Raw genomic sequence first — 57,671 nt, forward strand, 5'->3', positions numbered from 1 at the left:
ATGAAGCGCGGAAAAAACCGCAGCACTCAGCACCGCAGATGTCCATTTTCCAAAGTACGCTTGCAAACTTCCAAAAATAATACCTCGAAATAATATTTCTTCTACCACGGGGGCTAATCCGCCCGCTAAAATTAAATTCAGGATCAATGTATACCAGGTAGCTTGGCCTAGCAACTTGGAATATACATCTGTGTCCGGTGGGGTTAAACCGTGCTGGTAGAGGAAAATTGCATAACTAATATTTATAACCCAGGTCAAGGCATACACTCCCATGATCTTGGGAAATGCTTTTCTTAGTGCCACAGAAGACCAACCAAAATCCGCCCACTCCCAGTGTCGGATTCTCTTCACAGTCCAAATCAGGAGCGCAAAGGCTAACTGTGTTAGAAACGCATTAAGATACATTAAAATACGTTCATAAGGCAAGTGCTCCATTAACCAGAACGTTCCAAAAGCCAAGATAACGTAAATGCAAATAATCCCGCCCAAAACCATAACCAAATCTACCCAACTCAAGTTGCGTTTCAAAAGAGAATTCGATTGGATTTCTTCGTTCATATTCGCACTCCTTCTTTTCTCGTTGCTGACACATATTTCTCTGATGATTTTCTCACACTAAACCCAGAAGGAGGAATTCACTTGAATCAACCAGATACAACACTTCAAATTTATCATCGTCATTTTAAAATCCCCATAGAGACTTATTTCAATACGGTTACCGATTATCTGGATCCCTGGGATGAGCGCGCTTATCAACATGCCGTCCACCAGCTCTTAGAGGAAACAAATGATCGCGGGATCGTAGGAATGGTGCGGCAAGAAAAGGATGACAATTATATATATTTAGATGCAGCAGTTCGTTATCCGTCCATGGATGGGCAAATATCCCGCTAGCCATGGATAGCGATATGGGGATCTAACTAGTATGAAAAAGCAGTTTTCCTAAGTCAGGGACACTTTGGACGATAAAGTCTGGAGACGCGATGCGTAGTTCTTCGGCGGTTCCATACCCATATCCGACAGAAATAACATCAATATGGTTAGCTCTAGCTCCATGGACATCATAACTGCGGTCTCCAATCATCACGGTGTTTGCCCGTGAACTAGCGGGTATAGTTTTCAACACTTCAGCAATTAAACAATCTTTCTCCACAAATTTACCGTTTAACTCGCTTCCCATGATAACACTAAAGTAAGAATCCAGTAAGAAATGTTGAAGAGTTTTTTCGGCAAAGACCCTAGGCTTAGACGTCGCCAGATAATGTCTACAGCCCTTTTCTTGTAACTGAGCCAACAGCTCTGGAATACCAGGGTAAACAAAATTTTCATAGAGGCCTATTTCTCGATAGCGCTCTCGATAAATCGAGATAGCTTGGTTTAATATTGCTTCATCCTTCGTTTGAAATAATATTTTAAAGCTCTCTTTTAAAGGCGGCCCAATAATCCAATCTAGATCATCAGTCTCTCGAACAGGATAATCTAGACGTTCTAAGGCGTAGTGAACAGAGCGGGTAATCCCTTCTTTAGGATCTGTTAATGTCCCATCGAGATCCCAAAGTAATACATTGTAACGCAATGATATACCTCCAAAATTATTCCCATAAATTTCCCCGGATGAATTCGATCCAAAAAAGCCATTCTAAGACTAAAGGAAGGAGGACGCAACTATGTTTTATCATCAAAGACACCATCACGCCCATGGATTTCTCTTTATACTAAGTTTAATGGCTGCTTTCTTACTCGGTAGAAAATCCGAACAGTATGGCTTTACCATTATATCACGAGGGTGTGGATGTAATGGTGATCTCGACGATGAAATGGATATGATGGACGATCCAAACGTTTCCACTCCAAGCTATCCTCGATAATCCCTGATTGACGTATATTACGTCTATTCCAATTATAACTTACCTTCACTACATTTAACATAACGGAAACTCCGAGAGCAATCTCGGAGTTTCTTTATGCTATACTCGCAATTTGGTGTTCAATGGGCTCAATTGAGTATTTGATCGTCAACCAAAGTATAGAAATGTTCTTAGAAACTTGCTCAAAGGTTGACATTTTACCCCAACAAATTCTATGTAAGAAATAATTCTGGTTCTCTTCGAGAAGCAAACTCGATCTCTAATTCCTGTTTATGTCTTAAATAATTCTGATCATCATAATACTTTGCCTGCGTTGGACATTTTTTAATGCACGCACCACATTTAATACAGATTCCATTTAATTTAGAGACATCTTCAGCATCAATGGAACCCATAGGACAGAGATTAGCACATAGTTTACAGTCAATACAATTACTGTTTGTCTTTGGAACAACCTTTCTAATATCCGCAGGACTACCATCTTTAGTTTTAGGTACATAATGTTTTCTGTAAGGTCGAGTTCCCTTGACAACCACGGTCTCAATTTCCTCTTGAGTTGTTATTTTTTTACCTATTTGTTTAGCGAAATCATCAATTATGGCCATATCTTGCTCATCTGGCCTATTTTTGGCAAGAGTTATCGAAAATGAGTGTTCTCCAATAAATGCTCCTCCCGCAATCACCTTAAAACCGTTAAGCTGGAGAACATCTTTCAATTCTATTAAAGCATCGTCATAGTTTCTATTTCCATAAACAACTACAGGGATTGCCAAGGCACCATTACCCGTAATAGTATTTAAATATTTTAGTAATATGTTAGGAACTCTTCCGGCATAGACCGGAACTCCTATTATTAGAATATCTTCTTCTGTAAAAGACACTGGTTTTGTTCTAACTTCTGGCAATGTGAAATCAATAGTATTGATGGCGATTTCCGTAGAAATATTTTCTGAAACTTGCCAAGCTATTCCAGACACTACTTTTTTGGTGGTATCAGTAGCGCTAAAATACATAGCATTGATAGTTTTATTCATTACAATACCTCCTCTAACACGATTCCCTACTTGTTACACTTGCCGATTGGCACTATGATGTCCTCTAGCCTTCTCAATCGAAACTCCGAGGTTTTCTCCTTTCTATTTTATCCTCAAGCCTTGTTCAATGGGCTCCGTGCGGAAATATTTCATCTGAGTTACGGGAACATAGGGCAATCCGCTGTCTAAGGACAGTGGCTCAAGCGCTCTAATGAGGAGAGGCCATTTTTCTATGGATTGAGTATTTAATCGCTCAAACAAAGTGATAACCTTTTCAACACTCTCATCAAAAAGGTCCTCCAAAGTCATGTCATGATGAGCACCGGTTACAGGATGGAGCCAATCTAGACTTGACTCAAAAAAAGACAAGTTCAGCGGTTGTGGATAGAATAAAGCTTCGTACTTATCGACCGATGGATGCCCAAGCCGTCGGTAGAAGGCTAAGATACGCCATGGGGTTGACCAACCAAAGGCAGTTTGTAATAAACGATGGTTGCGCCATGCCTTATTAACTTGCTTTCTTATGTTTTCATCTTCCAGCTGAGTGTAGCGTCCAACAAGCAATTCCAAAGCTTCTCGCCCTGCTTCGCCCGTTTCGCGCCAGAGTGTAATCAGGTCAAGCGGATATTTGAGCGGTTTGACGTTCTCTAACCAAAGGTCGATCGCAGTCTCTAATAAACGATGACGAAACACTGCCTTCCCCCGTCCCTCTGGATCCTCAGCAAAATAATTTCCGCTCATATAGTAAACCATGGGGTGGAAGGTGCTGTCGGCGACAAAGTGTGTCAACATACCCAGTATAAAAGCAATTTGATTGCGTTTATTGTTCTGACTAAGTGCCTCCTCCATCATTTTAATCAGTGGATCAAGAGTATCCTCCCCGTCCACACCATGGAGCTGGTTTGCTACTCGCTCAATGTTCGCTTCTGTCGGCTTAGAGAAATCATAAAAGCCAATATCATGGGCTATGGCGCCGAAATAATACAGGGCAGGGTTGCACTCAATAAGTTCCCCTACCTGAGCTGGGACTCCCCGCTGCAAAACTGCACGGGCAATATGCCAGTGGGTTAATTCCTTTGGCACAATATCCCTCCCCTTTTAGCTACGTACTAAATTAGTCGATCAGCTTTACAATATACCTCACATTAACAAATGGCCACAACGTTAGCCAGATTATCCGTGGCTTCGACTGTTGTCTCCATGAGCTGTTTCCTATTAATTGCCCTCTATTTCAACTTCTGTGTTTTCTAGAAATTGAGCTACCATATTGTAAAAGCCTATCGTAAGGGTTAGTTCTACTAACTCCTGGTGGCTGAGGAACTGGGTCAGTTCCTCAAAGGCCTCTGCACTAGCTTTCACGTTAGCTGTGACCTCCTCAGTGTATCTGAGAATGGCCCGTTCTTGATCATTAAATTCTGAACGATCCTCGTCTAGCCTAATTGCTACTATTTTCTGTTCCGATAAGCCAACCTGCCTTGCCATGATTTCGTGCTGGTACCACTCATACTTAGAGTTACATAACCTGGCTATCCGCAGGATAACTAATTCCCGAAGACGGGCATCAAGTTTTGCTTGAGTTAGCAGAGAATTTCCTAAACGCATGAAATGACGTACGCTATTTTCCGCATGAGCCATCATTCTGTTAATATTCAAGCCGCTTAGTTGAGATTTTCCTCCTGTGATCATATTGCGAGTCTTATCCGGCATTTCCTCCAATGATAGCATTGGCAATCTAGTCATTTTTCTTCCTCCTTCAACTCCACAATCCCTGAAATTGTGGGTATTCTTAGAAGCCTGCCAGTTTACCGGCAGGCTTCTAAGTTTAACACCTGTTAGATTCTATGGTGAACGAGTTTTCACTTGTTTTCGGTCGTCCTTGTCTATCCCACCCTCTTAATTTGTAATATTCGTCGAGCATAAAGTCCAGTTCTTCTACACTGATAACATCCCGACCTTCGTTCAGCGGTTCTCTGAACATCCGCTTCGGCAGTGTATCCTGTTCTCTAGTTCCACCTTCTCGAAGATTAAAAACTTTAGTTAAAGTTACAATCCTGTTGGCAAGCTCTTCTAGTTCTGGCTGGGTATAATCCCAGCCAGTAAGTGCTTTTACTAAAAGGCTCAGTTCTGGCCACAGGATCATGTCCCTATAAAAGACACATAAGATCTGGGCATTAAAAATCGTCAACCTATTTTCAAAATCGATGAACATCTTGGCTTTACCTTCGGTAATGGCAGAATCGATCATCCCACTTAACTCTGCCTTATAAAATGTTGCTCTGAGATGGCAGGCGCCCCTGGCCGAAGTGGCGTAAGCAAGTCCCATGCCTTTAAGTACCCGGGGGTCATAGCCTGGAGGTTCCAAACCTTTGACATGTATTGCAATATCCTCGAGATCCCAAACCTTGGCGGCATGTTTAATCCCTTGGGACAAGATTACCCCTAGCCCTCTTACATTGGCGATATCCTCGAGTAAGTCAGCTACCCCCAATGCATCACCGTAACTTAAGTTGGCTTCCACTTTACCGCGCAGAACAGCCTCTATAGTAAAGGCCGCCAAATTCCCTGCCGTGATTGTATCCATCCCTAAACGGTCACAAAGATCATTTAAGTGGAGGATCTCAGCTAAATCACTGATGCAGCAAAGCCCCCCAAAGGCATAAATAGTCTCATACTCTGGCCCTTCTACTTTTAGCGCGTTATACTTGCCCTTAGTGACAGTTGTCAGCTTGCCACAGGCTAAAAAACAATTGGGACAGGCATTCGGTTTGACCTCGTGTTCAGTGAGCAAGGTGTCCCCACTAAGCTCTTTCCAATGCTCATAAACCCCTTCGGACCAGTATTTAGTTGGGAAAGTTTCGGCACAATTCATGGTTTTAACCATCTGGGTGGTGCCGTAAGTTTGATACGCTTTAACGGCCAGGTTATCTTTAGCCTTCGCCGTCAGGGATTTAATTAAATTCTTGAGTAGTTGCGGATCAGCTATCTCAGCTCGGGCCTGACCGTGGAAAACAATAGCTTTAACTTTTTTCGAGCCCATCACTGCGCCCATACCAGTGCGACCAGCTGAACGCCAATAGTTATTTTCTATACACGCGAACCGCACTAAATTTTCCCCTGCCGGACCTATCACTATTGCCTGCGCTTCAGGCACTCCAACCTCCTCTAAAACCCGATCTTCCGTCTCAAAGGTATCTTTACCCCAGAGATGACTGGCGTTTCGAAACACGACTTCACCATCGGATATTTCTAGAGAAAGCGGCACGTCTGCAGCTCCCTCCAAAATAATCGCGTCGTAGCCGGTTTTTCGCATCAGAGGCGCGACTTTGCCCCCTGAAGTTGATTCGCCATATAATCCTGTTTGCGGCGATTTACTATATACTCCGTATCGGCTTGAACCCCACATTCCTGTGCCAGTAGCTGGACCGGCAACAAAAATAAGCTTGTTGTCCTCCGAGAGTGGGTCAATCCCTATCTTAACATTTTCTAAAAGCAAGTAAGAACCCAGACCCTTTCCCCCAAGGTAGGTCTTAAATATTTCCTCCGGAATCTCCTCAACAATATGAGACCTATTCGTAACGTTAATCCTTAAGAGCTTTCCAAAAAAGCCTTTCATTTCGCACCCCCCCATTTACTTTCATTCCGACTTATAACTATTTTCACAAATGTTTATTTACAGGTACAAAACCCATTCTCAATTCCCCTACCACTAGTTCAAGCATACTGTTAGAAAGGGCCTTCCAACAAGGCAACTAGGACTCTACGATACTTAATCCGTAAAGGGGACTAATTTGAACACTACAGGAGCACAATAGTCTGGACATTGAACGGTTACCTCCCCGTCGAAACCTAGCGCCTCAGGAGCAACCTTCTTGCGGAGGGCAAATACAAAAGGGTACATTGCATTCAGCGCCGTGACACAAACATTACTAGACTTATCTGAATCGATTAAAGGCCCGTCAATAATAATTTGATCCCCTGCGTTGTACAATTTACACTGGGAGTTCAAGACAACAATTTTAATCTTGTCTTCTTTGAAATCACTCATCCTCATACCTTCTTTTCTTCATTAAGATTATTAATGCCCTCCCAAATAGGCATTTTTTACTTCGGGGTCATCAATGAGATCACCAGCCTTACCACTTTTAAGCACTGCTCCATTTTCTAGAATATAAGCACGGTTAGCAGTATGTAGAGCAGTCATGGCATTTTGTTCAACAAGTAGAACTGTTTTTCCGGCCTGATTAATGCGTTTGATCACAGCAAAGATCTCTTTAACAAATAACGGGGCCAAGCCCATGGAGGGTTCATCTAATAATAAAGTGTCCGCCCCTGTCATTAAAGCTCGTCCAATCGCCAACATCTGCTGTTCTCCGCCCGACAGATTGCCTGCGGCTTGCTTTTTTCGCTCCGACAAACGGGGAAACTGTTTATAGACATCTCCCATATCTTCTTTAACTTTAGCATGATCTTTTCTGTTATAGGTAGCTAGTATCAAATTTTCCTCGACTGTTAATTTCGTTAACATGCCCCGCCCCTCTGGAACATGGGACAATCCTTGTCGGGCGATTAGATGAGAGGGGGAATTTGTAATGTCTTTATTTTTAAATCTTATCGTACCAGAACTAGGGCGCACCATTCCAGAAACAGCCCGCAACGTACTCGATTTCCCAGCTCCGTTTGCGCCAATTATGGTTACAATTTCACCTTCTTCGATATAAAAAGAAATCCCTTGCAGCGCTTTAATCACGCCATAAACAACTTCCAGGTTTTCGACTTCCATAATTTTGGCCATTAACCCACCTCCGCTTCACCCAAGTATGCCTTAATCACAACAGGATTGTTTTGTATCTCCTGAACAGTCCCGTTGGCAATAACCTGGCCAAAATTCATGACTGTAGCATAATCACAGAGACCTTCCACTAATTTCATCTGATGTTCAATTAAGATGATCGTTATATCGCTGTATTGTCTCTTGACTTCTTTGATCAGGCCTACTAAACCTTGTACCTCGTGCGGATTCATACCTGCAGCTGGTTCATCCAGCAACAATAGTTTCGGTTCCGTAGCAAGTGCCCTAGCAATTTCTAACTTTCTCTGCATTCCATATGGCAAGTTTCCAGCCTTGTCCTCCGCTCGCGCATCGAGTCCAAAAAGGTTTAATAAACTATTAATTTTTGCCGACAAATTTTTAGTTTTTTGTTTCCCTAACCCGCGGCGGTAGATTTGTCCAACATGGATATTCTCCACAACTGTAAGGTCATTGAACAAGCGTAAGTTTTGAAAGGTTCTGGCCACTCCAAGACGAGAGATTTCGTAAGACTGTTTACCGACCAAGCTTATTCCATCGAGCAGAATCTGACCGGTAGTAGGATGGTATATTCCAGTAATTAAATTAAACAACGTCGTCTTACCGGCTCCATTAGCTCCAATTACTCCATAGATCATCTTCGATTTAACATTGATATTTAAACTGGAAATAGCCTTCAAGCCACCGAACATATGGTTCAGATCTTTGATTTCCAGCAACTCCATGCTCAGGCCCCCTTCTGTTCAGAGCTTCATCTAACACTCAGATATTTGATTTCTTTGATCGAGAAAGTAAGCGAGTGAATATCCCATTTCGACTCCCTCCGAGGATCCTAGGTATACTCATAAGTCCTTCTGGCAAAAACAGAATAACTAAACAGATCGCTAGCCCAAGGATGATGAGATAAGCAGAACTTTGCCCCCACATAACCAACATATATTGATTTCCTACGTACAGCACGATTGCACCAAGGACAGGGCCGAACAAGGTACCAATCCCCCCTAAGAGCACCATAATAACCATTTGATCTGCAATCAGTGGTCCTAAAACGCTATCTGGGTGAATGAAGGTAATCCAGTAGGCAAAGGCACCCCCAATGATTCCAGCAAACATTGAGCTAATCGCAAACACCTGGTTTTTAACCCACGTTGTGTGTAGTCCTAAGGTACGAGCCGCAGTTTCTTCCTCCCTTACAGCTTTAACTTTCAAACCGAAATCGCTATTTTCAAAAAAGAGAAACGCAATAAGGAAAACAAGTAAAGCCAAGCCTAGCATAACGAAATAAAAGAAATTGTCATTAAGCATCGGTGGCAAGCGCAAGCCCTCTGGCCCACCTGTGATCTCCAGCACTAAAACCAATTGCCGCATCATTTCCGCGAAAGCCCAAGTACCAATGGCAAAGTAGGAGCCGCTCAGGCGCAGGGTAGGATACCCCACCAACGCTGCAAAAACATAGGTTAAAATCCCTGCAATGGCTAAAGCACCAAAAAACGGTAAATGTAACTGGGTCATTAACATGCCTGCGATATAAGCGCCTATACCAAAAGAGGCGCCATGCCCGAAGCTAATATAGCCCATATATCCGCCCAACATATTCCAGCTTAAGGCTAAGCCTATCCACATCATGATACCGGTAGCAATTCGCAAAACGAAGGAAGAAACTACGAAGGGCAAACTGCATAAAACGGCCATAGAAAGGAACAGCAGGATTACTTTAACTGGGCTAAAAGACTTTGATATCGACAAGTTAACCTCTCCTTTCTACCAGCCTTTACCCAGAATCCCTTTAGGTAGGAATACCAGGATTAGATATAGGATAAAAAATAGAATTAAGAATACATAAGCTCCCCCGACATAGACCGAAACAAAACTCGATATTAACCCTAGTAGCAAGCCCGCAACGATTGCGCCAGAGAACGAACCCATTCCTCCCGCAACCACAACAAAGAAGGCGAAGGCGGTATAGCGCAAACCCATGTCTGGAAATACTGAAAAAATTGAGCCAATAAAGACACCTGACATAGCGGTTAGTCCTACATAAATAGCATAAACCAAACGTGAAATGCGATGACCATCAATCCCCATTAAACCGGCCACCGTCTTATCCTCAGCAGCTGCTCGAATCGTGATCCCAGTCTTTGTACGATAAAGGAAAAAGGCAAAAGCCGCCGTTACTAAAATTGAAAACACCGTCGCCGCAGCTCGAATGGCCGGAACGGTAATGCCAAACAGGTTGACGTTCATTTCTGATAACACAGTAACTAGATTACGGTTGTTAAAGCCCCATAACGTTAGGGCCGCACCTCTTAATAACGTCGAGAGGCCAAAAGTAAATGCTAAGGCCATCATGGCAGCACTTCTGTGCTTGATATTAACGACTTTCTGAATGATTGGCTGAAATAGGTAACCGATTAAGGCGAAAAAAAGGGCAATAAACGGGATTAGAAGTAATGGATCAATTTTCGTATATTGGTTAAGCCAGAAAGCACTAAAGGCCCCCAACATAATCCATTCCCCAACCGCAAAATCGACAATGTGCATCACTCCGTAGGAAATGGAAAAGCCGACAGCAATCGTTATAAAAATCCCACCGATGAGAATTCCGTTAACCGTGGTTTGCATAAGTAATCCCATAGGACATCTCCTCTCCACCAGTTTGTGAAAACCGAAAACCCGGTTCATCCAATCGTGAGACTCCCACTGCTAATAGTGGGAGTGGTAACCCATACCCCGTACCACGCTTCAGTTGGGTAGACTCCCCCACTGAGGTCTCGCTGTTCAACTTTAGTTGAACGAGTTTACAAGAGAAAACTAGGTTTCCACCAAACCATTGCGAAGGCGGAAACCTATAATATTCGTAGGGGTTTTGCTTAGCGAGCGTTGAACGCTGGAACTGGATAAACAGGATCTTTTGCTTTCAGATTATCAGGCCCGACGACAAGCTGATCTCCGTTAAGCATTTGGATAGTTAGAGCTTTCAACCCTACATTGTCATGATACCAATTACCTTCAGTCGCAAATTTAATAGGGCCATAGAAAGTTTGAATGTCAATTTCCTCCAACGCTTTTACTAATTGTTCACGTTGTTGCTCAGATAAAGGCGGTTTAGCAGCGATTTTAGCAAGAGCTGCCGAAAAGGCTTCTCCCGTTGCCGAACACCCTGCTTGGGTATAATCAGGCACAACATTAAATTTTTCTTTGGACGCTTTTACATAATCTTCGACAGTACCAAATAAATCATCTTTAAGTTTCAAATCGGGGGTCCATACTGCGGCTCCGTAAACATAGTCCCCGTCTTTGCCAAGATTTTTAATAAAGTCTGGGGTTGTGATACCATAATGCATCACAAAAGCCTTTGGCATAAAGCCTAATGATTTAGAGGCTTTGATTACTTGCATATGTTCAGTTTCATGTCCACCAACCGCTAGAACATCCGGGTTAAGTTGTTTGATAGCACTAATCAATGGAGTAAAGTCCGTACCGGCTGGCACAACATCGTACTTGACAACTTTCATCCCGTTTTTCTCTGCGCTAGCTTTAAATGCCTCGGCTACTGCTTTAGAGAACGCATCATTAACACCAAGTACCGCGATTGTCTTGGGCGGATTTGCTAGTTTTGCTAAGGTATCCAGGGGAGAGTTGGCTGTCAAGTCTGCTGCTGGTATTGTACCAAACGTGTATTTAAACTTTTGAGTCCAGATGGTTGGAGATTCCGCGGATCCAGTAATCATAGGAACTTTATATTTATCTAGAATTGGAGCTACAGCTTTGGTAACCCCACTGGTATAGGGTCCAAGAATAAAGTCGACTTTCTCTGAAGTGATCAACCTTTCCGCGGCATTAGCGCCCGCAGTAGGGTCACTTTGATCGTCAGAATAAATTAATTTTAATTGGTAATTTTTGTCATCTACTTTGATTCCGCCTTTTTTATTCACAGCATCCGCCCATAAATCGTAACCGTATTTGGTGACATTACCACCATAAACCTCTGCTCCCGATAAGGATGTAATCACGCCAACTTTATAATAGTCTCGTGTTTCTGAACTTGCACTGCTACTTGCACCAGTACTAGAACTGCCACAACCGGCCAAAGATAATATCAAACCAGAAATAGCCAGCAATGATATACTACGTAAGATTGATAGCTTTTTAAACATACATTTCTCCTCCTCAATATTTATGTAATCGCTAATTCATGATAACTATGTTGACTAGGTTAATGTTTAAGAAGGTCATGCTCCTTTCCTAATAAATTTGAATATTAACGAAGGTATTTTTTTGATGTAATTTTGGAAAATACCTCAGTTTACCTGCGTGTATAATAAAATGTGATCAATTAATGTCTAATTCATTGATCGGCAATTGAATACTATCTTTGAAGATTCCATGCCTGTGCATTTTTCGAACAATTGTCGATTGATTTACCTCCAAAGCATCCGCCATTTTATAGGTATTTTGGAATTTGATTAAAGCCTTATTTAAAAGTTGCCGTTCTAATTCATCGGTAGCAATCTTCAACGGACAAATGTCCAATATGAAAACCTTTGCCGAACTACCATCCGCGTGTAAAATATAATCTGGTAAATGCATCGGCAAAACTACCAAAGCATCGACAGTCACAACAACTCTCTCTACTAAATTTTCAAGTTCTCGTACGTTACCAGGCCAATTGTAATTTATCAATAGCTCAAGAGTCTCTGGAGCTATTTTTTTGTGGATCTCGTATTTTTCTAGAAACGCTTCTAAGAAATGCTCAACTAAGACCGGGATGTCCTCTTTTCGGTGCCGTAAAGGTGGTACATTTAGGGGTACAACATTTAATCGATAATAAAGATCCTCCCTAAACTTTCGTTCTTTAACCAGTCGAGACATGTTACGATTCGTCGCAGCCAAAATCCGAGCATTAACATCAATGTAGTCATTTCCCCCAACTCGCCTTAACCTTTTATCTTGGATAACCTGCAATAACTTCACTTGAAGATTAAGTGGTAATTCGCTGATTTCATCTAAGAAAATCGTTCCTGAACTGGCTATTTCAAATAGTCCTTTCTTACCTTCTTTTTTGGCTCCAGTAAAGGATCCCCCTTCATAACCAAACAATTCTGACTCCATGAGATTCTCTGGAATTGCACCACAGTTAATGGTTATGAATGGATATTCACTTCGTTTGCTTAACTGGTGAATGTTTAAGGCAACCACACCTTTACCTACGCCAGACTCCCCTTCAATCAGCACCGTGGAATCTACAGCTGCCACCTTGGCAGCCAATATTAAGATTTTCTGCATTATTGCGCTCTTGCTAATGATTTCTGATGTATATACCCTCTCTTTGCGCAATTTTACAATTTCAGTCCGGTAATTATCTATCAATTTTTCAGTATCTTCCAAGCGCTGGCGTAAGTTACTTAATTCAGTTATGTCCCTAGAATTCGTAACTACCCGAATAATTTTGCCTTTTTCATCAAAAACGGGGTTAGCTGTTACAATAATTTTTTTCCCACTCTTTGTTGATTGTATTAATGTGGTGCGTTTTTTCGTCCTCAGAACTTGAGGAGTAATGCTGGGCGAAAACAGCCCTAAATCCTCTAGTTTGCTTACATGTTTGCCGATCAACTCTTCAGCTTTCATTCCATAAAAACGTTCACTTGCTTTATTTACCCTTAGAGTGAAACCCGCTCCGTCTGTAACGAAAATTTCGTCATAAGAAGAGTTGAAAACCGCTTCTAATTCCTTATTAAGCTCTTTAGTAACTTCTAACTCTTGAGCTACAGCATCAAGATCGGTAATGTCCTGAAAGGATGTAACTACTCCAGTTATTTTATTTCCTTCTAGAATCGGTTTATGATTTGAGAGTATTACTCTTCCTCCAATGTCAACTTTATTATTAATAACAGGAATTCCGGTTTCTAATACCTCATACATAGCTGAGTCTGGAAGTACTTCCTTGGCCATTTCCCCTACAACATGTCCATTAATCCCTAATAATTCCTTGGCGGCCTTGTTGCATCCTACTATATATCCATTAGAATCTACCATCAGCACTCCATGATATATCTCCTGAAATCCCGCTTCAAACTGCACCTCTAACACCTCCGCCTACGTGATATTTATAGTAGCAACTTCTGTGCCAATATCGGATATTAATCAACATCGGTCAATTGTCCACTTATTGTGAATATTCAGTATTTTATAGTCATATTTTAATGCGTTTTAGCATTAATCTCGCTGCAATTTTCTTCAATCTAATCTTATATACCTTTTCAAAGTTGCACCCAAGCTCCATGCATAAGTGCATTAAAATAATGCCCCTATGCATGCAAGTCATCAAAATTTTAACCTAAATAGGTCTATCCGCTATATTATTTAATAATAACTAGACCAAATCTGCGATATTTCACATGTATTATGTATTTCGATATTTCTTCAAAAGTTTTACAACAGTAGACTGATCGATTTCAAGTACCTTTGCAACTTTATAGGGTTGATTTATATAGCTCGTAGGCATCCATTACTAATTGCTCCTCTATTTGGCAAGTAGATGATTTGCCCTATGCGAAGTGTTTGAATGTTTGGTATATTCTTACTTTTCCGTCTTCATCTAGAGTATTCTAGATATAGGATAAGAAATCCTTTCTAAATTTTAAAAGATGTTTTGTATTATTAAAATTAAGGTTATCAATAAACAAATAGTTATGCCAAGGGAAATAGTTGTGCTTTTTGGCTAAAACAAGAGTAGAAAAAAATTCGATGATACATTATCTTAATGCAAACATAGACTAACCACCCTGCAGTTTATGCGTAGGATCAAGTATAAGATTTTAGAGAATAGCTTAATATGAGCATTTACAAGTGTTTATGAAGTTTATGAATTATCGTTAGGTTGGCATGGATTTTGCAATGTATAAAAGAAAGTATTTAGAAAATTGCATATACAACTATGAATTGAGGAGGTAATATGATTTGCAAGTGAAATATCCTATCTACATTAATGGAGAATGGGTTGGCACTCAGGATACCATATCAGTGGTCGATAAATATTCCGGGGAAGTATTTGCAACAGTATGTTCTTCTTCCCCCTTAGAAGTGGATAGTGCAGTGACTGCAGCGGTAAAAGCCTTTAAATCCAGAGCCCTTTCCCCTTACCAGATATACCAGATTCTGGCTAAATCATCGAGCTTGATCATGGAAAGATCTGATGACCTAGCCCTAACCATTTCGCGTGAGGCTGGCAAAGTTTACAGGGACGCCAAAACCGAGGTCATGCGGGCTGCACAAGTCTTTCTAATTGCGGCCGAAGAAGCTAAGCGAATTAGCGGAGAAGTGATTCCGGTGGAGGCTGCACCAGGATCTGAAAACCGATTGGCCTACACTATAAGAGTCCCAATCGGTGTAGTTTGTGCCATCAGCCCCTTCAATTTTCCGTTTAACCTAGTTACCCATAAAATAGCTCCTGCCCTAGCTGCCGGGAATACTGTCGTTTTAAAACCAGCTTCCGCGACCCCGATTTCTGCAATTAACCTCTGCCGGATTTTAGAAGAGGCTGGTCTTCCACCCGGTTACCTCAATTTAGTGATAGGTAGTGGTAATGAAGTAGGAGATCTATTATTGAACGATGAGCGAATCAATTTTTATACATTTACTGGTTCTCCAAAAGTTGGCAAGAAGATTATGTCTACGATCGGATTACGTAAATCCACCATGGAATTAGGCTCAAATTCCGTCACCATCGTTCATAAGGATGCGGATTTAGCTAAGGCAGCCACTTTATGTAGTCGTATGCCTTTTGTCAACGCTGGGCAAGTCTGTATTTCCATTCAACGGTTACTAATTCACCAGGATATCTATGAACAATTCGCTGATATGCTTGCTGAGGAAACTCGCAAGCTCATACTGGGTAATCCCCTCGATCCTCAAACTGATATTGGGCCAATGATTAGCGAGGCGGAGGCGATTAGAGCCGAGGCTTGGGTAACTGCCGCTTTAAAAGGTGGAGCTAGTTTAATATGTGGGGGAAAAAGAAATGGAGCTCTTTTTGAACCCACTATTTTAACAAATGTTAAATCGGATATGAAGGTTGTCTGTGAAGAAATTTTTGCTCCAGTAGTAAGCCTAATCCCCTATAAAGAGTTTGACGAAGCTATTGAAATAGCTAACAACTCCCATTACGGTCTGCAAGCCGGCATTTTCACTTCCTCGATTGATATCGCGACTGAGGCTACGCGGAAATTGGAAGTAGGTGGGGTCATCATCAATGATACTTCTCTATACCGCGCTGATCAGGCTCCATATGGCGGCATTAAAGAAAGTGGCATTGGACGAGAAGGCCCTAAATATGCAATACAAGAAATGACGGAATCTAAACTAGTGGTATACAATTTATAGCACCCTAATAAGAACCTATTTAAGCTCTTATTAGGGCGCTATGGAAAGAAGATGGCGATGGTGACAGCATACACCGAAACTCAAATAGAGCAGATGAAAAAGGATGACATGAGATATTTTTTGCATCCAACAAGCTCTATATTTGACATGGAATCTTGGGGTGGTCCTAAGATTATTGAAGAAGGCAATGGAATTCGGGTTAAGAGTGTTGAAGGTGAGATCTATATTGACTGTGGCGCGGGTCTGTGGTTAAACAATGTAGGTTATGGCCGGACTGAATTGGCTGAGGTTGCCAAAAAACAAATGGAAAAGTTGTTCTACTTTCAAACATTCAATGGCTATTCTCATCCATTAGCTATTGAAATGGCAAAAAAAGTAGCTGAAATGATTCCCATGGATAACCCCAGGATCTTTTTTACCAGTGGGGGGTCAGAGTCCAATGATACTGCTTTTAAATTGGCCCGAATGTATTGGTATCTACAAGGTAAACCTAACAAAAATCACATCATTGCTAGGACAAAGGCTTATCATGGGGTTTCTTATGGAGCTTTAAGCGCGACCAGTTTACCTGGTTTCTGGGATGGTTTCAGACCCTTAGTTCCGGCATTCCAGCACATTGAACATCCTCACTGTTACTTCTGCCCCTGGGGGAAGGAACAAGGCAGCTGTAATTTAGAATGTGCGGAAGCACTTGAAGAGAAAATCCTCGAGCTCGGTCAGGACAATGTTGCAGCTTTTACAGCAGAACCAGTCATTGGTACTGGAGGGGCAATCGTTCCACCAAAGGGTTATTATCAACGTATTCGCGAAATTTGTGATAAGTATGATGTCTTGTTTATTGCTGATGAGGTCATTACTGGCTTTGGTCGGACGGGTAAAATGTTCGGTATGCTGCATTGGGGAGTAAAACCCGATATCATGATGATGGCTAAAGGGATCACCAGCGGATACATTCCTATGGGAGCAGTTGGTATTTCAGAGAGAGTCTTTACACTGATCAGAAACCACGGCATCTTTATGCACGGTTATACCTACAGTGCTCATCCGGTAGCCTGTGCAGTTGCCTTAAAGAATATCGAAATTATTGAACGAGAAAACCTAGTAGCCAATGCCCACGAAAAAGGTAAATTATTGCGTTCACTCATCCGAGATTTGGACTTACCCTGTATTGGTGAAGTAAGAGGCTTAGGACTGATGAATGCCGTTCAACTTGTACAAGATACAGAAACCAGGACCATGTTTAACTCTGCCCTAGGAATTGCCAAGCGCGTGTCGGCGATTGCTTGGGAAAACGGACTAGCGTTACGACCGTTAATTGACGACGGATTACAATTGTCCCCACCGCTGATCATTACTGAAGCGGACATAATTGAACTAGTCGATAAATTAGGCAGGTCCATTGAACAAGCACAGCGTGAATTTTTAGGAAATCCACTTTAGTGTCTTCTAATGTAAGAAATGACAAAAGGCGCCAACTGTATGCTTGGATCAGTTCCAAGTATACAGTTGGCGCCTTCATTCTAGTGAACTCATTCTACTAAAGTCGAACATCGTGACTTCGTGGGGATCTACCCCTGAACCAGAATACTGGGTGCAATTCCAACTTGTAGAAGTGGGAGTCTCACGATTGGATGAATTATTAGTCAGTATCCGGTGTTAATTGCTATTTCAGAATAACACCACTACAGCTGTGTCCATCAATGATAACTTTAATCGGATCTTCAAAGCGAACCAGCTTGACGTATTCGGTTTGCTTGAATACCGGGGCCTTTTTAAGCCATGCCCAATCTATAAATTCAGAATCACTCTCTTTTTTAATATGGAAATATCCCATTCTTAAGGATACCAAGTTGTGATGAAAATGACTGCCTAATGAAGGTTCTACCTGAAGGTTATCCCGGTCAGCTTCAATAACCACTTTAGCTTGGGACATCTGCGACCATGTCAAAGGGATTCCAAGCCATGGATCAGAGGACCCTAGGCGACCAAACCCAAACAGCAGATAGTTGCGTTCCTCATTAAACAACAATTGATTCAATTCGCCAATTTCTTGAGCAATCTTTCTTGATTTACTCATATCAAAATGATCTGGATCAACAAAAATAACATCGTGAATTCTCTCAAATATTCCATTCCCAATTGTATGCCTGCTTTTACATACAGTCTCACTATTTGAATAACCATCGACTTTGACGTCCTTTAATTCTCTTCCAGAAACTAAAGGGCGAACCTGCAGAAAATAAAACTCGATCTCTTTTTCTCTGCCAACAGGAATGTTAACTGCAAACTCTATTTCTATTTCTGAACTGAACGCATCCTTTCCGAGAACGAAAAGGTCCTTGATGATATTGGCAAGCGGAAAAAGGCCATATTTTAATACTGGTGCAAACGACACAAGCCTCGGTCCTGAAATCGCCAATGTATCGCTGATGTTGTCATTGTCCTTTGAATACGTGCTGCCCACAAAGCTCAAAGTACCGTCCTTTTCAGCGCGATCTAATGCATACTTTCCATAAGTGCACCCCGGATCGGAAGAAATGTCGATAGACTGGTTAGCCAAATTCAAAGCATAAAACTGATTTTGAGACTTTTTTAAGAAATCACTAGGAGACGCAAACTCAGTGTTCATCTTTGGATAGGCGGGGGAAAACCGGTAAACTTGTTCTCCATCGACAATAGCCCTTCCAAAACCCAAAGCTAGGCTACCAATTCCCTGTTCAGGCTTCATGTAAGAAATCGGGTAGAAATTATAGGACTGTGCAACCCCTGACAAAACGGGATAAAAAATGTCCTCATGCAATTCCCCGACAAGCTGCTGGATCAATACAGCCATTTTTTCCTCTTCTATCCTCAACTCCGAATTTTTGACGTAGCGCTTGGGGGACTGATAAAAAACAGAGGCGTAGACAAGTTTTATGGCATCTAGAAGTTGTTGCAACCGAATTTCAGGGTCTGGATGATTATTCGGTAATAGGAAAGTGCTGTATATTCCTGCAAAAGGCAGCATTTGAGAGTCTTCGAGTATACTTGATGAACGGACGGCCAAAGGGTAGTCGATTTTCTCAATTAGTATGTGCAGTTCATCAGTTATCTTTGATGGCAAATCAGAGGACAGGAATTTATTAGCAATAGTTTCTTCATTTTCTGTATTGACCGCCATTTCCTGTAAGGCGTTCAATTCGAGAAATTCCTCGAATACTTCACTGCAGATTACAAAGGATTGTGGAGTTTTTATCCTGATATGTTCATATTTTTTAAACAGATTCGTCTGGGAAAGCATGAAGTTAAAGAAGGCTATTCCCCTCCCTTTACCTCCGAGTGACCCGCTGCCTAGCTTGAGTAAGGAATTGTCCATGTTCACTTTCGATTGTCCGAAATCAGTGATAACCCCTTCCTGTATCCGCTTGAAATACATCCGAATAATATTTAGAATATATTTCCTTAACTCTTGAGGACTTTGAAAGTCAGAGACATCCACTTGACGAATTTGTTCTGCACACTCAAACTCTGTCCTAGCCTTAAACCATCTCGAAAAATCATAGCGGTTTGCGTGGTAAATCAGACTCTCTTTTGGCAGGGTGCGTATAATTTCTTCAAATTCGTCGATAATAGAAGCCCGTGCCAGAATGCTCCCATCATGGTCTCTGAATATAAAATCACCGAAACCATAGTTTTCTTTTATATATGTACACAATTCAAGATGCATATTGGGGGAGTTCTTGTTGAGAAAACTGATTCCGCTCTCGTGTACACTTCTCTCATTATTTCGTTCACTAGATTGAATCAAGAAAGGAAGGTAAGGGATCTCCTCCTTGATCATGTTTGCCAGATCCAGGCCTGCCCTTAAATTCAATACCCCATCTTTCTGGAAGCGCATATCTGATATCACACCTAACAAATTGTGTCGATAACTGTTGAATATATCCACAGCTTCTTCATATGTCTCTGCCAGCAGGATTTTGGGTCTGGCTCTCATCCTTAGTAGACGGTGGAGATTGTTTATCCCCTTGGATATGAGATAGCTGGTTTGTTTCATAATTTCCGTATAGATAATGGGGAGGAATTGCGAATAAGCCCAGGGCGAATCTTCGACCACGAGAATGACCTGAACCCCTTCCTTGCAGTCATCCTCTACATTTCCTAAGTCCTCAACATACTTGATGATTGCAAGTAATAGTTTATTGTCCCCAGACCAGTAGAATATCTTGTCAATTGTTCTTGTCTCTCTAATTTGATTGATTAAATCGATATTTAGTGTGTCGTAGGTGAGCAAGACTACCGGTTTCCCTGGATAAGTTTCCTTGATCCGTCTTCCGAATTCTTGGGGATTCATATCACTAATTCTAGCCATCGTAATAATCAAGTCATAGGTTCTTTCTCTCATGGAGGAAAACGCTTCTTCTGCCGAAGAGACTCTCCGAATGCGAGGGACAAATTGAAGATTCATATCCAAGTATTCATTAAAAATCTTCTCGGATAAACGACCGTCTTCCTCAAGCACAAAGGCATCGTACGAGCTAGATACCAGTAGTATTTCGCGGACTCTAAATTTCATCATGTCATGGAATCCTGAGAATTGATTTCTATAAGAATTTAAATTCTCCATAAGAATCCTCCCTGATGGTACTTGCGGCCATAGTTTTTTATCAAAGCGGGGCTATCCAAACAATGACAGCCCCGCTTAATTATTAATAATAACTTCTTAAAAAGCATTTAAGAAACTGCTGAATTTTAATAGACAATTCCCTGGGCATACATAGCAGTAGCTACCTTAATGAAACCTGCGATATTAGCACCCACGACAAGATTATCTTCCTCTCCGTATTCCTTGGCAGCTGCACTTACATTTTTATATATAGTAACCATGATGTCTTTAAGTTTTGCATCAACTTCTTCAAAAGACCAGGAATACCTCATGCTATTCTGGCTCATTTCGAGAGCCGAAGTTGCAACACCACCCGCATTAGCTGCCTTTGCTGGACCAAATAATACTTTCTTTTTAATGAAAAGATCAACCGCTTCAGGAGTAGTCGGCATATTCGCTCCCTCGCCAATTGCGAAGCAGCCATTAGCTATTAAAGTCTTAGCAGCCTGTTCATCTAATTCGTTCTGTGTCGCACAGGGTAGAGCAATATCACACTCAACATCCCAGATGCCAGTACATCCTTCTTTATAAATCGAACCAGGATGATACTCAATATATTTGCTAATTCTTTCTCTTTCAACTTCTTTTATTCTCTGAATGGTTTCCAACCATATTCCTTTGGAATCATATATATATCCATTTGAGTCACTCATCGCAACTACTTTTCCACCCATTTCGTGAATCTTTTGAGTTGCATAAATCGCGACATTTCCTGATCCAGAAACAGTAACTGTTGCACCCTTAAACGACTTACCCTTGGCATTGAGGGCTTCTTCCATGAAATAGCAAAGACCGTACCCTGTTGCTTCTGTTCTAGCTAAGCTTCCACCGTAGGATAATCCTTTTCCAGTTAGAACTCCGGTAAAGTCGTTACGAAGTTTCTTGTACATTCCATAAAGGTAACCAACTTCACGACCACCAACACCAATATCTCCGGCCGGTATATCTGTGTTTTCCCCTATATGTTTAGACAACTCTAACATGAAGCTCTGGCAGAATCTCATTATTTCTCCGTCTGATTTACCTTTAGGATCGAAATCACTGCCACCCTTACCGCCACCTATTGGAAGACCTGTTAGAGAATTTTTTAAAATTTGTTCGAATCCAAGAAATTTTATAATTCCAACATTTACTGATGGATGGAATCGCAAACCGCCCTTGTAAGGACCAATAGCACTATTAAACTGTACTCTGAAACCACGATTTACCTGAACATCTCCATTGTCATCTACCCATGCTGTCCTGAAAATAATTTGTCTTTCTGGCTCTACAAATCTACTAAATATTCCTGCCTGCATCCATTCAGGATGTTTCTCAGCAACGGGCTCGATCGATTCCAAGACCTCTTTTACTGCCTGGTGAAATTCAGTTTCGTTTGGATTTCTCTTTAAGACTTGTTCCATGACATTTGCTAATAGTTTCATCTTAAATCCTCCTCAAATACTAAACCTCTACCTCTACAGCCTATTTACGATACTATTAAGCAAGATTCGGCCAATCATCTAACCTAAAAGATCAATAATTTGAATACAAGGAATAACCCCTATACTCAAATGGCCAAATCCCGATTACTTTTGAACCTTAGCGAATGCCCAATCCAAAACGTTTAGTGCTTTCTCAAGCTGCTCATCTGTGATTACCAACGGCATCAACATCCGAATTATATTACCGTATACTCCCGCCGAAATTATTATAAGTCCTTGACTTAGACATGCTTGAGTGATCTGAGCGGTTTCTTCTTTGGCAGGTTCCTTTGTCTCACGATCTTTGACTAGCTCAATTCCAATCATTGCACCCAGACTCCGGATATCACCAATCAATGAATATTTCTCTTGCATACCTTTCAAACGACCCACGACGAAAGCTCCAATTTTCGCTGCCCTAGCCGAAAGTTTTTCGTGCTCGATATAATTGATCGTCGCTAAACCAGCCGCACAAGCGAGTGGGTTTCCCGCGTAGGTGCCACCGATCATACCAGGTCCTGGAGCATCCATAATCTCCTTTTTACCAACTACTGCACTTAAGGGCATACCAGCAGCAATGGACTTCGCCATAGTCATAAGATCAGGCTCGACACCATAGTTTTCAACCGCGAACATCTTACCAGTTCTTCCAAAACCTGTTTGAATCTCGTCTGCAATAAACACTATGCCGTGTTTTTCTGCAATCGTTTTTAAACCGGGCAGGAACTCCTTGGGTGGAACTATAAAGCCGCCTTCTCCTTGCACAGGCTCAATAATCATGGCTGCGATAGTTTCTGGCTCAACCTCGGCAGCGAAGAAACGCTCAAATTGTTCTAAACAGTGCATTCCACAGCCTGGATAGGTGGAATGATAATAACATCGGTAGCAATAAGCAGAAGGGATCTTATAAATTTCAGGCGCAAACGGCCCAAAACCATACTTATAAGGTCTTACCTTACTAGTTAAGCCCATCGCTAAATTTGTTCTACCGTGGAAAGCCATTTCAAAAGCAATAACTCCCGTTCTTTTAGTATAAGAACGAGCAATTTTGATGGCATTTTCCACTGCCTCAGCACCGCTGTTGACGTACGTTACTTTAAGGTCCCCCTTAATTGGTGTGATTTGGATCAGCTTCTCAGCCAAATCTACCCAACCTTCGTACATAGATGTCATAAAGCAAGTGTGAATTAATTTTTCGGCTTGTTCCTTAATGGCGTCTACAACCGATTTGGGACAATGCCCAGCATTCAAAACCCCAATACCACCATAAAAATCAATAAATTCGTTACCATCAACATCCGTCATTAATGCACCTGAAGCTTTCTCAATGAACAAAGGAGTTCCCTGTGAGATCCCTCTAGCTGTACATTTATTTTTTCTTTCAATTAGCGCTCTGGATTTTGGTCCTGGAAGTTCCATATTTTCAGTCAATGCTAACATCCCCCTCGTATTTCTTCTACTAAAAGATATTACATACAGCTCGTTCCTTCACTATTCTTAAGTGTTATGCAATTCTCGCGCCATAGATTCCATTTCTATTCCATAGCCGTGTATAAATAGTTTCCATAATCAATCTCAAAATAACAGATGCATCTATACATTTGATTTTCCAGATCCACCCCAACGAGCCTACCCCTGAATTCAATAAACTCGTTCTATACACGGAGATGCATTTATGCATTAGACTAATGTATTATTGAAGTTTATTCTAGCTAAAATATTGCGCAGACAAGGCGACGGACAGGAGACGGACGCACACGCAGACAAGGGACGGTTCTCCTGTCTAACTTTTAAAGTTAGACAGGAGAACCGTCCCCTTGTCTGTCTTTCGTTACCTTGTCTGAGGTGCTACATAAGTAACCTATCCAATCCCCAAAACACAGTCATCCCAAAAATAATTCCCAAAAAAAGATTTGGTACGAATCTAGAAAAAAGAAATGTTAAGAGCCCTGCCCATAAAAAGGGATTATGAATTAGGACGATCGAACCACTTGGAGTCACTAATTCTGGAATAACGAGCGCTGCCAATAAGGCAATGGGAACAAGCTCTATAAAATCACGAGCAAAACCCTGAACATTTTTCCCTTTAAACAGAAGAAAAGGTAAGACACGTGAGCCATAAGTGACTAAGGTCATTAATAAAATGGTCCCTAAAAGTTGGCTTGACATGTTTACCCTCCTTCTCTATTATGCGTTTGTAGTATGCCTGGCTGATCGATTGGCAGTGGAATCTTTTTCCCACGCCACCATGCCCCAATTCCGGCTGCAAGTGCCACACTCAAAATCAGATAGATTTTTCCAGGGATAAGCATTTTCAAAACAACTGCAAGTATTGCTGCTAGGAGGTAAGTTATATAGTTTTTTCGAGACAAAGACGTGGTTGTCAAAATAATAAACAATGCTAAAAGTGCGAATTGGAAACCCGAAAACTGAATAGGCAACCATTTGCCAATCACAGCACCCAGGATCGTAAAAATGAACCAAGATGAAAAAGCGCCTAAATTAATCCCCAACATGACCCGGCGACGATTTTCTTCGCCGGCCACTTCCTTTAAAACCCTCGTATTAAGCACAAACGTTTCATCGGTAAGTCCTTGTGCCAACCCTAATGACCAAAAAATCGTTCGTTCTGGGAAAAAGGGAACGACGGACAGACTCATCAAAACATGGCGAATATTAAGAATTAGGGTGGTTAAGCCAATCATCCAAATGGTAGCTCCTTGATGAATCATTTCAATCGCTATGAACTGTGCCGCACCAGCATAGACAAAGAAAGACATCAGGCCGGCTTCCCAAAAAGTAAGTCCGAACTGTGTTGCTAAAATTCCGAAGGTTACAGCTACTGGCGCGTACCCAATCACAATTGTCAATGATTGTTGCAGCCCATATCTGAAGCCCCGACTTACTCCTAGGGATGTTCCGCTGGTCATTGGGCGACCTTCTTGATCACGGCCATAAAGTCAGGATATGATACATCAGCTGCTGCCATGTCTTCTACGCTGACCCCTTCCTTCGATAGCATTCCGGCGATTGCCCACGCCATGGCCAATCGATGATCTCCTAGACTACTCGCCTGCCCACCTCGCAAGGAGGGTTGCCCATGGATACGCAATCCATCTGGAAGTTCTTCGACCTTGGCCCCCAGAGCATTTAATCCCTCAACCACTGTACTGATACGGTCGCTTTCCTTGACTCTCAGTTCTGCAGCATCTCGAATGACGGTTTCTCCTTCCGCAAGGCATGCGGCCACCGCCAGAATGGGGATTTCATCAATCAGTCGCGGAATCATGTCCCCTCCGATTTCGATACCCCTAAGCTTAGCTGGACGCACACGTAACGTTGCCCTAGGCTCACCACAGATTTCCAAAACATCGATCAACTCGATATCCGCGCCCATGGTTATAAGTGCGTCTAGTATTCCTGTACGAGTCGGGTTAACTCCGACATTGGGCAGAATTATCTCGCCACTTCCTGCGAGACTTCCTAAGACGAGGAAGAAAGCGGCAGATGAAATATCACCTGGGACAGAAACATCCTGACCTGTTAAGAGCCCCCCCCCGTGCACACTTACCGCGGTCTTCTCGCTTAAGACCTCAACTCCGAACCCCCTGAGCATTCGTTCAGTATGATCTCTAGAAAGAGCTGGTTCTTCCACTGTCGTTACTCCACTCGCTCTCAATCCCGCCAAGATGATAGCCGATTTGACTTGGGCTGAAGCCACCGTTGTCCGGAAGGTTTGTCCTTGCAACTGACCGCCGCTCATCGTCAGGGGAAATAAATTACCGCCAAGGCGTCCCATAATCTGTGCACCCATCAGCTTGAGCGGGTCGGTGACACGCCTCATCGGTCGAGACCTAAGGGACGCATCCCCAGTCATCGTGACTGTGAAAGGGCTTCCAGCCAAGACACCAAGCATTAACCGCGACGTCGTTCCTGAATTACCAGCATCTAATACATCCGTTGGCTCAGTCCAAGCTTCCATTCCCTTGCCGTGAATCCAAACCTCCGTCCCCTCTCTTTCCGAAGGGACTCCCAATTGTTTCAAGCAACGAAGCGTACTTAAACAGTCCTGACCCAATAAGAAATTCGAAATATGGGTATCTCCATGAGCCATCCCTCCCAAGAGAGCCGCCCGATGTGATATAGATTTATCGCCCGGAACTCGGATTTCTCCTTCCACGCCAGAGACTGGCTTTATAAACACGCCTCGCATAGTATATACCTCCCTTAGTCATAGATTAAATAGATCTAAAGTTCTAACGACTTAATTTATATATCCCCGAACCACATGAGCCTTTCGAAAGGCTTCAGCAATAGCCTCTCCATCTCCCCGCTGAAGGCTATCTCGTAATTCTTGGATTCTTTGTTCCCAAAGGGTAAGCCCTCCGAGAATTGCATCGGAATTCCGCACCATAATCTCCTTCCACATTTCGGGAGAACTATCTGCAATGCGTGTCAACTCTCGAAAACTCCGTCCGGCTAGCGCTAAGGCCGCCCCGCCTTCTTGGGAAACATCATGAGTAGCCAAAGCCAAAGCCACTGCTAACAAATGTGGGATATGACTGACCATTGCCACCTCTACATCATGATCCCTTGGTTCACGGAATACAGCTTTGGCACCAAATCCTTGAATAACTGCTACAAGCTTTTGAACCACATTGGGAGGACAGTCGCCTGCAGGGGTTAAGACATATGGATAATTGCGAAAAAGATTGGGATTTGCAGCGCCAAACCCGGACTGTTCCGAACCAGTCATAGGATGACCGCCTACAAAGTAGAAGTCGCGAGAACCATTTTGGACATTCATTTGGGATTTATTGCAAATTTCAGTTTTGATACTTCCTACATCGGTAACTATAGTCCCCTTAGGAATCCTACCAAGCAAGAGATCGTACCCCTTAGCCAACATCTGAAGAGGTAAAGCTAAAACAACCAAATCAACCTCTAGAAACGGGGGCATTTCAGTCCACCCTCCCTGAATCCATCCTCTACAGACAGCTTCATCAATACTGGCCTTTTCCGGGTCAACGGCAAAAACCTCCCATCCACTCTGATACAAGGCGCCTGCCCAGGACCCACCAATCAAACCCAAGCCGAGGATACAAGCCTTCGGAATGCGATGGCCTGACCATCCCGGAGTCAAAATACCCTCTGGACCGTCTAACACGAACTCACTTCCCCCATCTGACGATCGAGGGCGGTAGAAAGCCTTGCCAAATCAGCCATCATGATTTCGAATTTTTCCGGTGTTAAGGACTGTTTTCCGTCTGAAACGGCCTTTTCTGGATGTGGATGTACTTCAACAATCAAGCCATCTGCTCCAGCAGCCAGAGCCGCTTTTGCCATAGGATGAACTAATTGCCACTTCCCAGTTCCATGACTAGGGTCAACAATGACTGGCAAGTGGGATAGGGCATGAAGAGCAGGGACCATGCTTAAATCGAGAGTATTTCGTGTATAGCTTTCAAAGGTACGGATGCCCCGTTCGCAGAACATCACCTGGTAGTTTCCTCCATCCATGATGTACTCAGCAGCCATCATCCATTCCTCTAACGTTGCGGAGGGACCTCTTTTAAGGAGTACTGGTTTCCCGCATTTAGCAACTTCCTTGAGGAGGACAAAGTTCTGCATGTTCCGGGCACCGATTTGGAGAACATCTGCGTAATGTGCCACTAAGGAAACGTCCTGCGCATCAATAACTTCTGTGATCACTAAAAGACCTGTCTCGTCACGTGCTTCTGCCAAATAACGCAATCCTTCTTCCTCCAAGCCCTGGAAGGAATAGGGAGATGTACGAGGTTTAAAGGCGCCCCCACGCAAAAAGGTCGCACCAGCCTCGCGTACAGCATGCGCCGTTTCCAAGATTTGAGCTCTACTTTCGACAGCACAAGGACCTGCCATCACATGAATCTTATTACCACCAATCTCTTGTCCCCCAACCCGAATAATGCTATCAGCAGCGTGAAACTCCCGGCTAACCAATTTATATGGAGCCAGAATAGGCACGACTTTTTCTACCCAAGGCAACGCTTCTAAATCAAGGGCTTCCATTCGTGAGCGATCTCCGATAGCCCCCATTATCGTTTTCTCAACTCCTTGAGATAGATGTATTTTGAAACCCTCATCCGTTAACCGTGTGGAAACCTCTTCAATCTGATCTACCGTTGCACCCATTTTCATAACAATAATCATTTTTTACATCTCCTTCTACCATACTACTTTATCAATATCAGCTTAGTTGTTTATACTTTGTGGTCATGGATGGTGACAGGGGGGCCAAAAAAGACACCCTGAATAGAGGGTGCCTTGACTCTTAATCGCCCCCATCCTACAATCCTACTTATCTTAGACGAGCCCTTCGCGAAGCACCCACAGGAACCCCACGCCACCATCCTACATATAGCTTTGCCATACAAAGCTAAGTTTCTCCACTAATAGCGAACTAATACTGAAACATTGAACTGTAAATTTAAACTATCTTACCACAGAATGGGCTATCCTCACAACCCCTATAACCCATTTTGGCCGAAAAGAAAAATGGCTCAAGCTCGTCTCCACTGGAGACCATCGCACCGGTGGGTTTCGTCACCGAGACCTTGATAGGCAACTCACGTTGAACGATTCACTTTTGCTCCGTTTTCTACCATGCTAATATCTTTATACTATATATAAAGTAGCGTAATCGTATAGAGTATATTATATTTAGTAATAGTTAGTTATAGACTGAACGCATTGATCTGCTAGCTAACACAATTAGGGGTGTAGAATGTGAAGAAGTTATTAAAACTTTTATTTAATAGGGTCGTATTAGTCGGTGTACCAATCATGATACAGCTATTTGCTTTGGTGATGGTCATTTGGAGATTTAACAACTACTTTATTTATTTTTATGTCTTTTGCACATTTCTGAGTGTATTAGCCTTACTGAGAATATTAAGTGGCAAAACCAATCCAGCCTATAAAATTGGCTGGATTATTCCTATTATGCTCTTTCCCCTCTTTGGAGGACTTGTATATCTTATGTTTGGCGACTACAAATTGAGCAAGCGCTCCAAAAAGAAAGTGCATATAATTCAAAACACGATGAACCAGTCACTTAGCCAAAACGAGGTAGTTATTAATAAAATTCAAATACGGGACAAAAATGCGGCCAATCAGTCACGCTATATCAAAAGCTACTCTTACTGCCCCGTTTATCAAAACACGACCTCAGAGTATCTAACACCAGGCGAACGAATGTATGAACGTTTGCTGGAGGAACTGAAAAAGGCCGAGCGCTATATTTTTCTAGAATATTTTCTCATCAAAGAAGGTCTCATGTGGAGTGCCATACTAGATATTCTCGTAGAAAAAGCAGGTCAGGGCGTGGATATCCGCGTCATGTATGATGATGTAGGGTGCCTTCTCACGTTGCCCTCTGGGTATGCTAAGCAACTTGAAAGAATGGGAATCAAGTGCTGTGTGTTCAATCCCTTTATCCCGGTTCTGTCTACTCGCGTTAACAACCGTGACCATCGCAAAATTGCAGTCATCGACGGCTATACAGCCTTTACGGGAGGCCTCAATCTCGCAGATGAATATATTAACGCTTATGCGAGACACGGACACTGGAAAGACTCTGCTATTATGCTTCAGGGGGAGGCTAGTTGGAGCTTCACTGTAATGTTCCTATCTTTATGGAATAGCCAGAAGAAAACCAGTGAGGACTATGAGCAGTACAAACCAGCCACACGGCCAGCAAAAGTTTTTGTTTGTGACGGATATGTTCAGCCTTTTAGCGACACGCCTTTAGATGATGAATCTTTAGGAGAAACCGTTTATCTGAATCTCATCAACACAGCTGAGCGATATGTATACATCAATACGCCCTATCTCATTCTCGACAATGTGATGATGACCGCCCTTTGCTCCGCGGCAAAGCGGAGTGTGGATATCCGAATTGTAACACCGCATATCCCAGACAAATGGTTTGTCCATGCTGTGACCCAAGCAAACTATGATGTCCTTGTGGAAAGTGGCGTGAAAATCTATGAGTACACCCCCGGCTTTGTTCACTCAAAATCTCTTGCGGTAGATGACGAGTTCGCAGTTGTTGGAACTATCAATTTGGATTATCGCAGTCTGTACCTCCATTTTGAATGCGGTGTCTGGCTTTATCAGACTCAAAGTGTTTTAGAAGTCAAAGAGGATTTTCTTAAGACCTTGGAGCTATGTCAACCCATTACCATAGAAGACTGTCGGACTGTCAAATGGTACAAAAGGCTAGGGCGTTCTATTCTGCGTGTCTTAGCTCCGCTGATGTAGTGAATTAAAACGAAAATCGTGCAGCAAAAAACAGCTACACGATTCTATCACGTCTTATATTAGTTAACTAAAACATAATCTGTCAATGGATCGAAAGTTATGAATTATTATCCTGCCTCACTAGATCCTTGCGTAATGCCATGGCATTGCGCAAGAAAACGTGCCTGATTTCCGATTGACAACTTGTAGTATTTACGTGCAACAACACGCGGATGCAGCGTGAGAGTCCACTGGGCACAGGGATTTCTGTCGCACAAAGAAGCGGTACCAACTCCCAGCCGATCTGACGTGCACTAGACGCCGGAAAATCCGCATCCAAATCCGACGTAACCGTAAATATGGCGCTGACCAAGTCTTCAGTACACAGTGCATTTTCTGAAAGGATCATTTGTAAAAGTTCCTGGGTCGCTTCCCTTATCTCAGTCGCATCATTATGATCTACGGTTGTCGCACCTCGAATTCCTCGAACCATCTGTTAACCTCCTTCTTTAGTCGCGACACGATGTCCTAGCCCCACCGCAACCTCATCCAAATGTAAGAGTCCGATTCCAAAGAATATCGCAACACTTAAATGATCGTCTTGACGGGCAATTCCAATCTTCCCACCAATATTCAAGCCCATGGCTTTATTCATAATTTGACTTAAGGCCTCACGTGTTGCACCGGCTACTGCGCCTTCATCTCCATGAGTTTCTTGGATTGCTCCTTCACGTTTGGCAGCTACTATTGCACGTTCTACAATCTTGCGGATTGAGCTGACGTATTCTCCGCCGTAATCTACCGCTGCTGTTTTGACTCCAATCCGTTGGTATGACTCTTTTAAGTTGGCCTCTTCTTCTCGACTCTCTGTCATCGCCATTTTTAAGGCAGCGAGCGCTATTTTCTTGCTTTGTGCCATCATCTCGTTCTTCCTTCCTCATATATCTCGAAGGTTGTACCACCACTATAGAATAAAAAGGCACCTTCTTGATGCCTTAATTCTATTATAAACCGTTCCACCGTTCTTATGGCAACTATTTACTTCCGTCCTACCGTACTCCCTCCTTTTCGAATGACTATGAAAAACTATAGACGACTGAATTATAGTACGCCGACGCGTGATTTGCAAGACTACGGTCTAACCGTCAGGTTCTGAATATTCCCCTGTATCACGACAATCTGATCCTTACGAGGTTCAACTAATTGGGACTCTTTTTTCACAACTTGAACCTGAATCACTTGAGGCAAACCTCTCCCGTCCAACTGAATTTGACCAGTCTCAACCGTTATTTCCCGCTCTCCATTGGCTAATGTGGCTATTACTTTACCATTTTGAAGCACACGGACCGGGGCAGCCGGAGTTGCCTTTAAAGTTAACTGCCACGTCTTGTGCGATTCGGCAAGCACAGGTAGTTCCAAAGGAGGAGCCTCTACCTTAGCTGCAACCGCCATATAAAATTCAAGCGGATCCCTGAGCACACTTAACTGCATTAATAATAGAATCACCGACGCCAAAACCATAACCCGGATAATCCTGCGTTCACCCCGCTGAACTGTATTCCACATCCATTCTAGTAAGCTTTCTCTTCGACGCACGTACACCACCTCGAAAAGAGTTTATGCAGAAGGGGTATTAATCAGACCATCGAAAGCACAGAATCACTTGCGGATCGACCTGCCCTATAACCCATTGAAAACGCAGCTTGGAGGTTATATCCTCCCGTAATGCCATCGACATCCACAACCTCTCCAGCCCAATAAAGTCCTTCCACACGTTTTGAAACCATCGTTTTTGGATTGATCTCCTTAATATCGATTCCCCCTGCCGTTACAATCGCCGTCTCTATAGAAAGGGTTTCTGTAATGGTCATTGGTAAGTTTTGCAACAATCCTACTAAAAGTTTTCGTTCTTCACGGCTTATTTGATGCACCACACCATCAGGGTTTATCCCGCTTAGATGAATCATCACCGGAATCATACTTTGGGGTAAGAGGTCATCCAGAGCATTTTTGAACTGCTTGTTACTATACTTTTGAAAATCCCGTTGGACCCGTGTGTCTAATTGTTCTACCGAAAGAGCGGGCTTCAAGTTAATTCTCAACTCGACTTGTTTACCATCACGAAGCATATCTCCAGCTTGGCGGCTTAAAGTTAATATGATAGGACCCGATACCCCAAAATGTGTAAATAACATTTCTCCAAACTCTGCGTTTTTCTTCTTTCCATCTACCCACAAAGTGGCTTCTACATTCCGCAAAGCTAGTCCCTGAAGCTCCTTCACCCACTGTTCAGAGGTTTTCAGGGGCACAAGAGCCGGTCGTGGTGTGATAACACTGTGCCCCAGTTTCCGGGCGAACCTAAACCCATCCCCGTTTGAACCTGTAGCAGGGTAAGAGGCCCCTCCTGTACAAACGATTACCGCTGGAGCTAAATATTGTTTTTGGCCAGCCCCTCGAACCCCTTTGACATGGCCATTCTCAACTAGAATCTCTTCCACGGCTGTTCCCGAGCGTACTTCGACTCCCTTATCCTCTAGGAAGGCATTAAGGGCTTCAACCACCTTTTCGGCGTCGTCCGAGACAGGAAAAACTCGCCCTCCTCGTTCAACCTTCGTCTCTACTCCATAACGGGCAAAAAAGGCCCGTAAGGCTATGTTATCAAAGTCTCTCAATATGCCGTGTAAAAAACGACCATTTCCCGGGTAGTGGCTAATAAAATCTGTAACGTTTTCTTCGTTAGTTAAATTACAACGCCCTTTCCCTGAGATCGCTATTTTACGGCCCAAACGTTCCTTCTTCTCTAGCAAAAGTACCTTTGCACCGGCTTTCGCTGCTTGTCCAGCAGCCATCATACCAGCCGCTCCACCACCAACCACAATAACCTGATACTCGTTCATTTTGTCTAATCTCTCCTTAATTTAGCTTTTTTAAAGAAAACTTGGCTAGCGCCAAGCCTTCAGGCGCCGGCGATCGCCTTAGTTGCACTTATGCTTCCAGAAAGTATATAACTGAAAGTTATACTTTCTGACTAGTACAAGCATGAAGCCGCCATGAACGGCGGCTCCTCAAATATCTCCTTCGCTCTACACACTCACGCCTCTTTAAAGTTTGGGTATTGGCTTACGTCTTTTGCCCTTAGAACGCTTCTATGTTAATATTGACAATAAATCCTAGTCAACGTACCAATTTTTATTAACATTAGGAGGAATGTATCATGAGTCTTGACCAACGCACAATCGTTGTGACACAAATTTCAGCAGCAGTTGCATGTAATGCACTTGCCTCTCTCCGGCTTTCCATCACGGAAGCCTTAACCTTGGGCATAAAACCGGAAGAAATCAAGGAAATTCTAGCTTTGGCTAAAGCTATTCAAGAACAGCCCATTTCTCATGTGACACATTTAGTCGATCAACTTTTGCGTGAACCTAAGAAACCGGCACACGTACACAATGCCCACTGTGGTTGTGGTAGCCACCAGTAACCTTATCCATTCGCACTCGGGAAGAAAGACCCTGGGCTACCTGGATCACTTGTTGAACAGGCCAAACATAAGTCTGTATTATCAAAAATTCGTTTGCCACACCTGATACAATATCTTGGGTTTCCTTCATGGATCAGTATTTTACCCGTTAATAAACGATGAGACATCGACTTTTGATTAAATGACAACGCAAGCGGCCGACAAATTTCCACACATCGCCCGCATTGAACACATTTTTGGGGCTCTAAAATCAGACGCAACGACACTATCTTTTCCTCTTTAGTAGGATCCTCTGCGGTCTGGTCTGGGTTCCTATCTTCTTGCTTTTGTAACGCGCCCTGCGGACAAATCGCTACACACACTCCGCAACTTGTACATGAGTCTGATACAGTCAAAGCACGAAACGGTATTTTTCCATCTGTTTTTTTCTCCACCGCTTCAATAAGCCATTGCCGAGATTTTGGTATAGTATACGTCTCCTCAGCTGCTAGGTTGGGTAGCCATTCTTCGATTTTATCTCGACCTATTTGCTTCCAACCAGTCAGATTAACTCGCGGAACTTCAGCCCTAGCCCCTTCTCTTTTTTCTAGTTCATCTGCGCCCTCATCCGGCCGAACTTGTATGCTGATAGCAGCATGGTCTGGCCAATCCGCATGAGCCTCTTTAAACAGCTTAACACTGTTTGCACACGCTAGACGATCTTCGCATTCAGCACAAACTCCGGTCATGATCGTTACGGACTTTTCCTCCGCCAAGAGCATAAGAAGCATCCAAGCATCTCGGTCTATTATCCCCAAACAGGGAATTTCAAAGCCCTGGGGGATTGCCTTAGGACAATTTAATACGATATCTTTCTCCTTAAATAAATAATCATGAAGTTTACCCATCGTCCGATCAACAAAGCCATCACTCGGGCACACGGCCATACATGCCCCACATTCTGTACATTGTTTGGCATCTAACTGCCGATATTCCGAGATGGCTTGATGCGGACAAATCTCTATACACAATTTACAAGCACGGGCAAACGGTTTTTTCGTATTTAGACAATTTCCAGTGTGGTACACCATTTGGCATGTCATGTCTTATCCTCACTATCATTTTCTTCTTGTGTTACTATTGTATCCTAAAACGCCCATCTTAAATAGGGATTACTGAACAGACCCATATTTTCAGTATTTAAGCAATTTAATGCAGTACATCTTAAAAACGCACATCAAAAATAATGATAAATCCGCCGGATACTTCAGAACAAAGGAAAACTCATCAAAGTGGCAGGCATCTAGGATGAGTTTTCCTTTGTTTTTCTCGGTTGTAGGAATGCAAAATGGCATCAGTTTTTGAAACCGACACCATTTTATAAAGATTGGTCATAATAAAATCGATATGTTTAAAAGTCCGGTGAAACTTGTCGTTTCCGCCGAATCTACCAAGTATTACTTCATCACAATTTTAATCTTCTCAATGGCGTTTTCAAAATACTCTTTCATTATCATTCTCTGAGTATTAATGAGGGCTATATACACTCCATTTTTGACACTTCTCTCTGAAGATTCAGCAAGCTTGGCAGTTACATACAAGCAGGTATAAGGAGTAAACCCTTTTTTTGAAAGGTCCTTTTCAGGTATGTTCTCGATAAAACTTGTGAGATGATCTAACTCCAAACTAAAGACTTCTGAAAGACGCTGTGCTTCATCACTGTCAATTTCATTATCTTGATATGATAATTTCAAGGTTTCTATGAAGGTCTTAGCTAAGTCCTCCATAGAAACCTTAATTTGTCCTCTGACTTTTCTGTCTACCAACATCGCATAGAGGAGTAATAGTCTTAATAAATGGAAGTTCCGAATAAACTCTTCAAATTCCGTTTGATATAATCCAGAATCTGGGTCGATCGCTAAATAATCTTCATACGTATACAGCGGAACTTTTAGTACTTCATCTGCGCTCATCTTTATGAATGTACTTAGACTAACCTTCTTTCTTTGGAAAAACATATTAACACTCCTTATCTTTGGACAAGGCAATTAGTTATTCACCAACTGAACCCTGGGTTTCTAGGGGACTCCTTCTTTGTTCACAGTTACACTTACTATTTAATAATCCAATTAATCCAAACTATCAAGTATCGTATTAAGATCATCAATTTTATCAGTGACCTTAAATCCAAGTTTTTTGTACACAGAGACAAACAATGCCAAGTAAGCTAAAATGCTAAATAAAAGTACGAAATTGCTGTACCAAGGTCGCTCCTTTGAGCCAAAACCGTAATTTACTGCGAAGTAAATATTATTTAAATTTGAAACTAGCGCTAATCCTACCAAAAAAACGAATACGATCACGGCTCCTTTTGCATACTCAATCCTTAATTGTCTTTTAGCTAATTTCTTGTCAATTTCATGTTGTTTAATGGTTTCTTTAACATCTGATAACGCCATTCTAGTCATCTCCTTTGATTAGTCAACTAAGAGCAGATATCAACATTATTTCCCACCTTAAGATGGTCGTTCAATCCTATATAGATAATAATACTCCCCTTATTTCAAAAAACAAAATTCTTTGTAAAAACAAGAGATTTCTTGTTTTGATAATGGCACTCAAAACACAATCTCCCTTGTAGATCTGTTTCGCTCCTTCTATTCAGCTAGCAATAAGGACTTCGCTAGATGGGTTTCAACGCCAACTAAGTGATCTAGCATGAGTTCCTGAGCTCTTTCCACATCATGATTTTTAACCGCTTCATAAATGGCACAATGCTCTATATATAATTTCTCAGGCGTGTTCGTGTCTTCGTAAAGTTTGCTACGACTGGTTATCAAGGTCTTCCGTACAGTATCTGAGATAGTGTTCATCAGACGAATTAGGATCTTGTTATGTGTAGCCCTAGCAATTGCATAATGAAAGAAATGATCCGCGTCTTCTCCCAAACGCTGTATTTGAAGATCCATGCGCATGACTTCTAAGGCTTCAAACATATCCTTAAGTTCATCGTCTTGCGCTCTCTCTGCCGCTAACCCCGCTGCCTGAACCTCCAAAATCTTTCGAGCTTCATAAAGTTCCAGATCCGCATCCTTTTCAATAAATAGCATCCAAGCGAGGGGTGCAACCACAGAATCAATGTTAACCTGTCTTATATATGTCCCTTCTCCAGAGCGCACTTCAATAAGACCCATCATCTCCAGGGCACTGATAGCTTCACGAATAGATGCACGACTAACTTGAAACCGTTCAACTAATTCACGTTCTGAGGGTAAACGGTCACCAGGTTTTAGTTGCCCTTCTGCAACTAGTAACCCTATTTGATCAACAATTTGTTCATAAATTTTCTTAGTTTTAATTGGCTTTAATAGCACTTTAACTCTCTCCTTTGTTCGACTGCTTGTAAACGAATTCACGATCTATAGGGGCAGTATATTTTCTATCTTGCTTGTTTTTAATCGGTGTATCTACGATAGGTTTAGATTTCACAACGAGAAGATAGTAGAATATTTGGACAGATTATATACCTTCATTATTCTACCATGACGCTTGTAAAAATGAAACATGGAAACACCTATTAATATAGTGTTTCCATGTAAAGTGCGTTTCTTAAATTATAAACTCTTTTGGTTTTTCTTTCCAGCACGATAAGACTCCGCCAGAATTTGAATCGTGTGCAATACTTCTTCGTCAATGTTGGCATTTTCGATCCCACTTTGCAATTGCATGCGACAAGCAGGACAGCCTGTTGCTACCGTATCCGTGTGAGTCTGGGCAATGTCAGCCGTTTTACGATCCGAAATTTGTACAGATAGATCTGGGTGTACAAGGCTAAATGATCCCGCCATACCACAACAACGAGCAGCTTCTTTCATTTCAATCAGTTCCACACCAGGAATACTCTTAAGAATTTCTCGCGGTTCTTTATTAATTCCCGCTCCACGGTTCAAGTGGCACGGATCATGATACGTCACTTTACGCGATACTTTTCCCAAACCTTCTTTCTTAAAGGGAACTTGATGAATCAGAAACTCAGAAATATCATACGCTTTTGCAGCCCATTTATCTGCCAAAGGTTTTAGTTCCGGATCATTCTCCAGCAATTCACTAAAAACATGTTTCCAAGCAGTACCGCCAGAAGAACAGGCAACAACTACTGCATCCGCCCCCATCCTCTCAAACGCCCGCAAATTGCGTTTGGCTAAGGTACGGGCTGAGGCAACGTCCCCATTGACCGAGGCAGGGATACCACAGCAAGCCTGGAACTTTGGAATGACAACTTCGATGTCATTTTCCGTAAGCACCTCGATCACCGCTCTGCCAATGTCCGTGTAGAAGTAGTTGATCATGCAACCAGTGAAGAAGCCCACTCTCATCTTTGGATTTTTAACCTTAATCACTTCAGGAAACTCCGAACGCAAGGTCTTTTTGGGCAACATTGGGAACACTTTATCCTTGCCTATCCCGATATCAACGCGCATCCGCGCTAATTTGCTGTGCCTATCCGGTATGTTTTTTAAGGCAACAGCCTGAAAGACACTTCCAACCTTCAACCCAAGATCAAACACACGCTGCATCTTTAAAGCGGTAAAGGCAATTTTCTTGACCGGATGAAGCCCTTTTTTACGGACAGCTTCTGCCCTTGCAGCGAGAATAATCTTATCAAACCTTACCCCGCATGGGCAAATATTATTACAGGCCATACAAGTAGTGCAAAGAGAAAAGCGATCGGACATTCCCTTTGTCATCTCGATTTCTCCTGAGAGGAAAAATTCTAACAAACTAATCTTTCCCCTTGCGGCTCCGACCTCTTGGCGTGTTTCCTTATAGATCGGGCATACTGACTGACAGTTGCCGCATTTCATGCATTTATGGAGTTCTTCGTTAATCGAATCCAGAGAATCGTATACGGACACGATTAGTCCCTCCTTACAATCTTGCCTGGGTTCATTATATAGTTGGGGTCTAAGGCTTCTTTAATGCTACGCAATGCCGCTACCCCAGCTTCACCAAATTCCCAGTCAAGAAATTTCATTTTGGCAATTCCAATCCCATGTTCTCCGGAAAGAGTTCCTCCAAGTGCTATAGCCGTTTCGAAAATCTCTTCCACTGCCAGGTGAACTCGTTTCATTTCTTCCTCATCCCGAACATCTGTCAAAATAGTGGGGTGTAAGTTTCCGTCTCCGGCATGTCCGAACGTAGCAATTTGCAGATTGTGTTTCGTTGCAATTCTTCGGATAGCTTTAAGCATATCTGGAATTTTGCTCCGGGGAACGGTCGCATCCTCCAATACTGTCGTCGGCCTTTTTTGAGCGAGTGCAGGAAGCGCGCTACGTCGAGCTAACCACAAAAGATCACGTTCTTGGTCATTTTTGGCAATTTTTACTTCAACTGCCCCTTCTTCCTTTAAAACTCGTTCAACTAAAACTGCTTCTCGTTCGACAACTTCTTTGTAGCCATCCACTTCACATAAGAGAATAGCTTCAGCGTTCATTGGAAGTCCTGCATGCACAAAATTCTCCACGGTTTGAATGGTCACATTGTCCATAATCTCAAGGGTAGCCGGTATGATTTTATTTCGGATAATGGCGGCTATGGCATTACCTGCCTTATCAACGTCATCGAAGACAGCCATGATACTCTTACGTGCCTCAGGAGCGGGTATTAGTTTCACGATAATTTCGGTAATAATGCCCAGAGTTCCTTCTGCCCCAGTATAGAGGGCAACTAGATCATACCCGGTGACATTCTTGACAGTTTTTCCTCCCCAGCGGATAACCTCTCCATTCGCTAAAACGATTTGCAAGCCCATAATATAATGTTTGGTAACGCCATATTTGAGACCACGCAAACCACCTGAACACTCTGAAACTGAGCCTCCCATAGTCGCGGTAGTAATAGTTCCAGGATCAGGCGGATAGAGTAAACCATGCTTAACCACTTCATCATTAAGCGCCTGAATAATCACTCCAGGTTGCACTGTGGCAGTCAAATTATCCTGGTCGACTTCCAAGATTTTATTTAAGTTCAGCATTGAGAGAACAATTCCTCCTTCAATGGGGATAGTTCCCCCACTGAGGTTTGTTCCCGCGCCGCGTGGATAGATCGGAACTTTATGCCGAGCAGCAATTTTAACGATCTCAGCCACATGTTCTGTGGAAAGGGGCGTAACCACAACTTCTGGCATACAATGCTTCATCGCCGCAGTCGCGTCATAAGCATAGGTCAATAAGTCTTCCTTCTCCGTGAGGACATTTTCAATACCGATCACTTGAATGAGTTCTTGCAATACTTCACGAGTTAACATCCTTTAACCCCCTTAAAAACTTTGTCTGACGGTCAGACCGCCACTCACTTAATTATATATTAATTCAATTTAAGAGAAATTTCAATAAGTAAATTTAATTACTTAAAAATATAAGTTGGGAAGAGGCATATTTTACCTCTTCCCATAAACTATTATTCTTAAATTTACAAATTATTTTAGTGTAACACTGACGCAATCGTCGGCATAATACCTGCGATCGTCGGAATCATACCTGGCAGTACATACGCTTGAAGATAAGTCATAATACAGACAAGAAGCAAGAGGAAGAGCGAATGTTTTAAGGTAAAGCGGAAGAGATCAGACTCTTTACCTACTAAGCCAGTCGCCGCTGCAGCTACGGCAATGGATTGTGGAGAAATCATTTTCCCAACAACTCCTCCTGAACTATTTGCTGCAATAGTTAGCACAGGGTTAACGCCGACCTGTTCAGCTGTAACTTGTTGTAGCTTTCCAAATAATGCGTTAGCTGAGGTGTCAGACCCCGTTAAGAATACGCCCAACCAACCGAGTACTGGAGAAAAGAACGGGAATAATTGGCCAGTTTGGGAAAATAATAGCCCGAGTGTATAAGAAAGTCCAGAGTAGTTTGCAAGATATGCGAAACCAAGTACTGAACTGATTGTGATAACAGGAAACATAAGGGTTTTACACGTTGTTCCAAATACTTTAACCCCTTTTGAAGGGCTGATTTTCAGAATTAGCATGCTGATGAGTGCTGTGATCAGGATTGCCGTCCCTGCCGCTGCAAAAAATTCCCATTTGTAACTAGCCGCGTAAACAGTCGGTGTTTTAACTATCGGCATCGTTTTCATAACTAAGCCATCTAGACCAGGCCAATGAGGAACGTTTACAAACCATTCTAGGCTTTTCCCGACAAAATTTTTAAATGTATTTGTTCCCCAAATACCCACTATTAATGTCAGAATTGCAAATGGGGACCAAGCTTTAATTATTTGAGCGCCAGTGTACTGTTTAAAGGTTGCGACTTTTTCACCTTTCTCACTCGGAAAACGCCAGATGTTTTTGGGCTTCCATAATTTCAGTAAAATGATTAAGGCGATGAGAGAAACTAAAGAAGCAATGATATCTGGGAGTAAGGGACCGAGGTAATTAGAAGACCACCACTGTGCAAGAGCAAATGAAAGTCCAGAAACGGCGATAGCTGGAAGGACTTCTTTGGCACCTTTCCAACCTGCCATGAGAATAATTAAGTATAAAGGAATCATAACGGAAAGGAAGGGAAGTTGACGTCCCACTGCAGCGGAAATAATATCCGCACTAACTCCAGTTACTGCACCTGCAGTGATAATCGGAATACCGATTCCACCGAAGGCAACTGGTGCAGTATTGGCAATTAAACATAATCCGGCGGCATAAAGGGGTTCAAATCCTAAGCCAATTAAGATCGCACCGGAAATTGCAACAGGTGTGCCGAACCCGGCGGCTCCCTCTAAAAACGCTCCGAAAGAGAACGCAATGAGCAGAGCTTGAATACGACGGTCACTAGATAATGAAGCAATTGAACTCTTGATGATCTCAAACTGTCCTGCTTCTACTGTCAAGTTATAGAGAAAAACAGCGGTTACGACAATCCAAGCTATGGGGAATATGCCATTAAGTATTCCGAGCGCACTTGCGGAAATTGCAGTCCCTAGTGGCATCTTGTAGACAAGCACTACATCGATAATTGTTAATACGAGCGTAGTACTTCCAGCGATATGACCCTTCATTCGTTTGATCGCGAGCGCCCAAAATAGATAAAAAATAGGGATAGATACTGCGAGTGCTGTGAGCCCAATGCTATTTCCGAGAGCTGCATAGTTCTGTGTCCATGCCATAGTAAATTCCACCTTTCAATAAGCATGAGTAGAGTTTTTCCATATCAACTAGTCCTTATTCGGAATATCCTTCTCAATCGATCTCTTTTTCACCTCTTTCATGCATTTCTAAGAATGTTTCTCGGACTGATGGCCCTGTTGTCAGACCGCCATAGCCCATAATAAACCTTCTTTACAGAAATTTCAATAGTTCTATAAATCCCTTTATTTATATAATAGACAATCTTTTATATAAATAACTAAAGTTAGATGATTGTAATCACAATAATTAAAAGCGGAAAACTCCTATTCAAGGCGTTTCCCGCTTTTAATTATTGTGATTAAGTTCTCAACAGAAGAGCAAACATTCTATAATCGTTAGTCGAGATATTTTTGTTCCGAAATTGTGAATAGTAAATCAGACGGGCGACCACTTTAATGTGGTCGCCCGTCTGATTATTTCTATTATTTACATTGTCGGAATCATCCAAGGGAATACATACGCTTGTAGCATGGTCAATAAGCCCATGAGGAACGCCAACACGATGCTATGCCAGAATACTTTTCGGAAAATAACTCCGATATTTCTGACTCCTTCGTCAGCGTCCGCATAGCAGGCTGCGGTTGCAACCGTAATACTCTGAGCATCAATCATTTTACCCATAACTCCACCAGTACTGTTTGCAGTAACCATCAAGAGTGGGTTTAAACCCAGCTGTTGAGCTGTTACGAGCTGAAGATTACCAAACAGTGAGTTTGAAGCTGTATCACTACCTGTCAGGAATACCCCCAACCAACCAATCATGACAGCAAAGAAGGGGTAGAGCACGCCGGTTTTAGCGAAAGCTAAAGCCAATGTAACGTCAGTTCCTGCATACTTTGTGATGTAACTTAGACCGATAACTAAAGAGATAACTGAAATCGGTATTTTCAGACGTACAATCGTTGTAACGAGAATCTCTTTCCACTGGGCAGCCGTAACTCTGAGGAAGAGAATTCCTGTGATGAAGGCTGCAATCAAAATTCCAGTCCCCGCCATAGTTATAAGATTGAAACCAAAGACGGCGGCTTCTCCAGTTTTAGCCACAGCACCCACAGATACTGGTGCAGTTTTGAAAGCTAAAAGATGCAAAAAAGGAACGTTATACTGAGGATTGAAAAGGCCGTTCAACCAAGTCTTAATACTTGGAACTCCCCACATTGCAACAAAGATAGCCAAGAAAACCCACGGCATCCAAGCTTGTAATAATACAGGCCAAGAATGTTTTGGTATAGCCTTTGGTTTTCCAGGATCTCTACCTTCTAATTTTGCATAAGCCATTTCATTGGTGATGATATTCTTTGGTATCCATACTTTGAGGAACAAGGAGGTGATGATAATACTACCCATACCTGCTCCAATATCAACAAGCATAGTCAAACCATACTCAGCCATCGTAAACTGAACGGTAGCGAAGGATAAACCTGTTACGAGGATAGCAGGCCATACTTCCCAGACTTCCTTCCATTTTCCTTTTTCCATTAAGACTAAAGTTGCAACCAGCCAGAAAGGAATAATGAGAGAAAAGAACGGTAATTGTCTGCCTGCCATTTGAGTGATCAGACCATCGTTAATACCTGTGACTTTAGCAAGGGTTAAAACAGGTGTTCCGATTGCGCCCCACGCCACAGGTGCTGTATTAGCAATCAAGCAGACCACAGCCGCGGTAAGTGGGCGGAAACCTAAACCAACCATGATGGCCCCTGCCACCGCCACCGGAGTACCGAAACCAGATGCGCCTTCGATAAAGGCTCCGAAGCTGAAAGCTACTAGTAGAGCTTGTAAGCGACGGTCCGCGGTAATTCCAGCGATGGAATCTTTAACGATTTCGAATTTACCAGTAACAACTGTCATCGTATATAGAAAAATAGCTCCAAAGACAATCCAACCGATTGGGAATAAACCACTCGCGACCCCATAACCAAATGCCGCTAGAGTCATAGATGCTGGCATCCCGTTAACGAAAATAGCGATGACAAAAGCAACTACTACTGCAATGAGTGCCGCATACGGAGCATAAATACCCAATATTCTCTCACCATTCTTCGCTTTATGGGGGTGAAGCGCTAAGAAATAAAGCAGGGCTATAATCGGTAAAGCTGCAAGTAAAACAGAAAACCAGAAGTTACCCGTGGGATTATAGTTTTGTAAATACTGCAAATGTATGAACCTCCTTCAATAAATTTGATTCCACTGGGTTCTATGTTCCCCAAGCTCTCATCAATCACCCCCTTAAGAAAAAATATTCTATTTTATTCTTGTGTATAAATTAATTTACTGTTTCACCTATTAAAACCCTATTTCAAAATATTTAGCGCCTAAAGATATACTAATCTAATTTATTAAACTTTTCAATATGTATAGATATTTGTGAAAAGAATAATTATTGATTTTTAATAGAATATTTAACAAATTAAATCAAAATAACAAAAAACCTTCCAAAATAACTAAAAATTTTTAAATACTAATCTTTATACTTGTCAGGCCATCTATTAAGATATATATTATTCTAATATATATTAATATTCAATATGTAATGACTTTTGTGAAAAGATTAATTATTGCATATATTGCCGAATATTTAGTGGATAACAAAAAATTCAGCGAATAAACCACAATATGGTATTATTCGCTGAATTTTATTATTGTTCTTTATTAATGCTTATATAAAATTATTTACCGTGAATATTTCTGTTCAAGAACTTTTATTTCTTGTTGAAATGATTGACTTAATCGAAAAAGTAATCGTTCCATATCCAAGCGGTGAAGTGAGACATTTTCAGGACTTAGGAAATCTATTTTACGAAATTCAGGCCTAATCAGAAGTGGGAGCAAGTCGTCAAGGTTTTCAATTCGAAGAGTTAGAATTATGGGCGCATAGGCAATCTCATGGGTGCGCCTCCCACCCCCTTCAGCCACAGAATAGACATCAAGACTTAAATCGACATCTTCGATGAAAATCCCTTGAAGTGGCACATTGCGCAACAATCCGACCTGTTGTTCTCTCATCTTTTCTGCCATTTGTTCTTTACTCTTTCCTCCAAAGAAAAATCGTCCACTCCGCGATTCACCACGATAATCCAAACGTATACGAACACGAACGTGTTCTGTAAGGAGCTCATTCCCTATCCGAATTTTCATCATCGCTCTCTCCGTTTCTCTATTTTAAGCTATATAGCTTTTTATTTCGTCATAAAAATATTCTCCATAGGTTTGATTTTCTCCTGCATCTCTTGCTTTAGTGTTGTAATTTGTGGACATACTAAGTCAAACTCAGCTCAGTAAATTTGTAATAAGGTACATTGTAGAAGGAGGATACTTAAATGAGAAAAACAGCTATTGCTATTTTTAAAGGCCCACAACAAACGAAAGAGGCCATTGAAGAGATTCAAGGCGAATCCTTGGCGAATAGTAAAATATCGGTCATAGTTAGGAGTGAATTCATCCATCAAGGCGAATTCCGCGAAGAAATTGCCAATGAACTTGCTTATTACCCTAGTGAAATTAACTTAGATAAATTTAACGCTTGGTTAGTTCAAGTTGCTCCTTTTAATGTGCCAAATCTTGGGGAAGTGGTTGTCGCTGGACCTTTAGCGGATCAACTCATGCACCAACCTCAAGGGCGTGGACTTGTCGAAGTGCTCCTGATCTATGGCCTCTCTGAAATTCGCGCACGCCATTACGAACATGAAGTGCGTACAGGACATTGGTTGGTATTGATTCAAACAAACCACGAAAAAATCAATTCTGTCGCCAACGCCCTACGTTCCTTTGGCGGAAGAGACATTGAAAAATGGAATACGGAAATTGAGCATCCCCTCTACCCTGTTGGTTAAGTTCATAGCCCTACTTTGGAACGCAATTCCCTAACTTCCTCTATCGTCAATATCCGATAACTGCCTGTACTGAGAGAATTCCCTAGTAATAAGGATCCAAATCGAATTCGTTCAAGTTTTACTACTGGATATCCAATTGTTGAAAACATCCGACGAATTTGACGGTTTCGTCCTTCATGAATTGTCACTTCTAAGACTTCTAAATGGTTTCCTCTGGAGTTAATGTCTGTTTCGCTAGAAACACCGCTCACGCGCTCTACAATAGCCGGAGCGGTGATTCCGTCTTCGAGAAATACCCCCTGCCGTAAAGTTTCAAGGGCGTTAATACCCACTGGCCCTTTTACCCAAACACGGTACGTTTTCTCTACCCCAAAGGATGGATGCATTAAGCGATGAGTTAATTCCCCATCGTTGGTAAGAACCAATAAACCCGATGTATCATAATCCAGTCTGCCGACTGGATAAACCCGTATTGGGACATCTTTCATTAAATCGACTACAGTTGGACGTCCCTGAGGATCGCTAACACTGGTAATCACACTAGTTGGTTTATTAAGCAGATAATAGTGTAGGCTTTCCGTGCGATATATCTCATGCCCATCTACCTGAATATGGTCTTGAATTCTCACTTTAGTTCCCAAAGCAGAAATTTTATCCCCATTCACTGTTACTCGACCATCTAGAATGAGCTGCTCTGCATGTCGCCGAGAAGCCACGCCAGCCTGTGCCAGTACCTTTTGCAAACGTTCTCCATCCCCTTTTTCTTGAACCCTGCTTTCATGATCCACCAATTTCTGGTCTCCTCCCTATATCTCTCACGCCTAGGACTACTATTGATACGTGCTAGTTCTACAAAAAAACCTGCGACTTATGTTACCCAGTATTTGGATGATGATTTATCATCTTATCATCGAGGCTTGTACATAGGTACTCTTAGATCAAAAACACCTGGTCCAATTTCAGGATAGGCATTCCGAACGTTTTCCCAGAATAGCTCTTTAGGCGGACTCTGAGGAAGATGCACCAAGAAATCAGCGGGGAATTGGTTCAGAACCTCAGACGGAATGTCTTCATCGTCTATTGAAATTATGCGAAAACCCACACGATCCGCATAATAAAACGTCATCGGCGGTGGGTCACTTAGGACTAGAATACTTGAGTAAGGAGTATGGTCTTTGATCCACCGCGCTTGGCTGAGAATTTCCTCATTCCAATGATATTTTGGCGTTAGGTATGTATTCGCTTCAAAGGACTCCCTGTTGATCAACACCAAGAATAAAAATACAAGCACTGTTCCTGGTAGGAAATCAACTCTATCAAGGGCATAAGCGCTCAGCAAAGCAACAAGAGGTAAGATAGGAACTAAGTAATAATCTAAGGGAATACGTACACAAACCACAACCATATAAAGAATGCCAATTCCACTCCAAGTTAAGAGGGCAATTTGCGCAGGAGAACGCGTAAACAACAGGCGACATAGACCGATTCCAGAAAGAAAGAGAACACTGCCAGTAAATCCTCGTTGAATGTTATTGCCTAATAAGCTCCAGTTCAAGCTACGTGAATTCGTCATATTGCCACCCAGTATTCCAGATACAAACTGACTTGAGGGTGCGACGTTCAAATGTACCCATAAATAATATACCATTGGGGGAAGAAGCACAATCAAACTAAAACGTACAATCTGCCCTATCCGTTTAGGATTCAAAGGATAAAAGCCAAGCAATAAGGCAACTGGAAACAACATAAGCTGAGGAAGCTTTGCTAATATTGCCCCTGCCATTAACAGCCCAATCTTCCAAAGCCCTCTGTCCTCCAATGAATTTCTCCAGCGCCAGATCATGGCCAAAGCCCAAATGCTCCACGCTTGGGCCATGGGTTCTGGCATTACAACTCGTCCATAATATATTGATAAAGGCATTAGAGCATAAATGGTTGCAGCTAAAAGCCCAACACGGTCTGTAAACATTTGCCGCCCCAGGTAGTAGATTCCCCCTACTGCAATTAAAGCTAAGGCAACCGACCAAATGCGTCCCCAAATATCTGCCCACCCAAATATTGTCCATGTCCAGGCCAAAAGGTAGGGCAAAAATGGAAACTCTAATTCTACGTTTTGAGGGGTAACCCCGTCATAGTTAAGTTGTGGCAAGAAGACACCTGGAATGTCCGTTAACCCCCCAAGCATATGTAAAGCCATACTCGCCGTATCTGCTTGACGCCAAGCTTGATCATCTAACAAAGGGTTCGTTATTCCCCTTAGACGGGCTAGCAAAGCAACAAGTAAAATAACACACAAAAGTAGTCTTCTTCTTACTCCTCCGCCCATTTTAACCTGTTCCACCTTTTGCGTTTAATGTGATAGATAAGTAGGATATATCCCCAAATTGTTGCCCTTATCCGCATTTTACTGACCCCTTTTTTCCGTTCATAATGAAGTTCTAAAGGGATTTCAGTCACGAGCTCGGCAAAAGGAGCAACTTTGAGTAGCAATTCAACCATTCCTGAGAAATTACGACTTTTAATTATATTTGGACCATATTGCCGAGTTCCTGCGAATAATATGGAAAGACGATAGGCACGAAAGCCACAAGAATAATCTCGAACTCCAGGTATAGGAGCAAAAAAGTGCATGAATTTTCCAGCTCCCCAGGATAGCCCCCTACGCCCCAAAGAGAGTCCATGTTGTTCCCCACCTCGAACATAACGCGAGGCAATGACAAGATCAGCGCCCGAACAAATCTCCTTATACATCAAAGGAATTCGATCTGCGGGTTGAGTATTATCGGCGTCCATTGTTATAACCATATCCGGGACTTCTTGGTTCAGTTGTCTTGTTGGTCCGTTGCGTTGTTTCTCGTTAAGGTTCATTACATACTGAAAACCACTGTTTAAGGCCGCTCCAAGCCCCTGATTTTGATCGTGATTAACTCTGTGAATGTTATTATGGGTTTGCGCGTAGCTTTGGACAACATCCGGAGTATTGTCTGTACTCCCATCATTGATGATAATGATCTGATGTGGGATTGGCACGCAGTTTTGTTCGATATCCTCTAGCAACGCTGGAAGTGCTGCGGCCTCATTATATGCAGGTAAAACAATATATAGCATACTAAACAATGTCCCCCTTTCGGTACATCGTTAGTATGTACAAAGTAAGGTTCAATAAAACACTTTGCTGACAATCCACACTGAGACAACTAAGCCTACGATATCTGCTAATAATCCCAACTTTAGAGCGTAACGGTACTTTTTGATTCCAACCGATCCAAAATACACGGTAAGTACAAAGAATGTAGTATCCGTACTCCCTTGGAGGGTCGATGCTAAACGGCCGATGAAGGAATCTGGTCCATGTTGATTAATCAGTTGTGTTGCTACACCTAACGCCCCAGACCCACTCAAGGGACGCATAATAGCCAAAGGAATAATCGAAGCGAAACTCGGATCCAACCCTAAAAGAGAGAAGAGTGGCTGTAACCAATGCGACACTGTCTCGAGCGCTCCAGAATCCACGAAAACTCTTATAGACACTAACATTCCAATTAAAAAAGGGAGAATCCGCACACCCGTTTTAAAGCCTTCCTCCGCTCCCGCTACGAATGATTCATAGACAGGGACTTTGCGAAGGTAAGCCATTACTGGGATAAGTAACAAGAGCAATGGAATCGCCCAACGAGAAATTTCGGCAATAAACTTCATTTTCTCCTCCTGTGACGAATAAGGTAATCCACGATGATCGCGACGGTCATAGCACATCCAGTTGCGACGATTGTTGTGCCAATAATTTCTGTTGGATTAACTGAATTTGCTTTAAGACGAACTCCAATAATTGTAGCAGGAATTAGGGTTATACATGAAGTATTTAAAGCTAGAAACGTTATCATTGCAGGGCTTGCCACGTCGGGTGTCGGATTTTCCTTTTGGAGCTCCTGCATAGCCTTCAGCCCAAAAGGGGTAGCGGCATTCCCCAATCCCAATATATTGGCACTTATATTCATGATAATGGCTCCCAGTGCAGGACTATCTGGCTTAAGGGATGGAAACAAGCGACGCACCGCTGGGCCAAATAAACGTGAAATCCCTCTAATAAAGCCAGCTTCCTCTGCCAAACGCATGAGTCCAAGCCACAAACTCATCACGCCGATTAGTTCAATAGCGACCTCTACCCCTAGTTCCGCCGCTTTCAGCGCCGATGTCGTTACACTTTCGACGTGTCCATTAAGCGCTGAAACAATGATTCCAGTTGCCAACATCACAAGCCAGATGAGATTAACCATTTCCCACCCCCCTGCCTAAAAGTATGAAAAGGACATGCAAAAAAGAACGAGATATTCTCGTTCTTCTTTACTTATCCCTATTATCTTTTCAATAATACGATCCAATCGTTTAGTCACGGGCAATGATAATGTCGTCCGAAGGTCTCTTCTTCTTTTGAAACATTCCCGTAACCCTGTCTAACACGTCAGGAATTGCATCGATCAACCGGTCAACTACCACGTTACCGTCAACAGGTAGGAGTCGTATATTCCCGTTACCTACAACCAAGAACCCAACAGGTTGCACCGACACCCCAGCTCCTGCACCGCCTCCAAAGGGAAGTGCCGGTGCTTGTCCACCCGTATTGACATTTTCTTTATTGTCGTCCGCTGGTGCAAACTCACTACCGCCTGCTGCGAAACCACAAGAAACCCTTGAGATTGGAATTATCACGGATCCATCATGAGTTTCTACTGGATCTCCAACAATCGTATTGACATCAACAATTTGTTGGATGCTTTCCATGGCTGTTTTCATCAATGATTCAATCGGATGATTACCCATGTGCATGTTACCCCCTTATACCCCGCCTTAACGTTCTCAATACGTTAAATCCTACAAAAATAATATGGCCTATTCTTAATTGGAATATGCATCGAATATCACATAAAAACCCTGCTTTCTTAAATGTTGGAACCACTACCAAAGCTGGTCTTTTGACCTCGACTGTCACTTGTTGATAAAGATGGGAAAGAGCAAAACCCAACATAGTCCAAAATGTTCCTGCTGCAATCGCTGTTTGAGCCGCATCCGGAAAACCGATTTCTATCCGCCAGTTAATTCCCTTACAATGAATTCCCTTGTAAAATTGCTGTTTTATCCGATTAATACGTCGCAACAAACGGGGAATATTTAGCCAAAACCGAAACAACCACCCTCTCCGAATATAGCGAATACGTGCTTTTTTAGTTGCTTTACGCGTCCCGCCCTTTGCTATTGCTACCTGTTCGATTTCGACCTGTGGTCCTTTCTCCCATTCTAATTGGAGGGTTGGTATTTGAAATTGAGTATGCCATAATCCATGAAAGGCACGAAAATCGATTTCAATATGATCTTCCTCTTCGATACGTCTGTATCTAAAATCTACTTCTGCTTTTAAAGTTAGACTAAGTAGCAGTAGCATTGTCATGGCGAGCAAGAACGCTAAAATCCGCACCAGTACCCCTCCGAACTCAAATGGTCGTCTTCAAGACAATCTCTAAAAAGGTAAGATACCCTATTTCGAGGATTATTATGCACCAAGCTTTCCTTACTTTCTTACGAGTTAAGGTCACTATAATTTCAAGAATGGTAAAAAGTTCTTTTGTACCCCCTTAAAGAGGCTCCCTCCTGCGTATATGTTTAGAGAGGTCTTTCGCAGTGAACAAAGGAGGAACCAAAATTTGAAAGAACTAAAATTTAGGGTTTGGGACAGGATTCAGGAGAAAATGTTAATACCACAAGCCATAAGTTTTGATACGCATAGTTCAGTTCCATTTGCAGTGAGTGTACCTGGTAAATCGTGGGAACAGATCGGGAAATTTCAACTGCTTCAGTGGACTGGTCTTTCTGATCAAAACGGGAAAGATGTGTATGAAGGCGATTTAGTTAAAATCTCATCTGTTATTTACAAAATTATTTGGAATGAAATGCTAGCAGCTTTCGAACTAATAGAACAAGGGAGTTCCAACAGGTGCGACCTAAGTACAGTTCCAACCGGTTTCGTTATAGGCAATGAGTTTCAGTGATTCGTTTAAGCTATTGACAGTGATCAATGGCTTTTTTCATTTGAGCATAACATCCTAATTTAAGTTTGTTGAATAATCTACTTTATGATAAGCAAATTAAGACTTAAGCAGATAGCCAATACGCAAATGAATAGAGTTGCTTACGACTTGGAGTAAAGAAACAAATTGGGAGATATTGTTGAACATTAAGAAAAAATTACCATACAGCTCATTAAGTCATTGGGCTACAATAGAGCGATTAGATATTCAAAAGAGGATAAGGCTTTAACTATGGAGAACCCTATCTATAAGAACGGTACTAATATTATCTAGGCCGGGCATTGCTGAAGCAGCAGAGAAAAAATCAATATGAGACAGGAGAAAAAGAATGTACCTTATCCCATTGCCAAGCAAGCTTACTGCACAAGATGGATTATTTTTGATAGACCACTATACTGCCATCGTGTTAGATGAGGCTCAAGATGACACTGATTTAGAAACAGCAAAGCTATTGCAACTGGAAATTAAAAAGGTTATCGCCATGACGCTGCCCATTAAAAAGGTGTTACGAAGTGCGGGAACACTTGCTGAAAACTGCATTTACTTTGAATATGATGACATGGATGGAAAAAAAGAAGCCTACCGGCTGACTGTAAGCTCCCATAAAATCACCATTTCTGCTTGTTCCAACCGTGGATTCCTATATGGGGCAGCAACGTTAATTCAACTATGCAGGCTATCCCGTGGGGAAATTGGCTGTGTGGATATTGCCGATGAACCATCCTATGCTAACAGAGGTTATATGCTTGATGTTAGCCGGGGAAGGGTGCCCACTATGGACAGTCTGAAAGCACTGGTCGATCGGTTGGCACTCTATAAAATTAATCAACTTCAGTTATACATGGAAAACTGTTTACGCTTAGATGGCTTTGAAGAGATTTGGTCACAGACTGATCCTTTTAACCCAGAAGAAATTCTAGAGTTAGATTCTTATTGCAATGTGAGAGGCATTGAACTCGTACCCTGCATAGCAACCTTTGGCCATTTGTATGATTTACTCCGTTCAGAGGGCTTTGGTAAATACAGAGAAATGGATGACACTAGTCCCGGTGAGACCTTCACTTGGTATAACCGCATGAGATACCACATCATCAATGTGTCAGACCCCGATAGCTTGACTCTTATCAAGGGAATTCTTGACCAATATATGCCTTTGTTTCGCAGCAATAAAATAAACATTTGTTGTGATGAAACATTTGATTTGGGCAAGGGGAAAAGCGCTTCCATGGCTCAGAAAATGGATTACGGTGAGATGTATCTTTGTTATGTCAATCAGTTAGTGGAATATCTCCAGAACAAAGGGAAAGATGTCATGATTTGGGGAGATATTGTGAAGAGCCATCCCGAACATCTGGGTAATCTGAATGCACAGGTTACCTGCCTGAACTGGTATTACGAGTATGGTGCTACGGACGAAACTGTTAAAATTTTTTCTGACAAAGGCTTGAAGCAATATGTATGTCCTAGCGTATCCGGGTACAGCCGATTGGTGAATGCCTATGACATGAGTTTCACCAACATTCGAGATATGGCGAAGTTAGGTAATGAATATCATGCCGAAGGGTTTTTAAATACCGACTGGGGGGATTGTGGCCACATCAATATGCCTTCTCTTGCCATTCCTGGTATGATTTACGGTGCAGCACAAGGTTGGAACGTGAAGGACGATAGAGATTTCGCTACCATAGACCAGGCTATTTCTTTGGTGGAATACGAAGACCCGGGGAAAAGTCTGGTGGGACTACTGCGTGAACTTTCACATCAAGATATCATCATTTTTAATAATTTAGCATTTTTCAGGGATTACAAGATCTACAATCAGACCTACCAAGATTTTGGCATCAGCCTGTATGAAAAAGCAAAAGAGGAAATCATGCAAGCTTCCGAAGATCAGCTTAAGACCGCCGTCACCAGATGTTCGGAAATCTTTAATTCTCTTAAACAAAATAACATGGGTTCCTATGCAGACCACCAAGAAGAGATGTTAGAGTATTATCTTGCTGCTCGGGGTGTAGCACTGATGCAAGAATTGACGTTGGTCATTAAAGAACGTGAATATGGGCAAGATGTCCGTCCGCTGGATGCTCCCTATGAGCTGGCTGCTAAACTGGAATTCTGGCTAATGGACTACTGTCAGTCGTGGAGAACTGGTAGTCGCGAAAGTGAATTACATCGCATCAAAGAATTTGTCGGTCAAATCTGTTCCATCCTCAGAAAGTATTGTAAAGTTCCATTGATAAAAATCAATTCCTGAATTCACAGCAATGAAAAGTTGAGTACGGGTACCACTCCCAACTTACAAGAAGTGGGAGTGGTACAAAATAGATAAACTAAAGCTTCGGAAATCGGAAATGGCCAGTAATTTTAGAGGGCCAGCTTATTAGTTGATCCGTTTCGCTTGCTATTGGTCCAGCATTATGCAGAATATATGGAACGCCGTCCTTGCGACGTTTATCAGAAACTATAGCAATATGTTCGTGTGGGTAGTCGTATGTGACTATATCCCCGGCCTGCCACTGGTAAAGATTTTCTATGTCACTGGGTTTTATCTCCTTAGTAAGTTCCGTTCCATACCTACGGAAGTAAACGATAAGATTTGGCACGCGACGAAAATCTATGTTTGGATCTGGCGAACCTTCAACACGAGGATATTTTGACAAGTTCTCTCGAATGTCTTTATCCACTAAGGCCTTTAGATCGTAACCAGCGTCACGCATTGCCCTCCACACTACGTCTGTGCATACTCCTTCATTATCTGGAGGGAGTCCCCCTTGATAGTAAGCACTACGATACTGGGGTTTTCTGATTACTTCCGCCCTAGCTCCATTAGCAAGGTCCTTCAGATCATTCACACCATCGTTATCTTTATCACTTGGACAAGAAACATCTGGAACATCAAGGGACTGTTCCAATGGCAATGGTAATTTGTCTAAAGAGGGTGATCTTTCAAATCCCATCCATATAACAAAAACAATAAGTATAGAAATAACAAGGAAGATACCTAGCTTAACAAAGCGTTTCAGAATAATCACCTCACAATTTAAGCACTATTTCATTATCTCTTACAAAATCAAACAAGTTATAATCCTGACTTTCACGAACAATAAGCACTATTAATACGTGTTAAGAGTATTATCCTAAGGGCTTGCGCGTCATAAATCTTGATTCAACGCTTTCAAAACCAAACTTTTCGTACAATTCATGCGCATCTCTGGTTACTAAAGAGCTCCTGATATTTTGGAACTCCGGGGTTTCAAGAATACATACTATTAGTTTCTTCCCCAGTCCTTTCCCCCTATGATTCCTATCTATATATACATCGCAAATCCAAACTATGGTTGAATAGTCAGACACGACCCGCGCAAAACCAACCAATTCTTCTTCATGATACACTCCATAACAAAATGAATTTATTATAGTTCTTTCAATAAGCTCTTTCGATCTATCCCTAGCCCAATAGCTATCCGACAAAAACTCCTTAACCCGCTCCGCCGAAAGCAAAGATTTATCAGTATTTATCATATAACCTTCAAATTCCCATTTCATTTTAAATCCCCCAATTATGTATCCACCCATGCCCTGCTTCCGTCCCCTAATTTAGAGGCGACATGGACCAAGCCCCCTATAATTACTCAAGCACTTAATTAAGATCGAAGCTGAATAAGGATAGTGTTAATTAATGATTGTATACTTTTCTAAAATACCATTAATTATTTCCCTATCTCCACAATTCACTTTCAACTTAATTTTTGGGTTATCTAGTTTGAAAAATTTATCAATTCTCTTTTGTTGTAGTGTAATTTCTAAAATACAATACTCTCCTTTTCTAAAAAATTCATTTTTATTATAACTTCTCCACCTATAGCTAATTACTTTATCCCAATTAAATAGGTAATCATTATAAAGTATTCCATTTTCATAAATTACATTTTGCTGCCATCCTCTATACAAATATACAAAATTGAGCAAGCAAGTGATCCAAAAATCTCAAGTAACATACGTACTAAATTATTTTTATAATGAACTATCGTAATAAGTTCGTTTAACATATTGTTTTCAACAAAATGCTTTCTTAAAATCTCCAAATATTCAACATCCAATAATTGAAAAATACTATTTATATAGCCTTTATTCAATAAATAATACAGCTTGTATGAACTATCAAAAAATAAGCTAAAAAATATGATTAATAATAACAACCATGCAAATCCATCTATAAAATTATATAAATTTCTATTTATCCTAATAATTTCTTCATTTTTTCTTTTTCTCTTATAAAATTGACTCATAAAAATTCGAGTAAAAATAAGAACATTAATTATAACAATGAAAAAAATAAGATAAGCTACTTTATCAATCATATAGAAAACCTTCTTCATTATTAATCATGACCTTTTTGAAATTTTCTCATTATTACTCTTCTTCGTCGTAAAAAGCCAAATACCTCCTAGATATTGTTAAATATTAAAGTATTCGTCACCAGTGTACTTTTGCGAGAAAGAGAGTCATCAAGACACAGAAAAGGGCTGTACAGTCTAGTCTTACTAGTTTGTACAGCCCTTTTTGTTGGCAAATTGCCTACTCTTCGGCACTTGCCACCTCATCTTCACTAAGCAAACCTTCTTCAAGGTTCGGCATATCCTCTAAGGAACGCAAGCCGAAATGAAGAAGGAATTGTTCAGTCGTAGCGTATAGGATGGGGCGCCCAGGACCGTCCTTACGACCTACGTCTTTTACTAGTCCCTTTTCCACTAAAGTCGCTAAAGCCCGATCGGATTGAACACCTCTGATGAAATCCACTTCTCCACGAGTCACCGGCTGTTTGTAAGCAATGATAGACAGCACTTCAAGTGCAGCATTGGAGAGGGCATGCGTTGGTTGTTTATAAAGAATTTCGACATAGCGGGCAACTTCTGGCTTAGTGCCTAATATATATCCCCCATTGATTTCAAGCAGTTTCAATCCACAGGAATCCACAGTATATCGGTTTTTCAGCACCAGCATCAGTTCTTCAACCTTCAATAGGTCCAACTCAAGAATCTCTCCAAGCACTTCAGACGTTAGCGGCTCTTTGGCTACAAACAACAAGGCTTCTAACGCCGCCGTTTCCGGTTCACGAAACAGCATTTTATCTACTCCTCTTCCGTGAATTCCCATGCTTTCGGCGTAGGAAATATCATAATATCACTCAGGACAGTCAGTTGTTCAGCGCGGACTTTTCCGGATTGCAGAAGTTCTAATAACGCAAGAAAGGAGACAACCATTTCCATTCGGGATCCGATCCGCATGAGCTGGTAAAAACGCATCCCTTTCGGATGGAGAAGAACCCGCCGCAAAACATCCGCAAGCATCACATCAATTGAGATCTCATCTGGTTGAACATGCTGGATTTCCTCCCCTTTTTCGGCACGTTCGATCACCCGACAAAACGCTTGCCAAAGATCATCGAAGCATACCCCCGTGAGAGGATCCTCAGGCTCAACATTTGCCAGTAACTCCTGCACGTCAACCTCACGGCAATAAGATCGTCCTGACGAGGTTTCTATCCCCTCTAACACTTGCGCCGCCTGCTTAAACGTCCGGTAAGCGAGTAAGCGTTCGACCAGTTCCTGACGTAAGTCTTCC

55 protein-coding genes (2 of these 55 cut by a window edge) are annotated in these 57,671 nt (G+C 42.1%); 9 read left to right on the top strand and 46 right to left on the bottom strand.

Going from position 1 to position 57,671, the window contains the following annotated elements; translation table 11 throughout:
- A protein-coding gene (locus E4K67_RS13395) for a CPBP family intramembrane glutamic endopeptidase (RefSeq protein ID WP_135547477.1) crosses the window boundary here: on the bottom strand, positions 1 to 558 show its 5' portion. 150 nt of this gene lie to the left of the window's left edge; only the first 558 of its 708 coding nucleotides appear in the window; it begins with the start codon at positions 556 to 558; the stop codon falls past the left edge of the window.
- Between the two features lie 81 nt (positions 559 to 639).
- On the opposite strand from E4K67_RS13395, the gene E4K67_RS13400 reads away from it, so the two are divergent.
- Positions 640 to 894 (top strand): hypothetical protein, encoded by a 255-nt coding sequence (locus tag E4K67_RS13400; protein ID WP_135547479.1) that lies wholly within the window; start codon positions 640 to 642, stop codon positions 892 to 894.
- 22 nt (positions 895 to 916) lie between these two features.
- On the opposite strand, the gene E4K67_RS13405 is transcribed toward E4K67_RS13400, so the two are convergent.
- Positions 917 to 1,576, bottom strand: coding sequence for an HAD hydrolase-like protein (locus E4K67_RS13405; RefSeq protein WP_135547481.1), 660 nt, complete (start codon positions 1,574 to 1,576; stop codon positions 917 to 919).
- A gap of 91 nt (positions 1,577 to 1,667) precedes the next feature.
- Here E4K67_RS13405 and E4K67_RS13410 point away from each other — a divergent pair, with 91 nt between their 5' ends.
- The gene (locus E4K67_RS13410) at positions 1,668 to 1,868 is read left to right on the top strand and encodes a hypothetical protein (RefSeq protein WP_135547483.1); all 201 of its coding nucleotides are present in this window, start codon (positions 1,668 to 1,670) and stop codon (positions 1,866 to 1,868) included.
- A gap of 212 nt (positions 1,869 to 2,080) precedes the next feature.
- Here the strand turns inward: E4K67_RS13410 and E4K67_RS13415 are convergent, their stop codons facing one another.
- The 11 genes from E4K67_RS13415 to E4K67_RS13465 form a co-directional block, all read right to left on the bottom strand.
- Positions 2,081 to 2,902 (bottom strand): EFR1 family ferrodoxin, encoded by an 822-nt coding sequence (locus E4K67_RS13415; protein ID WP_135547485.1) that lies wholly within the window; start codon positions 2,900 to 2,902, stop codon positions 2,081 to 2,083.
- A gap of 102 nt (positions 2,903 to 3,004) precedes the next feature.
- Complete coding sequence (locus E4K67_RS13420) at positions 3,005 to 3,985, bottom strand: zinc dependent phospholipase C family protein (protein WP_135547487.1); 981 nt, start codon at positions 3,983 to 3,985, stop codon at positions 3,005 to 3,007.
- A 132-nt stretch (positions 3,986 to 4,117) separates the two neighbouring features.
- The gene (locus tag E4K67_RS13425; RefSeq protein ID WP_135547489.1) at positions 4,118 to 4,642 is read right to left on the bottom strand and encodes a carboxymuconolactone decarboxylase family protein; all 525 of its coding nucleotides are present in this window, start codon (positions 4,640 to 4,642) and stop codon (positions 4,118 to 4,120) included.
- Between the two features lie 82 nt (positions 4,643 to 4,724).
- On the bottom strand, positions 4,725 to 6,515 hold the full coding sequence (locus tag E4K67_RS13430) for an aldehyde ferredoxin oxidoreductase family protein (RefSeq protein WP_135547491.1): 1,791 nt from the start codon (positions 6,513 to 6,515) through the stop codon (positions 4,725 to 4,727).
- Positions 6,516 to 6,668: 153 nt separating this feature from the next.
- A complete protein-coding gene (locus E4K67_RS13435; RefSeq protein WP_135547493.1) occupies positions 6,669 to 6,947 on the bottom strand; it encodes a TIGR04076 family protein in 279 nt (92 codons plus the stop codon).
- A 30-nt stretch (positions 6,948 to 6,977) separates the two neighbouring features.
- Entirely contained in the window at positions 6,978 to 7,694 is a 717-nt protein-coding gene (locus E4K67_RS13440; RefSeq protein WP_135547495.1) for an ABC transporter ATP-binding protein, read from the bottom strand.
- Positions 7,694 to 8,434, bottom strand: a complete 741-nt coding sequence (locus E4K67_RS13445) for an ABC transporter ATP-binding protein (RefSeq protein WP_135547497.1) — start codon at positions 8,432 to 8,434, stop codon at positions 7,694 to 7,696. Before E4K67_RS13445 ends, E4K67_RS13440 begins: the two co-directional genes overlap by 1 nt.
- Before the next feature lie 37 nt (positions 8,435 to 8,471).
- The gene (locus tag E4K67_RS13450) at positions 8,472 to 9,455 is read right to left on the bottom strand and encodes a branched-chain amino acid ABC transporter permease (protein WP_135547499.1); all 984 of its coding nucleotides are present in this window, start codon (positions 9,453 to 9,455) and stop codon (positions 8,472 to 8,474) included.
- 15 nt (positions 9,456 to 9,470) lie between these two features.
- Positions 9,471 to 10,343, bottom strand: coding sequence for a branched-chain amino acid ABC transporter permease (locus E4K67_RS13455; protein WP_135547501.1), 873 nt, complete (start codon positions 10,341 to 10,343; stop codon positions 9,471 to 9,473).
- A gap of 236 nt (positions 10,344 to 10,579) precedes the next feature.
- The gene (locus tag E4K67_RS13460; RefSeq protein WP_135547503.1) at positions 10,580 to 11,866 is read right to left on the bottom strand and encodes an amino acid ABC transporter substrate-binding protein; all 1,287 of its coding nucleotides are present in this window, start codon (positions 11,864 to 11,866) and stop codon (positions 10,580 to 10,582) included.
- A 175-nt stretch (positions 11,867 to 12,041) separates the two neighbouring features.
- Positions 12,042 to 13,790 (bottom strand): sigma 54-interacting transcriptional regulator, encoded by a 1,749-nt coding sequence (locus E4K67_RS13465; RefSeq protein WP_135547505.1) that lies wholly within the window; start codon positions 13,788 to 13,790, stop codon positions 12,042 to 12,044.
- Between the two features lie 885 nt (positions 13,791 to 14,675).
- Between E4K67_RS13465 and E4K67_RS13470 the strand changes: the two genes are divergently transcribed.
- Both E4K67_RS13470 and E4K67_RS13475 read left to right on the top strand, forming a co-directional pair.
- Positions 14,676 to 16,091: an aldehyde dehydrogenase family protein gene (locus tag E4K67_RS13470; protein WP_243454474.1), complete on the top strand. Its 1,416-nt coding sequence runs from the start codon at positions 14,676 to 14,678 to the stop codon at positions 16,089 to 16,091.
- Positions 16,092 to 16,148: 57 nt separating this feature from the next.
- The gene (locus E4K67_RS13475; protein WP_243454460.1) at positions 16,149 to 17,531 is read left to right on the top strand and encodes an aminotransferase family protein; all 1,383 of its coding nucleotides are present in this window, start codon (positions 16,149 to 16,151) and stop codon (positions 17,529 to 17,531) included.
- Between the two features lie 223 nt (positions 17,532 to 17,754).
- Here the strand turns inward: E4K67_RS13475 and E4K67_RS13480 are convergent, their stop codons facing one another.
- From E4K67_RS13480 to aroF, 8 genes are all read right to left on the bottom strand, one after another.
- Complete coding sequence (locus E4K67_RS13480) at positions 17,755 to 20,697, bottom strand: PEP/pyruvate-binding domain-containing protein (protein WP_135547508.1); 2,943 nt, start codon at positions 20,695 to 20,697, stop codon at positions 17,755 to 17,757.
- 125 nt (positions 20,698 to 20,822) lie between these two features.
- Positions 20,823 to 22,160, bottom strand: coding sequence for an NADP-specific glutamate dehydrogenase (gdhA, locus tag E4K67_RS13485; RefSeq protein ID WP_135547510.1), 1,338 nt, complete (start codon positions 22,158 to 22,160; stop codon positions 20,823 to 20,825).
- A 144-nt stretch (positions 22,161 to 22,304) separates the two neighbouring features.
- A complete protein-coding gene (gabT, locus tag E4K67_RS13490; protein ID WP_199242539.1) occupies positions 22,305 to 23,639 on the bottom strand; it encodes a 4-aminobutyrate--2-oxoglutarate transaminase in 1,335 nt (444 codons plus the stop codon).
- A 408-nt stretch (positions 23,640 to 24,047) separates the two neighbouring features.
- Positions 24,048 to 24,368: an AzlD domain-containing protein gene (locus E4K67_RS13495; RefSeq protein WP_135547512.1), complete on the bottom strand. Its 321-nt coding sequence runs from the start codon at positions 24,366 to 24,368 to the stop codon at positions 24,048 to 24,050.
- 2 nt (positions 24,369 to 24,370) lie between these two features.
- Positions 24,371 to 25,129, bottom strand: coding sequence for an AzlC family ABC transporter permease (locus tag E4K67_RS13500; protein WP_135547514.1), 759 nt, complete (start codon positions 25,127 to 25,129; stop codon positions 24,371 to 24,373).
- Positions 25,126 to 26,412 carry a 3-phosphoshikimate 1-carboxyvinyltransferase gene (gene aroA / locus E4K67_RS13505; protein WP_135547516.1) on the bottom strand — a complete coding sequence of 429 codons (1,287 nt, stop codon included), beginning with the start codon at positions 26,410 to 26,412 and terminating at the stop codon, positions 25,126 to 25,128. Before aroA ends, E4K67_RS13500 begins: the two co-directional genes overlap by 4 nt.
- A 51-nt stretch (positions 26,413 to 26,463) precedes the next feature.
- Positions 26,464 to 27,366: a prephenate dehydrogenase gene (locus E4K67_RS13510; RefSeq protein WP_135547518.1), complete on the bottom strand. Its 903-nt coding sequence runs from the start codon at positions 27,364 to 27,366 to the stop codon at positions 26,464 to 26,466.
- Entirely contained in the window at positions 27,360 to 28,391 is a 1,032-nt protein-coding gene (gene aroF, locus E4K67_RS13515) for a 3-deoxy-7-phosphoheptulonate synthase (RefSeq protein ID WP_135547521.1), read from the bottom strand. Before aroF ends, E4K67_RS13510 begins: the two co-directional genes overlap by 7 nt.
- A 576-nt stretch (positions 28,392 to 28,967) precedes the next feature.
- Here aroF and cls point away from each other — a divergent pair.
- Positions 28,968 to 30,503: a cardiolipin synthase gene (gene cls / locus E4K67_RS13520; protein ID WP_243454462.1), complete on the top strand. Its 1,536-nt coding sequence runs from the start codon at positions 28,968 to 28,970 to the stop codon at positions 30,501 to 30,503.
- 97 nt (positions 30,504 to 30,600) lie between these two features.
- On the opposite strand, the gene aroH is transcribed toward cls, so the two are convergent.
- The 4 genes from aroH to E4K67_RS13540 form a co-directional block, all read right to left on the bottom strand.
- On the bottom strand, positions 30,601 to 30,975 hold the full coding sequence (gene aroH, locus E4K67_RS13525) for a chorismate mutase (RefSeq protein WP_135547523.1): 375 nt from the start codon (positions 30,973 to 30,975) through the stop codon (positions 30,601 to 30,603).
- A 3-nt stretch (positions 30,976 to 30,978) separates the two neighbouring features.
- Positions 30,979 to 31,404 (bottom strand): HutP family protein, encoded by a 426-nt coding sequence (locus tag E4K67_RS13530; protein WP_199242540.1) that lies wholly within the window; start codon positions 31,402 to 31,404, stop codon positions 30,979 to 30,981.
- A 209-nt stretch (positions 31,405 to 31,613) separates the two neighbouring features.
- Positions 31,614 to 32,078: a hypothetical protein gene (locus E4K67_RS13535; RefSeq protein ID WP_135547525.1), complete on the bottom strand. Its 465-nt coding sequence runs from the start codon at positions 32,076 to 32,078 to the stop codon at positions 31,614 to 31,616.
- A gap of 41 nt (positions 32,079 to 32,119) precedes the next feature.
- Positions 32,120 to 33,379, bottom strand: coding sequence for a BaiN/RdsA family NAD(P)/FAD-dependent oxidoreductase (locus tag E4K67_RS13540; protein ID WP_135547527.1), 1,260 nt, complete (start codon positions 33,377 to 33,379; stop codon positions 32,120 to 32,122).
- Positions 33,380 to 33,696: 317 nt separating this feature from the next.
- Here E4K67_RS13540 and E4K67_RS13545 point away from each other — a divergent pair, with 317 nt between their 5' ends.
- Positions 33,697 to 33,963, top strand: coding sequence for a carboxymuconolactone decarboxylase family protein (locus E4K67_RS13545; protein WP_135547528.1), 267 nt, complete (start codon positions 33,697 to 33,699; stop codon positions 33,961 to 33,963).
- A 2-nt stretch (positions 33,964 to 33,965) separates the two neighbouring features.
- Here E4K67_RS13545 and E4K67_RS13550 read toward each other — a convergent pair whose 3' ends face one another.
- The 9 genes from E4K67_RS13550 to E4K67_RS13590 all read right to left on the bottom strand — a co-directional run bounded on the left by E4K67_RS13550 (position 33,966) and on the right by E4K67_RS13590 (position 45,268).
- Positions 33,966 to 35,045, bottom strand: a complete 1,080-nt coding sequence (locus tag E4K67_RS13550) for a 4Fe-4S binding protein (RefSeq protein WP_135547530.1) — start codon at positions 35,043 to 35,045, stop codon at positions 33,966 to 33,968.
- 354 nt (positions 35,046 to 35,399) lie between these two features.
- Complete coding sequence (locus E4K67_RS13555; protein WP_158408474.1) at positions 35,400 to 35,960, bottom strand: hypothetical protein; 561 nt, start codon at positions 35,958 to 35,960, stop codon at positions 35,400 to 35,402.
- Positions 35,961 to 36,071: 111 nt separating this feature from the next.
- Positions 36,072 to 36,401 (bottom strand): hypothetical protein, encoded by a 330-nt coding sequence (locus tag E4K67_RS13560; RefSeq protein ID WP_135547534.1) that lies wholly within the window; start codon positions 36,399 to 36,401, stop codon positions 36,072 to 36,074.
- 198 nt (positions 36,402 to 36,599) lie between these two features.
- Complete coding sequence (locus E4K67_RS13565) at positions 36,600 to 37,316, bottom strand: FadR/GntR family transcriptional regulator (protein WP_135547536.1); 717 nt, start codon at positions 37,314 to 37,316, stop codon at positions 36,600 to 36,602.
- 240 nt (positions 37,317 to 37,556) lie between these two features.
- Complete coding sequence (locus E4K67_RS13570) at positions 37,557 to 38,858, bottom strand: (Fe-S)-binding protein (RefSeq protein WP_135547538.1); 1,302 nt, start codon at positions 38,856 to 38,858, stop codon at positions 37,557 to 37,559.
- 2 nt (positions 38,859 to 38,860) lie between these two features.
- Positions 38,861 to 40,249, bottom strand: coding sequence for an FAD-binding oxidoreductase (locus tag E4K67_RS13575; protein ID WP_135547540.1), 1,389 nt, complete (start codon positions 40,247 to 40,249; stop codon positions 38,861 to 38,863).
- Between the two features lie 176 nt (positions 40,250 to 40,425).
- A complete protein-coding gene (locus tag E4K67_RS13580) occupies positions 40,426 to 42,108 on the bottom strand; it encodes an L-lactate permease (RefSeq protein ID WP_135547542.1) in 1,683 nt (560 codons plus the stop codon).
- A 448-nt stretch (positions 42,109 to 42,556) separates the two neighbouring features.
- A complete protein-coding gene (locus tag E4K67_RS13585) occupies positions 42,557 to 44,287 on the bottom strand; it encodes an L-lactate permease (protein WP_135547544.1) in 1,731 nt (576 codons plus the stop codon).
- Positions 44,288 to 44,803: 516 nt separating this feature from the next.
- The gene (locus E4K67_RS13590; protein WP_135547919.1) at positions 44,804 to 45,268 is read right to left on the bottom strand and encodes a hypothetical protein; all 465 of its coding nucleotides are present in this window, start codon (positions 45,266 to 45,268) and stop codon (positions 44,804 to 44,806) included.
- A gap of 182 nt (positions 45,269 to 45,450) precedes the next feature.
- Here E4K67_RS13590 and E4K67_RS13595 point away from each other — a divergent pair, with 182 nt between their 5' ends.
- Complete coding sequence (locus tag E4K67_RS13595; protein WP_135547546.1) at positions 45,451 to 45,963, top strand: hypothetical protein; 513 nt, start codon at positions 45,451 to 45,453, stop codon at positions 45,961 to 45,963.
- Between the two features lie 2 nt (positions 45,964 to 45,965).
- On the opposite strand, the gene E4K67_RS13600 is transcribed toward E4K67_RS13595, so the two are convergent.
- From E4K67_RS13600 to E4K67_RS13630, 7 genes are all read right to left on the bottom strand, one after another.
- Complete coding sequence (locus E4K67_RS13600; RefSeq protein ID WP_135547548.1) at positions 45,966 to 46,754, bottom strand: pseudouridine synthase; 789 nt, start codon at positions 46,752 to 46,754, stop codon at positions 45,966 to 45,968.
- A 116-nt stretch (positions 46,755 to 46,870) separates the two neighbouring features.
- Positions 46,871 to 48,289, bottom strand: coding sequence for a glycosyltransferase family 39 protein (locus tag E4K67_RS13605; protein WP_135547921.1), 1,419 nt, complete (start codon positions 48,287 to 48,289; stop codon positions 46,871 to 46,873).
- Complete coding sequence (locus tag E4K67_RS13610; protein WP_135547550.1) at positions 48,274 to 49,071, bottom strand: glycosyltransferase; 798 nt, start codon at positions 49,069 to 49,071, stop codon at positions 48,274 to 48,276. Before E4K67_RS13610 ends, E4K67_RS13605 begins: the two co-directional genes overlap by 16 nt.
- A gap of 51 nt (positions 49,072 to 49,122) precedes the next feature.
- Positions 49,123 to 49,662, bottom strand: coding sequence for a spore maturation protein (locus tag E4K67_RS13615; protein WP_135547552.1), 540 nt, complete (start codon positions 49,660 to 49,662; stop codon positions 49,123 to 49,125).
- A complete protein-coding gene (locus tag E4K67_RS13620) occupies positions 49,659 to 50,240 on the bottom strand; it encodes a nucleoside recognition domain-containing protein (RefSeq protein ID WP_135547554.1) in 582 nt (193 codons plus the stop codon). The genes E4K67_RS13615 and E4K67_RS13620 overlap by 4 nt, the downstream gene beginning before the upstream one ends.
- Before the next feature lie 109 nt (positions 50,241 to 50,349).
- Positions 50,350 to 50,784: a GerW family sporulation protein gene (gene ytfJ / locus E4K67_RS13625; protein ID WP_135547556.1), complete on the bottom strand. Its 435-nt coding sequence runs from the start codon at positions 50,782 to 50,784 to the stop codon at positions 50,350 to 50,352.
- A 7-nt stretch (positions 50,785 to 50,791) separates the two neighbouring features.
- Positions 50,792 to 51,436, bottom strand: coding sequence for a DUF2953 domain-containing protein (locus E4K67_RS13630; RefSeq protein ID WP_135547558.1), 645 nt, complete (start codon positions 51,434 to 51,436; stop codon positions 50,792 to 50,794).
- 226 nt (positions 51,437 to 51,662) lie between these two features.
- On the opposite strand from E4K67_RS13630, the gene E4K67_RS13635 reads away from it, so the two are divergent.
- Both E4K67_RS13635 and E4K67_RS13640 read left to right on the top strand, forming a co-directional pair.
- A complete protein-coding gene (locus tag E4K67_RS13635) occupies positions 51,663 to 52,007 on the top strand; it encodes a YopX family protein (protein ID WP_135547560.1) in 345 nt (114 codons plus the stop codon).
- A gap of 367 nt (positions 52,008 to 52,374) precedes the next feature.
- Positions 52,375 to 54,300: a beta-N-acetylhexosaminidase gene (locus E4K67_RS13640; RefSeq protein WP_135547561.1), complete on the top strand. Its 1,926-nt coding sequence runs from the start codon at positions 52,375 to 52,377 to the stop codon at positions 54,298 to 54,300.
- Between the two features lie 76 nt (positions 54,301 to 54,376).
- Here the strand turns inward: E4K67_RS13640 and E4K67_RS13645 are convergent, their stop codons facing one another.
- From E4K67_RS13645 to E4K67_RS13665, 5 genes are all read right to left on the bottom strand, one after another.
- A complete protein-coding gene (locus E4K67_RS13645) occupies positions 54,377 to 55,003 on the bottom strand; it encodes a DUF1287 domain-containing protein (protein WP_135547923.1) in 627 nt (208 codons plus the stop codon).
- Positions 55,004 to 55,178: 175 nt separating this feature from the next.
- Positions 55,179 to 55,592: a GNAT family N-acetyltransferase gene (locus E4K67_RS13650; protein ID WP_135547563.1), complete on the bottom strand. Its 414-nt coding sequence runs from the start codon at positions 55,590 to 55,592 to the stop codon at positions 55,179 to 55,181.
- Between the two features lie 377 nt (positions 55,593 to 55,969).
- The gene (locus E4K67_RS13655; protein ID WP_135547565.1) at positions 55,970 to 56,407 is read right to left on the bottom strand and encodes a hypothetical protein; all 438 of its coding nucleotides are present in this window, start codon (positions 56,405 to 56,407) and stop codon (positions 55,970 to 55,972) included.
- 217 nt (positions 56,408 to 56,624) lie between these two features.
- Entirely contained in the window at positions 56,625 to 57,173 is a 549-nt protein-coding gene (scpB, locus tag E4K67_RS13660) for an SMC-Scp complex subunit ScpB (RefSeq protein WP_135547567.1), read from the bottom strand.
- A gap of 5 nt (positions 57,174 to 57,178) precedes the next feature.
- Positions 57,179 to 57,671 carry the 3' portion of a segregation and condensation protein A gene (locus E4K67_RS13665; RefSeq protein WP_135547569.1) on the bottom strand. Its footprint extends 275 nt past the window's final position, so 493 of the gene's 768 nt are visible here — the last part of the coding sequence; its start codon lies off the right edge, out of view; its stop codon occupies positions 57,179 to 57,181.

It is taken from the genome of Desulfosporosinus fructosivorans (genome assembly GCF_004766045.1).
GTDB classification, from domain to species: Bacteria; Bacillota; Desulfitobacteriia; order Desulfitobacteriales; family Desulfitobacteriaceae; genus Desulfosporosinus; species Desulfosporosinus fructosivorans.

Excerpts from the sequence above, each read along its gene's own strand:
- E4K67_RS13615 (WP_135547552.1), bottom strand. The coding sequence starts at position 49,662 with ATGAAGTTTATTGCCGAAATTTCTCGTTGGGCGATTCCATTGCTCTTG.
- E4K67_RS13550 (WP_135547530.1), bottom strand. The coding sequence starts at position 35,045 with ATGACATGCCAAATGGTGTACCACACTGGAAATTGTCTAAATACGAAA.
- E4K67_RS13430 (WP_135547491.1), bottom strand. The coding sequence starts at position 6,515 with ATGAAAGGCTTTTTTGGAAAGCTCTTAAGGATTAACGTTACGAATAGG.
- gabT (WP_199242539.1), bottom strand. The coding sequence starts at position 23,639 with ATGTTAGCATTGACTGAAAATATGGAACTTCCAGGACCAAAATCCAGA.
- E4K67_RS13500 (WP_135547514.1), bottom strand. The coding sequence starts at position 25,129 with ATGACCAGCGGAACATCCCTAGGAGTAAGTCGGGGCTTCAGATATGGG.
- E4K67_RS13415 (WP_135547485.1), bottom strand. The coding sequence starts at position 2,902 with ATGAATAAAACTATCAATGCTATGTATTTTAGCGCTACTGATACCACC.
- E4K67_RS13425 (WP_135547489.1), bottom strand. The coding sequence starts at position 4,642 with ATGACTAGATTGCCAATGCTATCATTGGAGGAAATGCCGGATAAGACT.
- aroF (WP_135547521.1), bottom strand. The coding sequence starts at position 28,391 with ATGATTATTGTTATGAAAATGGGTGCAACGGTAGATCAGATTGAAGAG.
- E4K67_RS13480 (WP_135547508.1), bottom strand. The coding sequence starts at position 20,697 with ATGGAGAATTTAAATTCTTATAGAAATCAATTCTCAGGATTCCATGAC.
- E4K67_RS13445 (WP_135547497.1), bottom strand. The coding sequence starts at position 8,434 with ATGGAGTTGCTGGAAATCAAAGATCTGAACCATATGTTCGGTGGCTTG.
- E4K67_RS13610 (WP_135547550.1), bottom strand. The coding sequence starts at position 49,071 with ATGCTATATATTGTTTTACCTGCATATAATGAGGCCGCAGCACTTCCA.
- E4K67_RS13545 (WP_135547528.1), top strand. The coding sequence starts at position 33,697 with ATGAGTCTTGACCAACGCACAATCGTTGTGACACAAATTTCAGCAGCA.
- E4K67_RS13540 (WP_135547527.1), bottom strand. The coding sequence starts at position 33,379 with ATGAACGAGTATCAGGTTATTGTGGTTGGTGGTGGAGCGGCTGGTATG.
- E4K67_RS13435 (WP_135547493.1), bottom strand. The coding sequence starts at position 6,947 with ATGAGTGATTTCAAAGAAGACAAGATTAAAATTGTTGTCTTGAACTCC.
- scpB (WP_135547567.1), bottom strand. The coding sequence starts at position 57,173 with ATGCTGTTTCGTGAACCGGAAACGGCGGCGTTAGAAGCCTTGTTGTTT.
- E4K67_RS13455 (WP_135547501.1), bottom strand. The coding sequence starts at position 10,343 with ATGGGATTACTTATGCAAACCACGGTTAACGGAATTCTCATCGGTGGG.
- gdhA (WP_135547510.1), bottom strand. The coding sequence starts at position 22,160 with ATGAAACTATTAGCAAATGTCATGGAACAAGTCTTAAAGAGAAATCCA.
- E4K67_RS13645 (WP_135547923.1), bottom strand. The coding sequence starts at position 55,003 with ATGGGATTTGAAAGATCACCCTCTTTAGACAAATTACCATTGCCATTG.
- E4K67_RS13440 (WP_135547495.1), bottom strand. The coding sequence starts at position 7,694 with ATGGCCAAAATTATGGAAGTCGAAAACCTGGAAGTTGTTTATGGCGTG.
- E4K67_RS13410 (WP_135547483.1), top strand. The coding sequence starts at position 1,668 with ATGTTTTATCATCAAAGACACCATCACGCCCATGGATTTCTCTTTATA.
- E4K67_RS13530 (WP_199242540.1), bottom strand. The coding sequence starts at position 31,404 with ATGATGGCACAAAGCAAGAAAATAGCGCTCGCTGCCTTAAAAATGGCG.
- aroH (WP_135547523.1), bottom strand. The coding sequence starts at position 30,975 with ATGGTTCGAGGAATTCGAGGTGCGACAACCGTAGATCATAATGATGCG.
- E4K67_RS13560 (WP_135547534.1), bottom strand. The coding sequence starts at position 36,401 with ATGGCGTTATCAGATGTTAAAGAAACCATTAAACAACATGAAATTGAC.
- E4K67_RS13595 (WP_135547546.1), top strand. The coding sequence starts at position 45,451 with ATGAGAAAAACAGCTATTGCTATTTTTAAAGGCCCACAACAAACGAAA.
- E4K67_RS13655 (WP_135547565.1), bottom strand. The coding sequence starts at position 56,407 with ATGATTGATAAAGTAGCTTATCTTATTTTTTTCATTGTTATAATTAAT.
- ytfJ (WP_135547556.1), bottom strand. The coding sequence starts at position 50,784 with ATGGGTAATCATCCGATTGAATCATTGATGAAAACAGCCATGGAAAGC.
- E4K67_RS13460 (WP_135547503.1), bottom strand. The coding sequence starts at position 11,866 with ATGTTTAAAAAGCTATCAATCTTACGTAGTATATCATTGCTGGCTATT.
- E4K67_RS13640 (WP_135547561.1), top strand. The coding sequence starts at position 52,375 with ATGTACCTTATCCCATTGCCAAGCAAGCTTACTGCACAAGATGGATTA.
- E4K67_RS13650 (WP_135547563.1), bottom strand. The coding sequence starts at position 55,592 with ATGAAATGGGAATTTGAAGGTTATATGATAAATACTGATAAATCTTTG.
- E4K67_RS13575 (WP_135547540.1), bottom strand. The coding sequence starts at position 40,249 with ATGTTAACTCGTGAAGTATTGCAAGAACTCATTCAAGTGATCGGTATT.
- aroA (WP_135547516.1), bottom strand. The coding sequence starts at position 26,412 with ATGCGAGGCGTGTTTATAAAGCCAGTCTCTGGCGTGGAAGGAGAAATC.
- E4K67_RS13495 (WP_135547512.1), bottom strand. The coding sequence starts at position 24,368 with ATGTCAAGCCAACTTTTAGGGACCATTTTATTAATGACCTTAGTCACT.
- E4K67_RS13475 (WP_243454460.1), top strand. The coding sequence starts at position 16,149 with ATGGTGACAGCATACACCGAAACTCAAATAGAGCAGATGAAAAAGGAT.
- E4K67_RS13590 (WP_135547919.1), bottom strand. The coding sequence starts at position 45,268 with ATGAAAATTCGGATAGGGAATGAGCTCCTTACAGAACACGTTCGTGTT.
- E4K67_RS13580 (WP_135547542.1), bottom strand. The coding sequence starts at position 42,108 with ATGGCATGGACACAGAACTATGCAGCTCTCGGAAATAGCATTGGGCTC.
- E4K67_RS13605 (WP_135547921.1), bottom strand. The coding sequence starts at position 48,289 with ATGGGCGGAGGAGTAAGAAGAAGACTACTTTTGTGTGTTATTTTACTT.
- E4K67_RS13555 (WP_158408474.1), bottom strand. The coding sequence starts at position 35,960 with ATGTTTTTCCAAAGAAAGAAGGTTAGTCTAAGTACATTCATAAAGATG.
- E4K67_RS13620 (WP_135547554.1), bottom strand. The coding sequence starts at position 50,240 with ATGGTTAATCTCATCTGGCTTGTGATGTTGGCAACTGGAATCATTGTT.